48 protein-coding genes and 1 riboswitch (1 of these 49 running past the window's edge) are annotated in these 57,671 nt (G+C 62.8%); of the genes, 21 read left to right on the top strand and 27 right to left on the bottom strand.

Features of this window, described 5'->3' with window-relative positions:
• Positions 1–552, bottom strand: partial view of an ABC-F family ATP-binding cassette domain-containing protein gene (locus ACLKMW_RS10135; protein ID WP_415724339.1) — the 5' end (the start) only. Its footprint begins 1,260 nt before the window's first position; only the first 552 of its 1,812 coding nucleotides appear in the window; it begins with the start codon at positions 550–552; the stop codon falls past the left edge of the window.
• A 3-nt stretch (positions 553–555) separates the two neighbouring features.
• Positions 556–1,197 carry a thiamine diphosphokinase gene (locus tag ACLKMW_RS10130; protein WP_415724338.1) on the bottom strand — a complete coding sequence of 214 codons (642 nt, stop codon included), beginning with the start codon at positions 1,195–1,197 and terminating at the stop codon, positions 556–558.
• Positions 1,198–1,304: 107 nt separating this feature from the next.
• Positions 1,305–1,427: riboswitch (TPP riboswitch) on the top strand.
• 42 nt (positions 1,428–1,469) lie between these two features.
• On the opposite strand from ACLKMW_RS10130, the gene thiB reads away from it, so the two are divergent.
• The 4 genes from thiB (at position 1,470) to ACLKMW_RS10110 (ending at position 6,739) form a co-directional block, all read left to right on the top strand.
• A complete protein-coding gene (gene thiB, locus ACLKMW_RS10125) occupies positions 1,470–2,471 on the top strand; it encodes a thiamine ABC transporter substrate binding subunit (RefSeq protein WP_415724337.1) in 1,002 nt (333 codons plus the stop codon).
• Between the two features lie 236 nt (positions 2,472–2,707).
• The gene (gene thiP, locus ACLKMW_RS10120) at positions 2,708–4,345 is read left to right on the top strand and encodes a thiamine/thiamine pyrophosphate ABC transporter permease (RefSeq protein ID WP_415724336.1); all 1,638 of its coding nucleotides are present in this window, start codon (positions 2,708–2,710) and stop codon (positions 4,343–4,345) included.
• Complete coding sequence (thiQ, locus tag ACLKMW_RS10115; RefSeq protein ID WP_415724335.1) at positions 4,342–5,115, top strand: thiamine ABC transporter ATP-binding protein; 774 nt, start codon at positions 4,342–4,344, stop codon at positions 5,113–5,115. The genes thiP and thiQ overlap by 4 nt, the downstream gene beginning before the upstream one ends.
• Before the next feature lie 187 nt (positions 5,116–5,302).
• Positions 5,303–6,739 (top strand): M48 family metalloprotease, encoded by a 1,437-nt coding sequence (locus ACLKMW_RS10110; protein WP_415724468.1) that lies wholly within the window; start codon positions 5,303–5,305, stop codon positions 6,737–6,739.
• Positions 6,740–6,748: 9 nt separating this feature from the next.
• On the opposite strand, the gene ACLKMW_RS10105 is transcribed toward ACLKMW_RS10110, so the two are convergent.
• The 8 genes from ACLKMW_RS10105 to ACLKMW_RS10070 all read right to left on the bottom strand — a co-directional run bounded on the left by ACLKMW_RS10105 (position 6,749) and on the right by ACLKMW_RS10070 (position 16,298).
• Entirely contained in the window at positions 6,749–7,606 is an 858-nt protein-coding gene (locus tag ACLKMW_RS10105) for an RNA polymerase factor sigma-32 (RefSeq protein WP_415724334.1), read from the bottom strand.
• 313 nt (positions 7,607–7,919) lie between these two features.
• The gene (locus tag ACLKMW_RS10100) at positions 7,920–8,111 is read right to left on the bottom strand and encodes a DUF6494 family protein (RefSeq protein ID WP_415724333.1); all 192 of its coding nucleotides are present in this window, start codon (positions 8,109–8,111) and stop codon (positions 7,920–7,922) included.
• 239 nt (positions 8,112–8,350) lie between these two features.
• Positions 8,351–8,935 (bottom strand): CarD family transcriptional regulator, encoded by a 585-nt coding sequence (locus ACLKMW_RS10095; protein ID WP_415724332.1) that lies wholly within the window; start codon positions 8,933–8,935, stop codon positions 8,351–8,353.
• 375 nt (positions 8,936–9,310) lie between these two features.
• A complete protein-coding gene (gene fdxA, locus ACLKMW_RS10090; RefSeq protein ID WP_415724331.1) occupies positions 9,311–9,649 on the bottom strand; it encodes a ferredoxin FdxA in 339 nt (112 codons plus the stop codon).
• A 150-nt stretch (positions 9,650–9,799) separates the two neighbouring features.
• On the bottom strand, positions 9,800–10,186 hold the full coding sequence (locus ACLKMW_RS10085; RefSeq protein ID WP_415724330.1) for an RNA-binding S4 domain-containing protein: 387 nt from the start codon (positions 10,184–10,186) through the stop codon (positions 9,800–9,802).
• Entirely contained in the window at positions 10,187–13,354 is a 3,168-nt protein-coding gene (locus ACLKMW_RS10080; RefSeq protein WP_415724329.1) for a helicase-related protein, read from the bottom strand. It lies immediately after the preceding gene.
• Between the two features lie 943 nt (positions 13,355–14,297).
• A complete protein-coding gene (phbB, locus tag ACLKMW_RS10075; RefSeq protein WP_415724328.1) occupies positions 14,298–15,020 on the bottom strand; it encodes a beta-ketoacyl-ACP reductase in 723 nt (240 codons plus the stop codon).
• Between the two features lie 99 nt (positions 15,021–15,119).
• Positions 15,120–16,298, bottom strand: a complete 1,179-nt coding sequence (locus ACLKMW_RS10070; protein ID WP_415724327.1) for an acetyl-CoA C-acetyltransferase — start codon at positions 16,296–16,298, stop codon at positions 15,120–15,122.
• 275 nt (positions 16,299–16,573) lie between these two features.
• On the opposite strand from ACLKMW_RS10070, the gene phaR reads away from it, so the two are divergent.
• Together phaR and ACLKMW_RS10060 are read left to right on the top strand one after the other, a co-directional pair.
• Positions 16,574–17,176 (top strand): polyhydroxyalkanoate synthesis repressor PhaR, encoded by a 603-nt coding sequence (gene phaR / locus ACLKMW_RS10065; protein WP_415724326.1) that lies wholly within the window; start codon positions 16,574–16,576, stop codon positions 17,174–17,176.
• Between the two features lie 219 nt (positions 17,177–17,395).
• Positions 17,396–17,827, top strand: a complete 432-nt coding sequence (locus ACLKMW_RS10060) for a GlcG/HbpS family heme-binding protein (protein WP_415724325.1) — start codon at positions 17,396–17,398, stop codon at positions 17,825–17,827.
• Here ACLKMW_RS10060 and ACLKMW_RS10055 read toward each other — a convergent pair whose 3' ends face one another.
• From ACLKMW_RS10055 to mtgA, 3 genes are all read right to left on the bottom strand, one after another.
• Positions 17,828–18,223, bottom strand: coding sequence for a hypothetical protein (locus ACLKMW_RS10055; RefSeq protein ID WP_415724324.1), 396 nt, complete (start codon positions 18,221–18,223; stop codon positions 17,828–17,830).
• 162 nt (positions 18,224–18,385) lie between these two features.
• Positions 18,386–18,568 carry a 50S ribosomal protein L32 gene (rpmF, locus tag ACLKMW_RS10050; RefSeq protein ID WP_128628548.1) on the bottom strand — a complete coding sequence of 61 codons (183 nt, stop codon included), beginning with the start codon at positions 18,566–18,568 and terminating at the stop codon, positions 18,386–18,388.
• Positions 18,569–18,713: 145 nt separating this feature from the next.
• The gene (gene mtgA, locus ACLKMW_RS10045) at positions 18,714–19,421 is read right to left on the bottom strand and encodes a monofunctional biosynthetic peptidoglycan transglycosylase (protein WP_415724323.1); all 708 of its coding nucleotides are present in this window, start codon (positions 19,419–19,421) and stop codon (positions 18,714–18,716) included.
• 166 nt (positions 19,422–19,587) lie between these two features.
• Here mtgA and ACLKMW_RS10040 point away from each other — a divergent pair, with 166 nt between their 5' ends.
• Together ACLKMW_RS10040 and ACLKMW_RS10035 are read left to right on the top strand one after the other, a co-directional pair.
• Positions 19,588–20,505, top strand: coding sequence for a polyprenyl synthetase family protein (locus ACLKMW_RS10040; RefSeq protein ID WP_415724322.1), 918 nt, complete (start codon positions 19,588–19,590; stop codon positions 20,503–20,505).
• A gap of 101 nt (positions 20,506–20,606) precedes the next feature.
• The gene (locus tag ACLKMW_RS10035) at positions 20,607–22,970 is read left to right on the top strand and encodes a response regulator (protein ID WP_415724321.1); all 2,364 of its coding nucleotides are present in this window, start codon (positions 20,607–20,609) and stop codon (positions 22,968–22,970) included.
• A gap of 30 nt (positions 22,971–23,000) precedes the next feature.
• On the opposite strand, the gene ACLKMW_RS10030 is transcribed toward ACLKMW_RS10035, so the two are convergent.
• On the bottom strand, positions 23,001–23,852 hold the full coding sequence (locus ACLKMW_RS10030; RefSeq protein ID WP_415724320.1) for a transglycosylase SLT domain-containing protein: 852 nt from the start codon (positions 23,850–23,852) through the stop codon (positions 23,001–23,003).
• A gap of 3 nt (positions 23,853–23,855) precedes the next feature.
• A complete protein-coding gene (ispG, locus tag ACLKMW_RS10025; protein ID WP_415724319.1) occupies positions 23,856–25,109 on the bottom strand; it encodes a flavodoxin-dependent (E)-4-hydroxy-3-methylbut-2-enyl-diphosphate synthase in 1,254 nt (417 codons plus the stop codon).
• Positions 25,110–25,488: 379 nt separating this feature from the next.
• On the opposite strand from ispG, the gene ACLKMW_RS10020 reads away from it, so the two are divergent.
• The 3 genes from ACLKMW_RS10020 (at position 25,489) to ACLKMW_RS10010 (ending at position 30,111) form a co-directional block, all read left to right on the top strand.
• On the top strand, positions 25,489–26,619 hold the full coding sequence (locus ACLKMW_RS10020; protein ID WP_415724318.1) for an efflux RND transporter periplasmic adaptor subunit: 1,131 nt from the start codon (positions 25,489–25,491) through the stop codon (positions 26,617–26,619).
• Between the two features lie 30 nt (positions 26,620–26,649).
• A complete protein-coding gene (locus tag ACLKMW_RS10015; protein ID WP_415724317.1) occupies positions 26,650–29,799 on the top strand; it encodes an efflux RND transporter permease subunit in 3,150 nt (1,049 codons plus the stop codon).
• 153 nt (positions 29,800–29,952) lie between these two features.
• Complete coding sequence (locus ACLKMW_RS10010; RefSeq protein ID WP_415724316.1) at positions 29,953–30,111, top strand: DUF3309 family protein; 159 nt, start codon at positions 29,953–29,955, stop codon at positions 30,109–30,111.
• Between the two features lie 69 nt (positions 30,112–30,180).
• Here ACLKMW_RS10010 and ACLKMW_RS10005 read toward each other — a convergent pair whose 3' ends face one another.
• From ACLKMW_RS10005 to ACLKMW_RS09955, 11 genes are all read right to left on the bottom strand, one after another.
• The gene (locus tag ACLKMW_RS10005; RefSeq protein WP_415724315.1) at positions 30,181–31,350 is read right to left on the bottom strand and encodes an MFS transporter; all 1,170 of its coding nucleotides are present in this window, start codon (positions 31,348–31,350) and stop codon (positions 30,181–30,183) included.
• A gap of 151 nt (positions 31,351–31,501) precedes the next feature.
• Positions 31,502–34,960, bottom strand: coding sequence for a pyruvate carboxylase (gene pyc, locus ACLKMW_RS10000; protein ID WP_415724314.1), 3,459 nt, complete (start codon positions 34,958–34,960; stop codon positions 31,502–31,504).
• A 224-nt stretch (positions 34,961–35,184) separates the two neighbouring features.
• Entirely contained in the window at positions 35,185–36,303 is a 1,119-nt protein-coding gene (locus tag ACLKMW_RS09995; protein ID WP_415724313.1) for a branched-chain amino acid ABC transporter substrate-binding protein, read from the bottom strand.
• Positions 36,304–36,438: 135 nt separating this feature from the next.
• Complete coding sequence (locus ACLKMW_RS09990) at positions 36,439–36,786, bottom strand: DUF6867 family protein (RefSeq protein WP_415724312.1); 348 nt, start codon at positions 36,784–36,786, stop codon at positions 36,439–36,441.
• A gap of 98 nt (positions 36,787–36,884) precedes the next feature.
• On the bottom strand, positions 36,885–37,613 hold the full coding sequence (locus ACLKMW_RS09985; protein WP_415724311.1) for an ABC transporter ATP-binding protein: 729 nt from the start codon (positions 37,611–37,613) through the stop codon (positions 36,885–36,887).
• A complete protein-coding gene (locus ACLKMW_RS09980) occupies positions 37,613–39,076 on the bottom strand; it encodes an ATP-binding cassette domain-containing protein (RefSeq protein ID WP_415724310.1) in 1,464 nt (487 codons plus the stop codon). Before ACLKMW_RS09980 ends, ACLKMW_RS09985 begins: the two co-directional genes overlap by 1 nt.
• Positions 39,076–40,464, bottom strand: coding sequence for a high-affinity branched-chain amino acid ABC transporter permease LivM (livM, locus tag ACLKMW_RS09975; protein WP_415724309.1), 1,389 nt, complete (start codon positions 40,462–40,464; stop codon positions 39,076–39,078). The genes ACLKMW_RS09980 and livM overlap by 1 nt, the downstream gene beginning before the upstream one ends.
• Positions 40,465–40,468: 4 nt before the next feature.
• Positions 40,469–41,371: a branched-chain amino acid ABC transporter permease gene (locus ACLKMW_RS09970; RefSeq protein ID WP_415724308.1), complete on the bottom strand. Its 903-nt coding sequence runs from the start codon at positions 41,369–41,371 to the stop codon at positions 40,469–40,471.
• 428 nt (positions 41,372–41,799) lie between these two features.
• Positions 41,800–42,801 carry a 4-hydroxyproline epimerase gene (locus ACLKMW_RS09965; RefSeq protein ID WP_415724307.1) on the bottom strand — a complete coding sequence of 334 codons (1,002 nt, stop codon included), beginning with the start codon at positions 42,799–42,801 and terminating at the stop codon, positions 41,800–41,802.
• Between the two features lie 10 nt (positions 42,802–42,811).
• A complete protein-coding gene (locus tag ACLKMW_RS09960) occupies positions 42,812–44,065 on the bottom strand; it encodes an NAD(P)/FAD-dependent oxidoreductase (RefSeq protein WP_415724306.1) in 1,254 nt (417 codons plus the stop codon).
• Between the two features lie 26 nt (positions 44,066–44,091).
• Positions 44,092–44,985 (bottom strand): dihydrodipicolinate synthase family protein, encoded by an 894-nt coding sequence (locus ACLKMW_RS09955; RefSeq protein WP_415724305.1) that lies wholly within the window; start codon positions 44,983–44,985, stop codon positions 44,092–44,094.
• A gap of 203 nt (positions 44,986–45,188) precedes the next feature.
• Between ACLKMW_RS09955 and ACLKMW_RS09950 the strand changes: the two genes are divergently transcribed.
• The 4 genes from ACLKMW_RS09950 (at position 45,189) to ACLKMW_RS09935 (ending at position 49,506) form a co-directional block, all read left to right on the top strand.
• Positions 45,189–45,863, top strand: coding sequence for a GntR family transcriptional regulator (locus ACLKMW_RS09950; RefSeq protein ID WP_415724304.1), 675 nt, complete (start codon positions 45,189–45,191; stop codon positions 45,861–45,863).
• 206 nt (positions 45,864–46,069) lie between these two features.
• Positions 46,070–46,444: a response regulator transcription factor gene (locus tag ACLKMW_RS09945; protein ID WP_415724303.1), complete on the top strand. Its 375-nt coding sequence runs from the start codon at positions 46,070–46,072 to the stop codon at positions 46,442–46,444.
• A gap of 3 nt (positions 46,445–46,447) precedes the next feature.
• On the top strand, positions 46,448–46,738 hold the full coding sequence (locus ACLKMW_RS09940; RefSeq protein WP_415724302.1) for a hypothetical protein: 291 nt from the start codon (positions 46,448–46,450) through the stop codon (positions 46,736–46,738).
• Complete coding sequence (locus tag ACLKMW_RS09935; RefSeq protein ID WP_415724301.1) at positions 46,738–49,506, top strand: ATP-binding protein; 2,769 nt, start codon at positions 46,738–46,740, stop codon at positions 49,504–49,506. Before ACLKMW_RS09940 ends, ACLKMW_RS09935 begins: the two co-directional genes overlap by 1 nt.
• Here ACLKMW_RS09935 and ACLKMW_RS09930 read toward each other — a convergent pair.
• Positions 49,494–51,113: a helix-turn-helix domain-containing protein gene (locus ACLKMW_RS09930; RefSeq protein ID WP_415724300.1), complete on the bottom strand. Its 1,620-nt coding sequence runs from the start codon at positions 51,111–51,113 to the stop codon at positions 49,494–49,496. The genes ACLKMW_RS09935 and ACLKMW_RS09930 overlap by 13 nt on opposite strands.
• Before the next feature lie 191 nt (positions 51,114–51,304).
• Between ACLKMW_RS09930 and ACLKMW_RS09925 the strand changes: the two genes are divergently transcribed.
• From ACLKMW_RS09925 to ACLKMW_RS09900, 6 genes are all read left to right on the top strand, one after another.
• Positions 51,305–52,651, top strand: a complete 1,347-nt coding sequence (locus tag ACLKMW_RS09925) for a substrate-binding protein (RefSeq protein WP_415724299.1) — start codon at positions 51,305–51,307, stop codon at positions 52,649–52,651.
• 100 nt (positions 52,652–52,751) lie between these two features.
• Complete coding sequence (locus tag ACLKMW_RS09920; protein WP_415724298.1) at positions 52,752–53,780, top strand: branched-chain amino acid ABC transporter permease; 1,029 nt, start codon at positions 52,752–52,754, stop codon at positions 53,778–53,780.
• Positions 53,781–53,786: 6 nt separating this feature from the next.
• Positions 53,787–54,929, top strand: a complete 1,143-nt coding sequence (locus tag ACLKMW_RS09915) for a branched-chain amino acid ABC transporter permease (RefSeq protein ID WP_415724297.1) — start codon at positions 53,787–53,789, stop codon at positions 54,927–54,929.
• Positions 54,930–54,940: 11 nt separating this feature from the next.
• A complete protein-coding gene (locus ACLKMW_RS09910) occupies positions 54,941–55,735 on the top strand; it encodes an ABC transporter ATP-binding protein (protein WP_415724296.1) in 795 nt (264 codons plus the stop codon).
• Positions 55,732–56,496, top strand: coding sequence for an ABC transporter ATP-binding protein (locus ACLKMW_RS09905; protein ID WP_415724295.1), 765 nt, complete (start codon positions 55,732–55,734; stop codon positions 56,494–56,496). Before ACLKMW_RS09910 ends, ACLKMW_RS09905 begins: the two co-directional genes overlap by 4 nt.
• A 50-nt stretch (positions 56,497–56,546) precedes the next feature.
• On the top strand, positions 56,547–57,671 hold a 1,125-nt coding region (locus tag ACLKMW_RS09900; RefSeq protein WP_415724294.1), incomplete at its 3' end, for an AMP-binding protein.

The following is a 57,671-nucleotide window of genomic DNA, read 5'->3' as shown; positions in this document are numbered from 1 at the left end:
GCGCGACACGCGTTCGAGAAAACGCCGGTCATGCGAGATCATTATCAGCGCGGAAGACGTACGGCTGAGTTCCTCTTCGAGCCACTCAATCACGGTGAGGTCGAGATGGTTGGTCGGCTCGTCGAGCAGCAATATGTCCGGCTCCGGCGCCATCACCCGCGCCAAGGCGGCGCGCCGCGCCTCGCCGCCGGAAAGTCGGGCAGGACTTTCCTCGCCGGTCAGACCCAGATGCTCCATGAGATAGGTGGCGCGATAAGGATCGTCCGCCGGGCCAAGCCCTGCTTCCACATAGGCGCGGACATTGGCGAAGCCATCCATGTCGGGCATCTGCGGCAGGTAGCGGATCGTGGCGGAGGGCTGGCGAAAGACCTCGCCGTCCTGCGCCTCGACCATGCCGGCGGCGATCTTCAGAAGCGTCGACTTGCCCGAGCCGTTGCGCCCGACCAGTGCTATGCGCTCGCCGGCCGAAGCCGAAAGCGAAGCGCCATCGAGCAGGGGTGTCCCTCCGAAGGTCAGTCTTATCCCGTCGAGTGAGAGAAGGGGTGGAGCCATGAATCAGATGTCCGAAGGATAGGGATGGGCAATCAGCATCGCGCGACCGCTATCGAGCGCTATGCGCAGGTTGCCGCGCACTTCATTGGAGAGGGTGAGCGAGGAGCCGAAGGGCACCTCGACACGGTCGAGAGGCCACTTGGCGCCGGTTTCGGTCAGGCCGGAAAGTTCGGAAAAGCCGATCACCGAAAACACCGTTCCGTCCGGATAGTCGAAACTGGTGGTGCCGGGCAGGAGTGGCCGCCCTTCCTGATGGCCGCTGGTCAGGACGACAGGTGTTCCATCCTCAGCCAGCCGCACCGCCAGCGCCAGATGCAGATATGCATGGTCGGCTCGCGACCCGCCGAAGGCCCCGGCCAGCACCAACGAGGTCGCACCCATGTCGAGCGCCGCAGCGATTGCGAGTTCGCCGTCGGTGTTGTCCTTATCGGGGGGGAAGACGTCGCGCGGGACCCCCGAATAGTCGTCCAGCAGGTCGGCCGGCGTCGAATCGAAATCGCCGACCCATAGCTCGGGCATCACGTCGAGCATGGCCGCATGGCGGATGCCGGAATCGGCGGCAATGACGCGGCTGCCCGCAAGCTGCGCTTCAAGGCGGGGCGTACGGATGAGGTCGCCGCCAAGCAGGATGAAAAATCGGCTCATTGTCGCTCGCCTCTATCACGCCGTCCCCCCGTAACGGAAGGGCGGAGCTTGCCGGAGCGAAAGCCAAACAGCGCTTGCGCGCCCCCTTGCTCCGCCCTATGTCTATCGACGCTCTAACGGGGTGCCGTGTGCATGGTTCATGTGCCGGCTGAGAGGTTTAGGGGAAACCCAGCCAACCCGCTGAACCTGATCCGGTTTGTACCGGCGGAGGGATTAGATGCTTCGGACGTCCGGCGCTTCAATTCCCCTCAACAGCAATGAAGGAGGCGCCGATGCGCACACTGCTTTTCTCCCTGGTCTCCGCTCTCGCGCTTGCCGCTTCCGCGCCTGCAATGGCTGCCGAGAAGCTTACCGTCTACACCTATGAAAGCTTCACGGCCGAGTGGGGGCCGGGTCCGCAGATCAAGAAGGCGTTCGAGGCCGAATGCGGCTGCACGGTCGATTTCGTTTCGGTGGCCGACGGCGTGGCCCTGCTCAACCGGGTCAAGCTCGAAGGTGAGGCAACCAAGGCCGAAATCGTGCTCGGACTCGATACCAACCTGACGGCCGAAGCGCGCAAGACCGGCCTGTTCACAGCCTCGGGCGTCGACGCTTCCAAGGTCAAGGTGCCGGGTGGGTGGAGCGACGATATATTCGTGCCGTTCGACTATGGCTATTTCGCCGTGATCTACGACACGGAGAAGCTCGCCAACCCGCCGGCCAGTCTCAAGGAACTGGTCGAAGGCGATGCCAGCGAAAAGATCGTCATCCAGGACCCGCGCACCTCGACGCCGGGGCTCGGCCTGCTTCTGTGGGTCAAGGCCGTCTATGGCGATAGGGCTCAGGAAGCGTGGGCGAAGCTTAAGAACCGCGTGCTGACGGTGACACCCGGCTGGAGCGAGGCCTATGGCCTGTTCACCAAGGGCGAGGCGCCGATGGTGCTCTCCTATACGACATCGCCTGCCTATCACATGATTTCGGAAGGAAGCGAAAGATACAAGGCGGCCTCCTTCGCCGAGGGTCATTATCTGCAAGTCGAGGTGGCCGGCATCACCACCACCGGCGCGAAGAACCCGCTGGCGAAAAAATTCATGGAATTCATGGTCGGCCCCGGCTTTCAGGACGTCATTCCCGAAACCAACTGGATGCTTCCTGCCGGAGAGACCGACAAGCCGCTCAATCCTGCATTCGACAAGCTGATCAAGCCGACGACCACCCTCGAGATTGGTTCGGAAGAAGTGGCCGCCAATCGTAAGGCCTGGGTCGATGAATGGCTGGCGGTGATGAGCAAGTAGTAGGCGCGCCTCGGGAAACCGGTAATGAGAGTGCCATACCCCCCTCTGTCCTGCCGGACATCTCCCCCTCAAGGGGGGAGATTGGCTTTCACGCTCGTTTGCATCTCTCTTGCGACGATAGAGAGGAAGGGGGATTTTGATGCCGGCGTGATCTCCCCCCTTGAGGGCGGGATGTCCAGGACAGAGGGGGGTGACGTCGGCAAGGCCGACGTGCAACCTTCCCTGGCGCTCCGCTCATGCGCAGCTTAGGTCGCGTGCAGTCCGCCCACCACGCCGACGCCCGCATAACCGCCGGCGTGCTAGCGCTTGCGGCGGTCACCCTTCTCATCGGCGGGGCGTTTGTCGGTCTGGTCGTGGAGGGCGCGGGCGACCTGTCGGGCGCGTTTTCGGCGTTCGATTCCTATCTGATGCGCGTTGTCCGCTTCACGCTTTGGCAGGCTTTGCTGTCGACCCTGCTTTCGGTCATTCCCGCTCTGTTCGTTGCCCGCGCTTTGTCGCGGCATCCTTCATTTTGGGGCCGCGGCCTGATCCTGCAGCTTTTCGCAGTGCCGTTGGCGCTGCCGGCGATCGTCGCAGCACTCGGCGTGCTGGCGCTCTACGGCCGCGCCGGCCTCTTCGCCGACATGTTCGGCGCGATCTCCGGCGAGGATTGGCCGGGAATATACGGACTGTCAGGCATTCTGGTCGCCCATGTATTCTTCAACCTGCCGCTGGCAGCACGGCTATTCCTCGAAGCCCTGAATACGGTGCCACCAGACCAGTGGCGGCTGGCGAGCCAGCTTGGCATGGGGGCACGGCCGGCCTTTCGGCTGGTCGAATGGCCGGTGCTGCGCGCCAGCCTGCCCGGCGTGGCCGGCCTGGTGTTCATGCTCTGCATCACCTCGTTTACCATTGTGCTGACGCTGGGTGGCGGCCCGAGCGCCACCACGCTGGAAGTCGCCATATACCAGTCCCTGCGCTTCGACTTCGATCCGGCGCGCGCCGTGGCGCTGACGCTGTTGCAGATCGTCCTGACCATGGCCGTGGTGTTCGCCCTGTTGCGGCTCGGCGTCGCTGTCGCAGCCGATCCCAATCTTTCGGTTACGCAGCGCCGCTTCATTTCAGCCTCGCGTAGCGAGACAACGCTCAACGCCTTGCTGCTCGCAGCCACACTTGGCTTCGTCGCGGGACCCATGCTGGCGACGGTGTTTGCCGGGCTTGGTGCCGATCTTGCCCGCCTTGCCGGTGAAAGCGCGGTGCGCAGCGCCGCCGCGACGAGCCTTGTGCTTGCGCTTCTATCGGCATGTCTTTGCATTGTGCTGACGCTTGCGCTGGTCATGGCGCGGCGCGCTTTGGCGCTCAGGCGCGGCCCCGGCCGCAAGTCGGTGCTGGAACAGGCAACCGACACCGGCGCCGGCTTCGTGCTGGTGGTGCCGCCCATCGTCGTCGGTGCCGGGTGGTTCGTGCTGTTGCGTCATTTCGGCGACGTCTTTGCGGTCGCTCCGATCATGGTCGTCACCGTCAACGCGGTGATGGCGATGCCCTTCGCCATTCGCGCCATCCGCCCGGCGCACGATGCGGCAAGCGAACGCCACGAGCGGCTTTGCGCGCAGCTGGGTCTCGCTGGCTGGAACCGGTTGCGACTGATCGACTGGCCGGTGCTGCGCCGTCCGCTGTCGACAGCTTTCGCTTTTGCCATGGCGCTTTCGCTCGGCGATCTTGGGGTGATCGCGCTGTTCGGCAGCGATCAGGTGCAGACGCTGCCCTATCTCCTGCTTGGGCGCATGGGCAGTTATCGAACGGAAGATGCGGCCGGATTGGCGCTGATGCTCGGCCTGCTCTGCCTGGCGCTGATGATGCTGGCGGGTCGGCTCGGAAAGGACCATGCGCCATGAATTCCAGGACACGGCCGACTGGCGCGGCGATCAGGCTGGACAAGGCCGCGTTCTGCTATGGCGAGATGTCGATGCGCTTCGACGTGGAGATAGAGGCGGCGGCGATCACCACCGTGATGGGGCCGAGTGGATCGGGCAAGTCGACGTTGCTCAACCTCATTGCCGGCTTCGAGACGCCGCAGTCAGGTCGCGTGCTGATCGGCGGCAAGGATGTGACCGAAGCGCCGCCCGCGGCGAGGCCGGTGTCGATGGTGTTTCAGGAAAACAACCTCTTTGCCCATCTGACCGTCCAGCAGAATGTCGGCCTCGGCCGCTCACCGTCGCTGCGGCTGACCGCCGGCGACCATGCGGCAATCACGCAGGCCCTCGCTCGAACAGGGCTTGCCGGGAAGGAGAGGCGTCTGCCGCGCGAACTCTCCGGCGGCGAGCGGCAGCGCGTCGCGCTGGCGCGCGTGCTGGTGCGCGACCGGCCGGTGCTGCTTCTCGACGAGCCATTTGCATCGCTCGGCCCGGCTTTGCGGGAAGAGATGGTCGATCTGGTGGCGGGCGTCCACGCCGAATCTGGAATGACTGTGGTTTTCGTGACACATCAGGCAGAAGACGCACGCCGAATGGCCGGAAACATGGTGTTTATCGAGCATGGAGCGGTTAGTGCGACCGGTAAGACGTCGGCTTTTTTCGGCGAGCATGGACCTTTGTCCTTCCGGCATTATATTGGCCGGGAGGCGGAAGAGGCGCAAACGACGAGAGGCGCCCGGAAGCCGACATAATTTGCGGCCAGAGGGGCATCGGAACCTGACCGTTTTCCCATCTTGCGTAATTGGGCGAATAAGTCCACGCATCGAATCCGCGCCGATGGGCTTTGATCTCAGAAAGGACGCCGAACTGTCGACCTGCGCGCCCATAGCCGGAACGTCGCCCTCGCGCCTGCGCCGCAGCACGCGCGCCTGTGCAGCCATGGCTACGCTGGCGCTCCTCGCAGGCTGTCAGATGTTCGGAGGAGATCTCAAGGAGTCGGCCTTCCGTCCCTCCGACAACCCGGTGACGGTCGACAGTGTTTCGCGCAACAACAGGTTGGCGGAGCTGGCGCGCAGCCAGCATCCGCGCATATTGGCGACCTATGGCGGGGAATATTCCGATCCCAAGCTGGAGCGGATGGTCGCGAAGGTTGTCGGCAATCTCACTACGGTTTCGGGCAACCCGACCCAGACCTACCGCATCACCATCCTGAACTCGCCCAACGTCAACGCCTTCGCACTGCCGGGAGGCTATCTCTACGTCACTCGGGGTCTCCTGGCGCTCGCCAATGATTCGGCCGAACTTGCGGCCGTCATTTCTCACGAAATGGGCCATGTCACCGCCAATCACGGCCTACAGCGCCAGCAAAAGGAAGCCGAGGAGGTGCTGGCCACCAAGGTCGTCACCGACGTTCTGGGCGAAAGCCCGACAGCAAAGGTGGCGCTGATCCGCGGCAAGCTCAGGCTGGCGCAGTTTTCGCGCAACCAGGAACTGGAAGCGGATGCCATCGGCATCAAGGCGAGCGCTCAGGCTGGGTTCGACCCATTCGCCGCCGGACGGTTTCTGCAATCCATGGCGGCCTACAGCGATTTCCGCTCGATCAGCGGCGCCACGGATCCAAGCCTCGATTTTCTGGCAAGCCATCCCAACGCTCCTCAACGCATCGAGTTGGCCAAGCGCCATGCTCGCCAGTTCGGCGCGCCGGGCACCGGCGTCACCGAGCGCGATTCGTTCCTTGCCGGCATCGATGGCCTGTTGTTCGGGGACACGCCGGAAGAAGGCTATGTGCGCGGCACCACTTTCCTGCATCCGCGTCTCGGCGTGAGCTTTTCGGTGCCGTCGGGTTTCGTCATAGACAACAGTGCTGCCGCCGTGACGGCGACCGGACCCGGCGACATCGCCGTCCGCTTCGACGGCGTGACGATCGACAAGGGCGTCGCCCTGACCGATTACCTACGCAGCGGCTGGGTTGCCGGGCTCGAGGACGCGAGTGTGCGCACCGAGACGATCAACGGCAACGAGGCGGCACTGGCGTCGGCCCGGGCCGACGGATGGCAGTTCGACATCGTCGTCATCCGAGCGGGCGGACAGGTCTACCGCCTGCTGACTGCGGCGCCTATTGCGAGCACGGCGCTGAATTCCGTCGCTCGCTCGGTGAGCGGCTCCTTTCATGTGCTGACGGCGGCTGAAAAAGCCGCGTTGAAGCCGCTGCGCATTCGCGTGGTTACGGTACGGCCTGGCCAGACAATGGGCACACTCGCCGCCCAGATGGTCGGCGTCGACAGAAAGCTCGATCTGTTTCGCGTGCTGAATGGGCTTGCGCCCGGCGCCACGGTGTCGGCCGGCGACAAGGTCAAGATCGTCACCGACCGGTGATCCGACAGGTCAGGCGGACAAGAACGCCGGGCTCTCCTTCACCAGCGCCAGTCTCAGCTTTTCCATCGCGCGGTTTTCGATCTGGCGAACGCGCTCCTTGGAAATTCCGAGCGTCTGGCCGAGCGACTCCAGGGTGGCGCCTTCGTCCTGCAACCGGCGCTCCTCGATGATCCGCAATTCCCGGTCATTGAGAACGCCAAGCGCGTTCTTCAGCCAGCTTGAGCGACGCTCGACATCAATCGCCTCGCCGGCCACCTCGTCGGGCAGGGGCTCATCCGATATCAGGAAATCCATCCGGTCGGCCGAGCGGCCTCCGTCGTCGACCAGCGGCGCATTGAGCGAGGCATCCGGGCCGGAAAGCCGCGAGTCCATCATCGCCACATCGGCTTCCGAAACTCCGAGGGCCTCCGAGACCTCCTTGTAGAGCGCGGTGCCGGAGAGCGTGTCCGGTCCCTGGGCAAGGCGTGCGCGCAGCCGGCGCAGATTGAAGAACAGCGCCTTTTGAGCCGAACTCGTACCTCCGCGCACGATAGACCAGTTGCGCAGGATGTAGTCCTGAATGGAAGCCCGGATCCACCAGCTCGCATAGGTCGAGAACCGCACGTCGCGATCAGGCTCGAAGCGCAGCGCCGCCTCCAGCAAGCCTACATATCCCTCCTGGACGAGATCGCCCATGGAAAGGCCGAAATAGCGGAATTTGGTTGCCATGGAAATGACGAGGCGCATGTGGGCAGTGGTGATGCGGTGCATCGCCTCCTGGTCGCCGTGATCCTTCCAACGCAACGCAAGATCGTGTTCTTCGCTCCGTTCAAGGTAGGGCGCCGCCATGGCAGCGCGGATCATCTTGCGCCTAGCCTTGTCTTCCATCGTCTTGCGCTCCCTCACTCAGGGGCGTTCGATCTCGCGTCCACCTCGCGACTACGGGTGTTTCAACATCCGACCCGGGAACGCCGACCCTCTCGGGATTGGGTTGCTCTACTTTCCCTCGACGCATCAGAACGCGTCTCAGGAGGGAATTGTTCCATGGGCTTTGTGGAGGACGCGGCAGATCGCGGGGACGGATGGGGGCGTCTTGTCTGCCGGAGGACGCAAAACCGCCGAAGCGGCGAGCTTCAGCACGCGCTTACCAGTATTCCCCGACTGAGGAATGAGTGCTCTGAGGTTGATATTCCCGGCCGGCTCAGGAGAGTTTCAGTTCTCCGTCCACGACATGATTGAGGTCGGTGCCTTCGGCGGTGAGCGTCATGCGAACCCGCATCCGGTTGCCGCTGACCTTGCCGTTGCGCACGATCGCTTCGATCTCGCGCTGGGAGGTCACGCCGACTTCCTTCAGGAATTTACGGATCGACATGTTGAAAACTTCCTCGTCCATGACGAACTCCATTCTTGCTTGCGGCACGCGGCTGCCCGGTCCGGTGTGCTATCGGGAGGATTGTAGGCCAGGGACGGGAAGTATCAAGCACACTGGATCGCCGTGCATCCTGACGGACGCACATTGTCGATCCATCTCTTTGTTTGAGCATCGGACCGAAAACGATGCTCTTCCGCGGGCGCAAAAGAAAAACCCGGCGTTTCCGCCGGGTTCGAATTACGTCCGATTGAAGGGCGGCCTTATGCGGCCTCCTCCTGTTCGGCTTCCTCGTTGTCGGCCTCGGCCTTGGCGCCGCGCTTGGGCCCCTTGGCGAGGTTAACTTCGATCATACGGACCGCCTCTGTCTCCGACAGGCGGTTGACTGCGGCGATTTCACGCGCCATGCGATCGAGCGCAGCCTCATAGAGCTGCCGCTCCGAATAGGACTGCTCGGGCTGGTTGTCGGCACGGAACAGGTCGCGCACGACCTCCGAGATCGAGATGAGGTCGCCGGAGTTGATCTTCGCGTCATACTCCTGCGCGCGGCGCGACCACATGGTGCGCTTGACGCGCGCACGGCCCTGCAGCACGCGAAGCGCCCGGTCGACATAGTCGGTTTCCGAAAGCTTGCGCATGCCGATGGCGGTCGCCTTCGCAACCGGCACTTTCAGCCGCATCTTGTCTTTCTGGAAATCGATGACGAACAGCTCAAGCTTGTGGCCCGCGACTTCCTGCTCGTCAATGGCCATGATCTGGCCGACGCCATGCGCAGGGTAGACGATGTACTCTGCGACCTTGAAGCCGTGACGAGCTGCGGACTTCTTCTGCGGGGGTGTGGTTGCCATACGCACTGAACTCCTTTTGTGGCGCCGGCTATAACGCCGGCAAACCGGATGGGCGGCCGAGACGGCCGAACGATATACCGCAAACAGACGAAGACCTCCGGGGAAGCCGGCACAGGCTCAACGCGCTCAATGCGTTGCCTAGCCCAAGTAGCCTTGGCCCGGAGCTTGTACTAACCTTTCAGTGATTAAGGCGTTGCGCCATAAGTCGACAGCTTGCCAGCGGTATGTTGAGGATTGGATACCACAAAAACTTGAAAGAATCAAGGATTTGCTGCAGGCGCGAAGAGGCCCCCGGATGCAGAGCGATGGAAGCCGGCTGACGAAGGCGTCCCGACCGCGGCGCGACCTCGCGATCAGCCGGGTACTGCTTGCGACTTAGTCGCCGCCGCCAGGCTCGGCGGAAAAATACTTCTCGAACTTGCCCTCGACGCCGTCGAATTCCTTGGCGTCTTCGGGCGGAGCTTTCTTGGCCGTTATGTTCGGCCATTTCGAGGCGTATTCATCGTTGATCTGGAGCCAGCTTTCGAGGCCGGGTTCCGTATCGGGCTTGATCGCGTCGGCTGGGCATTCGGGCTCGCAAACGCCGCAGTCGATGCACTCGTCAGGATGGATGACGAGCATGTTCTCGCCCTCATAAAAGCAATCCACCGGACAGACCTCGACGCAGTCCATGTATTTGCATTTTATGCAATTGTCGGTCACGACATAGGTCATGCTAGTGGCTCCGGGGCTTGCCCCTTCCTTCCTTTGCTGGATGTGAGGTAACCGCTTTGACGGGGTGTTTCAAGGGCGGCCATTGCGCGCAGTCGCGCTCTCCTGGAAAGCCGTTCCGACTTGGCGAACGGGATTGGACGGAAGCGCTCGTCAATCGCTGTCGCGCAGCCGGTCTGTCTCGCGCCGCTCGCGTTTGGTCGGACGACCGCTGCCCGGATCGCGTTGCGGCCCCAAGTTTCCTTCACCGCGGGCTTCCCTCGGTGCTGGCTGCGGCGAAAGGTCTTCATAGAGCAGTCGCGCTTCCTCTGCCGGACCGCGCCGGGTGCCCGGCGCAACGACCCGGTAGACGAGAATGCGCCGCTCCAGCGTGATCGTCAGCACATCGCCTGGCTTAATGGAATCTGCGGCCTGGCTGGTTTTCTCCCCATTTATGCGCACGCGCCCGGCCTGGGCGAGTTTTGCCCCAAGCGAGCGCGATTTGACGGCGCGCGAGAAGAACAGCCATTTGTCGATACGCTGACGACCGTCGGCTGGCATCTACTTCTTGAGCTGGTCGCGCAATGCAGCAAGCTTGGCGAAGGGCGAGTCCGGATCGACGCGCACAGGCCGTTCCTCGCGCGGCTTCGGCTGGAATGCCGGCTTGCCGTGCCCGCCCTTGGCCGGGCGGCGATCGTCGCGGTGTTCATGCCTGCCATTTCCGGCATTCGGCTTGGCCGATTTCTTGAACTTGCCGCGATCGAAACGGCTCTTGCCATCCTGCTCACGCTGATCGCCGTCGCGCTCCGGCCGGCCGCCATTTTGCTGGCTCCTTGCCTCCGCCGGACGGCCGCGCTGGCGGTTGTCCTGGCGATGATGCGTTCGCCTGTCGAAGCGGGCGGGACGCCAAAGCAGAATGGGCTTCGGCTCTTCGGCCTGGCTTTCGGCGGCGCTCGGTTGCGACGCTTGCTCGGTCGCAGTCGGGGCCGCATCGACCGATCCTACTGGTGGCGCGGTGTCTTCGACGTTCGTTGGGAGTGCGGCCGCGTCACCAGCCGTCTCGGTGCGATCTTCCGAGGGAGCGGCAAAGTCCTGGCTTCCGTCAATGGCACCGGCGTCGGCCGCTGCTTGTTCAGGTCGAGGATCCACCGCTGCGGTCGGTTCACTTTCCGTGGCGCCCTCGCCGTCGGGCTTCGTATCGGCATCCGCAGCTTTCTTCGCCGCAAGTGCTGCTTCGTCGAGCACTTCCAGTCGCGCCTTGACCTCGGCCGCCGGCTTGGCTTCGCCGCGATAGCCGAGACCCTTCAGAATATCCTCGATATCGTCGGCGGTGGCGCCGAGGATGGACATCATTGCCGGCGTCACCAGGAAGGCGCTGCCGTCATAGGCGCCGTCAGGACGGGGTCCCGCGCCGGCCTTCCAAGCTAGGGCCGGCCGGATCAGGTCGGCCAGACGCTCGAGAATGTCGACGCGCACGGCCCGCCGGCCGAGATTGCGAAAGCCCGCCAGCTTGTAGAATGCCTTGTCGAAGGCCGGGTCGATGATGACCGAGGTGCGGCCCGCCGCCAACGAGTGGACCACGTCTCCGAAGCCCGGCAATTCCTTGCCGTCGTTCTTCAGCGCCCATAGCAGCGTCACCAGCCCGGCCGGTCCGGGCTTCAGCAGCGCGGGCAGGAATATGTGATAAGCGCCAAAGCGCACGCCCAGCCGCCTCAGGCTCGCACGGCCCTCCTGATCGAGCGTCTTGATATCGTCGGCGATTTCGCGGCGATTGATCAATCCGAAATTCTCGACGAGCTGGAAGGCGATGCCGCGCGCAATTCCAGTCAGTTGCTCGGCATCCCTGAGCGCGATCAGCGGCTTGAGCAGGGTTTCGATCTGGAAATTGACGAAGCGATCAGCGCGCGCGGCGACCTTGTCGCGCGCCGGACCGGTGAGTTGCTCGTCGGCAAGCAGGATGACGCGGGGTTTCAGCGCGTCCTCCCCGGCGACCAGCGTACCGACCGGCGAGCCGATCCAGCGCAGCGTGCCGTCGGAGCTGAGCGCGAGATCGCCATTGGCGCAGGTCGAAAAACGCTCCGCGCGCGTCTCGAACTCGGCGGCGAGCGCTTTTTGAGCAGCCGCCCGGATGGCCTTGCCGTCTTCCCCGGCCGCGGTCTGGTCGGCGGTGAATCGGAACCCTTGCAATTCCCCGACATGATGGCCCTCGACGAGGACCGTTCCGGAGGGGCTGATTTCTGCTTCTGGCATGGCATTTTCTCTGAGGCGGCGCATAAGGACGGAAGTCCTGCGGTCTACAAAACGTTTCGTCAACCGGTCATGCAGCGCATCTGACAATCTGTCTTCGATTTCTCGCGTCTTTTCCTGCCAGTGTATCGGATCGGCAAGCCAGCCAGGCCGGTTCGAAACATAGGTCCAGGTGCGAATCTGAGCGATGCGGTGCGAAAGCGTATCGATGTCGCCTTCAGTGGTGTCGGCGCGGCGCACCTGCTCGGCCATGTAGTTTTCATCGACATGGCCACGGTCGGCGATGTCGACGAAGATCGAGGCGACAAGATCGGCGTGCTGTGCCGGGGCGATACGGCGGTAATCGGGAAGCGCGCAGACCTCCCATAAAAGCGCTACCCGGTCGCGGCCGGTCGCCAGTGCCTTGATGTCGGGGTCGCGCGAAAGCTGTTCCAGCGCCTGCGCGTCCACCGCCGGCAGCGCCCGCGTCAGTCCCTCGACCGGCGCCGTCGCCTCAATGGAATGTTTCAGCGCTTCGAGGCTGGAAAAATCGAACTGCACCGTGCGCCATTGCAGCACCTTGACCGGATCGAAGTCGTGACTCTCGATCTTGTCGACCAGTTCGTCGTCGAAGGGATCGACCTGGCCGGTGACGCCGAACGTGCCGTCGCGTAGATGCCGTCCCGCGCGTCCGGCGATCTGCCCGAGTTCGGCCGCCGTCAAGGCCCGGTATTGAAAACCGTCGAACTTTCGGTTTTGGGCAAAGGCGACGTGGTCGACGTCGAGGTTCAGACCCATGCCGATGGCGTCGGTGGCGATCAGATAGTCGACGTCTCCGGACTGATAGAGCGCGACCTGCGCGTTGCGGGTGCGCGGCGAAAGCGCGCCGAGAACGACGGCCGCACCGCCGCGCTGGCGGCGGATCAGTTCGGCGATGGCATAGACCTCGTCGGCTGAGAAGGCGACGATCGCAGAGCGTCGCGGCAGGCGGGTGATCTTCTTCGAGCCCGAATAGGCAAGATGCGACAGGCGCGGCCGCGTCACCACCGACACGCCGCGCAGCAGCCGCTCCAAAATGCCGCGCATGGTGGCCGCACCCAGAAGCAGCGTCTCCTGGCGGCCACGCAGATGCAGAATGCGGTCGGTGAAAATATGGCCGCGCTCCAGATCGCCGGCAAGCTGCACCTCGTCTATGGCGACGAAGGCTGCATCCGTTGTGCGCGGCATCGCTTCCACCGTGCAGACGGAGTAGCGCGCGCCAGGCGGCAGGATCTTCTCCTCGCCGGTGACCAGCGCGACTTTGTCGGCGCCGACCTTTTCGCAGACCCGCCCATAGACCTCGCGTGCCAGAAGCCGCAGCGGCAGGCCGATGATGCCGCTTTCATGGGCCACCATCCGCTCGATCGCCAGATGGGTCTTGCCGGTATTGGTCGGCCCGAGCACGGCGGTCACATCGCGGCCGGAAAGCAGGAGCGGGGCGGATTGTCGGGGTTCGATGTTCATCGTAGGCGGTTCGGCCTTTCCCACGTGTGTTTCGCGACCCATGCTGACAGGCCAACGCGGTAATTTCCAGGCAAGTCGTCTCGCTGCGACAGATAGGCAGTCGGAAGCGGAAACGGAAGCGGAAATGTTGGAGAATTAACGGGTGGAACGAGTCTGGAACGAATCGGCGACGAATCGCTGACTCTCGACGATTCATCTTTTGTTCGCCCCAACATCTAGTTGCACACCAGATTTTTTCACCAGATGCTGAATCGATGTCTTCGGGTGCGGAGAGATTCGGGGGAGGGGCGTTAACTTATGCCGGTCGGGGTTGGTCTCTCTCACATAAGCCATTGAAAATCAATGATTTTTATTTGTCCCAAGGACCTGTCTTCGGTGCCTGTTAACTTTTCAGCCAAACACGGAACGAACAGGCGACGAATCAGCGATTTATCGGCTTTCCTGATTTGTTCCACACTAGATATAGCACTTGACAGGTTTTTCGGCTCGACATGCTGAATCGTTCGGAACGCATTTCGAGCGAATTTTAGCGATCGTGTTAACCTTTGCGCATGGCGTGACTCGCCAGGTCCAAGCGAAGCCGCAATTGTTAAGGTCCCCTCAAGATTGTTTAACCTTGTATGACCGACGCACAGGTCCTGTCGGCAAGCTCGCGTTAAGTCTGCGGTCAAAGCCGGAACGAAGCGGCGACGAATCACTGATCGGGCGGGTTTCCTGCTTTGTTCACCGCAACATCTTGTGTGGTGACGGGGCCGTGCGTTCAAAAAATCGCTCGGAAAGTCGCCCATGCTGCAACGCCCAGGCATCTTCGTTAAGGCAATTGTGTCATTGCGGGACAGGTAAGCGGGCGCGCCGATTGCCGGGGCGGCTTGCATTGCCCTCGAAATAACAAAAGCGATCGCCGGAGACGGCGCCGCTCGGCGGCGCCGTTAGCCGTCCAGCTTCAGACGAAATACTGCCCGCCATTGGCGGTGATCGTCGAACCGGTGATGAAGCCGGCCTCGTCGGAGGCGAGAAAGACCACGCAGCGTGCGATCTCCTCTGGCTCGCCGAGGCGGCCGACCGGAATCTGCGCGATGATCGATTCCCTTACCTTTTCAGGTACTGCCATGACCATGTCGGTGGCGATGTAGCCGGGGCAGATGACGTTGACCGTGATGCCGGCGCGTGCGCCTTCCTGCGCGAGCGCCTTGGTGAAACCGATATCGCCCGCCTTGGCCGCCGAATAGTTGGCTTGTCCGGCCTGTCCCTTCTGGCCGTTGATCGACGATATGGTGATGACGCGGCCAAACTTGCGGTCGCGCATGCCGCTCCACAGCGGGTGCGTCATGTTGAAGACGCCGTTGAGATTGGTGCCGATGACTTCGTTCCACTGCTCGCGGCTCATCTTGTGGAACATGGCGTCACGGGTGATGCCAGCATTGTTGACCAGAACATCCACCGGGCCGAGATCTGCCTCGACCTCGGCTATGCCGGCTGCACAGGCGTCGTAGTCGGCCACCGACCATTTATAGGTAGCGATGCCGGTTTCTTCCCTGAATTTGGCGGCCGCCTCGTCATTGCCGGCATAATTGGCTGCAACCTTGTAGCCGGCATCCCTCAGCGCAATGGAAATGGCCGCGCCAATGCCGCGCGAGCCTCCGGTGACGATTGCTGTTCTGCTCATGGTGTCCTCCTCCCGATCATTGGGCGAATAGCGGGCAGCGAATGGCGAGTAGGGGCTCCCTCCCGCGTGCCTGCGCCACTCATCCTATTCGCTGTTCCCTCAGCCCATCGCTTCCACGCACATGGCCACACCCATGCCGCCGCCGATGCACAGCGTGGCGAGACCCTTCTTGGCGCCGCGACGGCGCATTTCGAAGACGAGCGTGTTGAAGATGCGGGCGCCCGATGCACCGATCGGATGGCCGATGGCGATGGCGCCGCCATTGACGTTGACGATCGCCGGGTCCCAGCCCATGTCGCGGTTGACCGCGCAGGCTTGCGCCGCGAAAGCCTCGTTGGCTTCGACCAGGTCGAGGTCGCCGACCGACCAGCCGGCCTTTTCCAGCGCCCGACGCGAAGCAGGAATGGGTCCGGTGCCCATGATCTGCGGGTCGACGCCGGCGGTTGCCCAAGAGGCGATGCGCACGAGCGGCGTGATGCCGCGCCGCGCGGCTTCCTCTTCCGTCATCAGCACGACAGCGGCCGCCCCATCATTGAGGCCCGAGGCGTTGGCGGCGGTGACAGTGCCTTCCTTGTCGAAGGCCGGCTTCAGCTTCTGCATCGCCTCGATCGTGGCGCCGTGGCGGATATACTCGTCATGGTCGACCACGGTATCACCTTTCTTGCCCTGCAGGGTGACGGCGACGATCTCGTCCTTGAACTTGCCGGCCTTCTGCGCGGCTTCCGCCTTGTTCTGGGAAGCAAGTGCGAACTGGTCCTGATCGTCGCGGCTGAGCTGCCATTGCCGAGCGATATTTTCGGCGGTGTTGCCCATGTGATAGCCGTTAAAGGCGTCGATCAGCCCGTCCTTGATCATTGTATCGATCAGCTTGAAGTCGCCCATCTTCACGCCGGCCCGCAGATGCTGGCAGTGCGGCGACAGCGACATCGATTCCTGGCCGCCGGCGACGATGACCTTCGCGTCGCCGGTGGCGATCTGCTGCATGCCGAGCGCGATCGAGCGCAGGCCGGAGCCGCACACCTGGTTGAGGCTCCATGCCGTGGTCTCCTTCGGCAAGCCGGCGCCCATCGAAGCCTGGCGCGCGGGGTTCTGGCCCTGTCCGGCCGTCAGCACCTGTCCGAGGATGACCTCGTCGACCTCCTGGCTATCGACGTTCGCCCTGGCCAATGCCTCCCTTATCGCGACCGCACCCAGTTCATGGGCAGGCGTGTTGGCGAATGAGCCGTTGAAGGAGCCGACCGGTGTGCGGGCGGCGCTGGCTACTACGATTGCGGACATTTTTGTCTCCAAAAAACTCGGAAGGATCGTCGAAAGGCGCAACTGATCGACTTTTCTTGCCCTTTCGCGACCCCGAGTCAAACGCGAAATGGCGCGGAGACGGGCGAGTCTTAGCCGGCGAAAAGCAAAGCCGACGGAGATTCAACGGACAAGCCCAGACAAATTCGTGCACTGCACAAAGGACTTGGAATTGACGACGGTTTGCGCCTATCCTCACGCAAAATGCGGTCGATACGGCTGCCTGCAGCAAATTCCGGTGTCCGGGGAGGATGTTGATGCCCGCAAAAGACGATCCGGTGGTGATCAAGAAATACGCCAACCGTCGGCTCTACAACACGGGTACCAGTACCTATGTGACGCTCGAGGACCTCGCCGAGATGGTCAAGAAGGGCGAGGATTTCACGGTCCAGGACGCCAAGACCGGCGAGGACATCACCCATCCGGTCCTCACCCAAATCATCTTCGAACTCGAGAACAAGGATGGGCAGAACATGCTGCCTATTCCGTTCCTGCGTCAGTTGATCGCCTTCTACGGCGACCAGATGCAGATGATCGTGCCGAGCTTTCTGGAGCAGTCCATGTCCGCTTTCGCCAAGGAGCAGGAGCGGTTTCGCGAACAGATGAAATCCGCGATCGGCAAATCGCCGATGGATATGATGAAAATGGCGACGCCGATGAAGGCCCTGGAGGAGCAGACCCGCCGCAACATGGAAATGTTCCAGCAGGCCGTGCGCCTGTTCGCGCCATTTCCGTCTCCCAATACCGCCGCGGCATCGGAGGAGCCTTCGAAGAAAGATGCCGATGAACACCCCGACGATCTTCAGGAATTGAAGGAGCAGATCGCCGCGATGCAGCGCAAGATCGATTCAATGGGGTGAGAACCGTCCGGCCAAGGGCCGGCGAAAAGCCAACGATTTGGCTTTTCGAGGTTCGAACGCCCGGAGCCCTAGCGGAGGGCAGGAACCGAGGCTCGAACGCCCGGAGCCACCTCCGAGACTCCGAACATCCCTAAGCTGATCACACAACCACTCCCCGGCCCAGCCGGACCACCCAACCCCGCCAACATTGGCCGGACCAAACCCGGAGACTGAAAAAGCATGTCAAAATTGACGCTCGACAAAGCCAACGAAATCATCGGCGCGGCCCTCGCCAAAGCGGGCGAACTCATCCTCAAGCCCCTTGGCGTCGCCGTGCTCGATGCCGGCGGTCACCTCGTCGCCTTCCAGCGGCAGGACGGCGCTTCGCTGCTGCGGCATCAGATGGCGTCGGGCAAGGCCTTCGGCGCACTGGCGATCGGCATGGGCTCGCGCAAGCTGGACGCTTTTGCCAGGGAACGGCCGCATCTCATGGCGGGCGTATCGGACGTGTCGGGCGGCAGGATCGTGCCGGTTCCGGGTGGTGTCCTGGTCAAGAATGCGGAAGGGGACATCATCGGTGCGGTGGGCATTTCGGGCGATACGTCCGACAATGACGAAGCGGCGGCCATCGCCGGCATCGAAGCTGCCGGTTTCGCGGCGGACGGCGGCTGATCAGCTCAGATTGACGTCGCGCCCGGCCGAGCGCAGCGAGACCGCGAAACCGGCGAGCACGTCGATCAACGCAATCACCATCAGCGTGAAGAAGACGGGGTGGGCCGCGCCGCTGACCATCAGGAATTCGACCAGGAAGGCGACGAAGACGATGATCGACAGAAGGTGGTCGACCACCGAGATGTTGGAGGTCCGCGTCGACTTCATCATTTCGCCGAAAAGCAGCAGCAGGGCGACGACGACCAGGAGATTGCCGACGGTCATCGTCCACAAGCCGCCCGACATCATCTGCACGGAAAACAGTTCCGTGGCGAAAGGGTCGGGGCCGAACAGGCCGGCAAGCCCGAGATTGAAGATGATGAAGGGAATGATCAGCAGCGGTATCATTGTGAGCATCGATCGTCTCGCTCCAGCATTTTGAATCTGCCCGACCCTGTTCTGGAAGGTTCAAATTCAGATGCGATGATAACGCTGTTCATCGCGCGTTTGAAATGCGCTTCAAATGAAAAAGACCGGCTTCGAGCCGGTCTTTTTGAATGCGCAAGGCAGAAGAAAAGCTCAGCTTTCCTTCGGCGTCAAAACCTGGCGGCCGCGATACATGCCGGTCTTCAGGTCGATATGGTGCGGGCGGCGCATTTCGCCCGAATTCTTGTCCTCGACATAGGTCGGGGCCTTCAGCGCATCGGCCGAACGGCGCATGCCGCGCCGGGACGGCGAAGTTTTTCGTTTTGGCACAGCCATGGAATCGCTCCGTCTATCATAAGCCCCGTATGCCCTCGCGAAAGGGCCGCACGTCGATGGGCCGGAATTCTTAAGATGAGTGGCGTGCCTATACACGGCAATCTTGGCTTTGACCAGCGCTGTGGCGATTTTTTTCCATCAGTGGCTAGTCGACGCAGCCGACATAGCCGCCGGCGCGCGCGGCGCGTCGCTGGATGAGATTGGCCAGCCGCTTCAGCCCCGGACCCGGCCGGGCCGGATTGCGGGTGATGGGGTTGGGAAGGCTGACGGTGAGAAGTGCTGCCTGACGCGACGACAATTGGCTGGCCGAAACACCGAAATGATGCTGGGCGGCGGCTTCGATGCCGTAGATGCCCGGGCCCCATTCGACGATGTTGAGATAGATTTCCATGATCCGCTTCTTGCTGAGCACCCCGTCGAGATAGATCGCCAGAGGTATTTCGAGCGCCTTCCTGATCACCGGACGCCCTTGCCAGAGAAAGAGGTTCTTCACCGTCTGCATCGGAATGGTCGACGCGCCGCGGCTCGCTTCGCCGGCTATCGCATCGTCTATGACCACGCGCAGCTCGTTCCAGTCGATGCCGCGATGCGAACAGAACTGGCCATCTTCGGACATGATGACCGAATGCGAAAGCACAGGCGCGACTTCGTCGATGGAGACCCAACGACGATCGTAGCCCGAAAATGTCGCCAGATCCTTCAGCATCAACGTCGAGACGGGATGAATGAAAGGCACCATGTAGAGGATCGTCAGGCCGATCGGCAGCAGTCCGAGACAGACCAGAATGACGACGATGCGTCGAACCCAGCCACCGGAAGCCGCGCGCGTCCTGGACTTTCGTCGCGGCGTCATGACAAGCCTTTCCGGTTCAGGATCGATTGTCGGTTCGTCCAAGCAGTCTGCCTCTCAGGTCGTGAACCCTGTCTCCTCTCCCGGCATAAAGGCGCTTTATCTGCGGCGCAATGTCTGGAGCGGCGGAACTTGACGCTAACGGCGATTGCCGTAAACCGTGGCAATTATGTTCGAAGCATACCCAGTTCCGTTTGAAGCCCGCCTTGAAGCCCGGGCCCACTCCGTCGAGATGCTGCTGCGCCAGTTGCTCGACGGGCGCGCGCTTGACGGCGAAATCGACCGCCCGCAACGGCTGCTGGCGGCGATGCGTCACGGCGTCCTGAATGGCGGCAAGCGGTTGCGTCCCTTCCTGGTGCTGGAAATTGCGGCGCTTTTCGACGCGGACACAGAGGCGGCGATGCGGGTGGCGGCGGCGCTGGAATGTGTGCATTGCTATTCGCTGATCCATGACGACCTTCCAGCGATGGACGACGACGATTTGCGCCGGGGCCAGCCGACAGTGCATCGCGCCTTCGACGAGGCCGCCGCGATCCTGGCCGGCGACAGCCTGCTGACCTACGCTTTCGATATTCTTGCCGACGAGGCGACGGCGATCGCCGCGCGGCACAAGATCGATCTTGTCGGCGGCCTTGCCCGCGCCGCGGGGCTTGGCGGCATGGCGGGGGGGCAGGCACTGGACCTCGAGGCTGAAAAATCCACCCCTGACGAAACCGACATCATCCGCATCCAGGCGATGAAGACCGGCGCGTTGATCCGTTACGCCTGCGAGGCTGGCGCCATACTGGCCGGAGCGTCAGCGTCGGACCGTGCACGGCTTGCCGAGTTCGGCTCGGCGGTGGGGCTCGCTTTCCAACTGGCCGATGATCTCCTCGACGTCACCGCCAATGCCGAAATAATGGGCAAGGCGACCGGCAAGGATGCCGCAGCCGGCAAGGCCACGTTGGTCGCCCTGCATGGTGTCGACTGGGCGCGCCGGCAGCTTTCGGGGCTGGTTGCCCAGGCGCATGGGCTGCTGGAACCCTATGGCGAACGGGCCGTGTTCCTCAAACAGGCGGCAAGCTTCGTCGCCGACCGGCGCAATTGAAGTCGAAACGGCTATTTTGATGGAAGCCGGAACGAATTCTTAATGTAAATCAAGCGTAATCCAGCACATTAAAACTGTTGCCATATGTGCGGAGCGGTTGCGTGCCTGACTATTCTCGGTTCATCCGCTCGATTCGGGTTCGCTACTTGTCGGGACTGTTGTTGCTGGCGCTGGCGGCAGCAGCGATCCTCTACACATTGAACAGTGTCAGCTCCTTTCGAAACCAGGTCGATCGGATCGGTATCGACCTTGCCACGCTTTCAGGCGACGTTCGAAATGCGACCACTTTCTCCGAGGCAACGGTCGCGGCGTGGCGGGAAGAAACCCGTGACGATCTGACGATGGCGGCTGCCGGCCACGCCGAAAAGTTGGAATGGCGGATAGGCGAACTCGCTGGCGCGCTGGCGGCGGCATGGCCGGACCTGTCGCGCGCAGCCGTTGACGAACTCGAATCCGCATCGGTGAATGGAGATCTGTTCTGGTCGGCGCGCGATATCGTGCGCAATCTGGGCGAACTGGCCGGCGCCCGGAAGATCGACGAGTGGAGCATCCGCGAAATCCGCAACCAGAACGATCTTTTCGTTCAGCCGATGCTGGTGCGCGCCCGCGCCGCGCTTGACCGGGAACGGTCCGTTATCGAGCAGCGCAACGACAAGCTACTGTCCTATGCCGGTATCCTGCTTGTGGCAGTGCTGGCGCTTGTCGCTTTCTGGGTCTTCCGGCCGATGGAAAAGGCGATCCGCAGCGCTTTTGCCGAATCTGCCGAGTCGCTGCGCCAGGCCGAGGCGGCGGACCGGGCGAAGTCCGAATTCCTCGCCAATATGAGTCATGAAATCCGCACGCCGATGAACGGCGTGCTCGGCATGGCCGAGCTCCTGGCCAAGACCGAACTGTCGCCGCGCCAGAAGACCTTTACCGACGTGATCGTCAAATCCGGCAACGGGCTGCTGACGATCATCAACGATATCCTTGATTTCTCCAAGATCGATGCCGGCCAATTGACCCTCGACCCGAAACCCTTCCGACTGGCCGAGGCGGTCGAGGACGCCGCCACGCTGGTTTCGACCCGCGTGGCGGAAAAGAACCTGGAGCTGATCGTACGCGTCGATCCGCTCCTGCCAAGCCACCTCGTCGGCGATGTCGGGCGCTTTCGCCAGATACTCACCAATCTGCTCGGCAATGCGGTGAAATTCACCGAAAAGGGCCATGTGCTGATCGATGTTTCCAACGTCGGTGATGACGCTGCCGGAGATACGGTCCGCCTGAAGGTGAAGGTGGAAGATACAGGCATCGGCATTCCAGCCGACAAGTTGCAGACCGTGTTCGAAAAATTCGCCCAGGTCGACGGTTCCTCGACGCGCCGCCATGAGGGCACCGGGCTCGGGCTGGCGATCGCGGCCCGTCTTGTCGACCTGATGGGCGGCAGGATCGGCATTGAAAGCGAGGTCGGGCGCGGCTCGGTATTCTGGTTCGAGGTGGCAATGCCGCGCCACGAAGCGCCCGCTCAGGCCGATGTGGTGCCGATCGGCGTCACCGGCGCGCGCGTGCTTGTCATCGACGACAATCCGGTCAATCGCGAAATCCTGCTAGAACAACTGAGGAGCTGGGGCTTCGATTGTGCCGCTGCCGAAAGCGGCGCCATGGGGCTGGCTTTCCTGGAACGGGCCTGCCAACTCGGCGCGTCGGTCGATTGCATCATCCTCGACTATCAAATGCCCGGCATGAACGGCGCCGACGTCGCCAGGGCGATAAGTGCCGACAGCCGGCTCGCGCCTATCCCCGTCGTGATGCTGACCTCGGTCGACCAGATCGACTTCGGCCGGCTGGTCCTCGATTATGGAATAGCCGCGCATCTGACCAAGCCGGCGCGCTCGGCGGTGCTTCTGGGCACGGTCATTGGCGCAATCCAAAAGGCACGCACCTCGCTCGGCAATGCCCGGTTCGAGCGCGAGCCTTTGCGAGAACAGCCAAAACGGCGGCAGGCGAGCGCCTTCACGGTTCTGCGCGGTCCGGGCGCGGACAACTCCGCAGATGCGGGGCAGCCGAGATCAGGCGCGCCGCTCGATATCCTCGTTGCCGAGGACAACGAGGTCAACCAGCTTGTCTTCGGCCAGATATTGGATGGCCTCGGCCTTTCCTATCGCATCGCTGCCAACGGGCGCACCGCGCTCGAAATGTATCGCGCGTTGAACCCGAGGCTGGTGCTGATGGATGTCTCGATGCCGGAAATGAACGGCTATGAGGCCGCGCGCGCCATCCGCCACGCCGAAAGCGGCACCGGCATGCATACCCCGATTATCGGCGTCACCGCTCATGCCCTGAAGGGCGATCGCGAGAAATGCATCGCATCCGGCATGGACGACTATCTGCCGAAGCCGATTTCGCCCGACCGCCTCGGAACCAAGATCGGCACCTGGCTGAGCGAGACGACGCGCGATCACACGGTCATGGCCATGAAGGCGTAGACGACGAACAGCCTTCGAAGCTTTGATGTCTTACTGATTGCGAACGACGATGCAGGCGCCGCCGGCGCCGCGCAGTTGCTGGCAGATGATGTCGGCGTTGGCGCGGTCGTCGACGCCGATCCTGACCGCGTAGAGGCCACGTCGTCCGCGCGGCGTGCGCACGCGACTGACCACCGGATCGTATTGCCTGAGCAGGGCGGGAAAGCGCGCTTTCTGGCGTTGCCATTGTTTGATGGCCGCCGAACGCCGGAAGTTCCCTGCCACCTGCACGCCCCAGGGCTTGATGTTGATGCTGGCCATGGGAATGGTTGCCGCCAGCATCACCGGCAGGTTGCGACAGGCTTGCCAGAAGCTCTGCGCTTCGTGCAGCGGGTGTATGGTGCCGGCATAGGCCGCATCGGTGAAATTGTCTGCCGGCTCGCCCATGATGTCGAGCACGTAGTCCTCTGTTTCGAGCGGCAGGAAACCGCCGGAGGAAAGCCAGCGCGTCACACGGTTTTCACCGGCATTGTAGGCGGCGGCAGCCAGTCCGAGATTGCCGAAGTCCGTCTTCAGTTCGCTGAGATAGCCGGCAGACGCCGCAATTGCCTGCTCGACGTTGAACGGGTCTGAAAGGCCGCGCAGCTTGGCGGTTCCGGGCATGAACTGGGCGATGCCCTCAGCGCCGGCGGGGCTGACCGCATTGACGTCGAAGCGGCTTTCCTTCCAGATCAGCCTGGCAAAGAAGTCACGCGGCAGGCCCTGGCGCGTGGCGTGATCGTCGATCAGGTCGCAGATGCGGTCAATGGTGACCGGCTTGGCCTGATCCGTCGGGTCGGCGAGCGCGCCGTTGCTCCAGATCGCTGCGCAAAGCAGCAGCGCTGCCTTGGCAAGGCCACGCATCCGCTACTCGGCTGCCTGCCTGCTGCCGCGGCCGAAACGCCGCTCGATATAGTCGGTTACCATCTTCTCGAAGTCGCTCGCGATGTTCGGGCCACGCAGCGTGGCGGCCTTGACGCCATCGATGAACACCGGGGCGGTGGGCTGCTCGCCGGTGCCGGGCAGCGAAATGCCGATGTCGGCATGCTTCGATTCGCCCGGACCGTTGACGATGCAGCCCATCACCGCAACCTTCAGCTCTTCGACGCCCGGGTATTTTTCGCGCCAGACCGGCATGTTCTTGCGAATGTCGGCCTGTATGTTCTGCGCCAGTTCCTGGAACACGGTCGAGGTCGTGCGGCCGCAGCCGGGGCAGGCGGCGACGATCGGCACGAACTGGCGCAGCCCCATCGTCTGCAGGAGCTCCTGCGCCACCTGCACCTCGCGCGTCCTGTCGCCATTGGGCTCGGGTGTCAGCGAAATTCGGATCGTGTCGCCAATGCCCTGCTGGAGCAGAACGCCCATGGCCGCCGAGGAGGCGACGATGCCTTTCGAGCCCATGCCGGCCTCGGTGAGGCCGAGATGCAGCGCGTGGTCGCTGCGCGTCGCCAGCGCGGTGTTGACCGCGATCAGGTCCTGAACCTGGCTGACCTTGGCCGACAGGATGATCCGCTCGCGCGCCAGGCCGATGTCTTCCGCCATCTCGGCCGAGAGCAGCGCCGATTGCACGATCGCTTCGCGCGTCACTTCCTGCGCAGTCAGCGGTGAGCCGTTCGCCTGGTTCTCGTCCATCAGCCGGGTCAGCAGTTCCTGGTCGAGCGAGCCCCAGTTGACGCCGATCCTGACCGGCTTGTCGTAGCGGATCGCCATCTCGACGATCGCGGCGAACTGCCGGTCCTTCTTGTCCTTGAAGCCGACATTGCCCGGATTGATACGGTATTTCGCCAGCGCTTCGGCGCAGGCCGGGTGATCGGCCAGAAGCTTATGGCCGATGTAGTGGAAGTCGCCGACCAGCGGCACATTGATGCCGAGGCGCGCCAGCCGGTCGCGGATCGCCGGCACGGCGGCGGCGCTTTCGTCACGATCGACGGTGATGCGCACGATTTCGGAGCCGGCCCGGTGCAAGGCGGCAACCTGCGCCACCGTGCGGTCGACATCGGCGGTGTCGGTGTTGGTCATCGACTGGACGACGATGGGGGCACCGCCGCCGACCAGAACGCCGCCGACATCGACGCCGACCGATTTGCGGCGCGGGAAAAGGGAAGAAAGATACCCGGTCATCTGCCGGAAGCCTCTTTGGATAGGACGTTGCGCCTGACGTGGAGGACCGCGCCGGCGATGTCAATGGTCGCGGGGCTTTCCGCCCCGCACTCCCGTTCCTCTATAAGTTCGGCCGGCCATTCTGTACAGGATCAACGCCAAAACTGCCGCAAGGGAAGACGAGCGGAGCGCTTTCGCATCCTGACAACTCATTGGCAGGAGTGTTTTATCGATGAATTTTTCTGACTGTTTCGAGGCTCGACTTTGAGATAAAACCCGCCGGCTGTCGAAGCCTTGCGAGAAGCGGACCGATTGAAACCGGCTGTTGACGCGCCCATATCCGACGGGGTGCCTTGAGGGCTTTAAGCGGTCCAGCCGGGACCTCACACTGGACACGATCATGCAAAAGATCAGATTCCACAAACTGGCCGCATTGCTTGTGCTCGTCGGCTTCGCGGCCTGGATGGGTACCGGAAAATTCTCCTCGGTGGGCAGCGCGGCGACCGAAAACGCGAAAGCCACGCAAGCTGAACAACCGAAAGCCCCGGTGAGAACGGTTGCCGTGATCACCCCGTCGCGGGTCATGCATGCCCGTGCAATCCGTATCTCCGGTCAGACCGAAGCCGACAAGCGCGCCGTTCTGGCGACGCGGGTCGGCGGAGTCATTGCGGAACTGCCGGCCAAGCAGGGTCAGCGCGTCAAGACTGGAGAGCTGTTGCTGGAGCTCGACGCCGAGGAGAAGACGGCAGCGGTCGCGATGGCGCGCCAGGTCCTGGTGCAGCGCCAGGCCGAAGCCGATGCCGCCGAGCGGCTGGTCAAGACCGGCAATTCGCCGAAGCTCCAGGCCGACAATGCGCGCTCGGCCCTGGCAACCGCGAAATCCATGCTGCAGGCGGCGGAGGCCGAACTTGCGCGCAACCAGGTCAAGGCGCCGTTCGACGGCATCGTCGATCGCGTCTCAGTGGAACTGGGCAGCGCCGTCATGGCCGGCAGCGAGGTCGCCACAGTGCTCAGCCTCGATCCGATCCTCGCCAAGGGCGAGATCGGCGAGCGCGACCTGCGCTACGTCAAAATTGGCGATGAGGCCGAGGTGAAGCTGGTCAACGGCGATACGGTCAAGGGCACGGTGCGTTACATCAGCCGCGACGCCTCCGCCGCGACCCGCACCTTCCGGCTGGAAATCGCCATTGCCAATCCGGACCGCACCATTCCCGCCGGCATGACAGCTGAAATCACGGTGCGCGCCAATGCGACCGACGCCGTGATTTTGCCGCGCTCGGTGGTGACGTTGAGCGGCAATGGAGACCTGGGCATCCGCGCCGTGGATGCGGACCACAAAGTCACCTTCCATCCGATCGATCTCGTCGACGATACGCCGAAGGGACTGGTGCTGGGCGGGATTCCCGAGGATGCGCGCATCATCGTCGCCGGCCAGGACCTGGTTTCGGAAGGCGATACGGTGGAAGCCGTGGAGGCGGACGCCGAAACCGTCAGGAAACTGGCTGCCGAAGTAACTGGCGGCACACAATAATAGTCCGCGACGCGGCAAAAAGGCTCAAGCATGGGTATCGTCGGCTACGCCATCCGCAATGCACGACTCACGCTTTCCATCATGGTGTTCTTCCTGATCGCGGGGGCGCTTGCCTATCAGTCGATCCCCAAGGAAGCCGAGCCGGACATCCAGATTCCGATCATCTATGTGAGCCTGGCGTATCAGGGAATCTCGCCGGAAGATTCCGAACGGCTGCTGCTGCGGCCGGTCGAAACCCGGATGAAGAGCCTGTCCAACGTCAAGGAAATGCGTTCGGCCGCCTATCAGGGCGGCGGCTATGTGCTCATAGAGTTCAATGCCGGTGCGGACCTTTCCACCGCGCTCGAGGATGTCCGGGCCAAGGTTTCCGACGCCAAGCGCGATCTGCCGCAGGACGCTGAAGAGCCGACCATCAACGAGGTCAACCTGTCGGAATTCCCCGTGCTGGTGGTGACGCTTGCCGGCAATGTTCCGGAGCGGGCGCTGACGGCGGCCGCGCGCGAACTGCGCGATCGCATCGAAGAGGTGCCGGGCGTGCTGGAGGCGGCGCTGCAGGGGGCTCGCGACGACCTCGTCGAGGTCATCATCGATCCGGTCAAACTCTCGTCCTACAATCTGCGCCTCGACCAGCTCATCCAGGGCGTCGGCGCTTCGAACAGCCTGGTCGCCGCCGGCAATATCGAAGGCACCGAGGGCCGCTACGCGATCAAGGTCCCGGCGCTGATCGAGACGCCCGAGGACGTCGCCAACCTGCCGATCGTTGCCGGGCCCAATGCCGTGGTGAGGGCGCGCGACCTGGCCACGGTCCGCTCGACCTACAAGGACGCCGAAACCATCACCCGGCTGGATGGCAAGCCAGCCATCGCCATCGAAGTCAAGAAGCGCACCGGCGCCAATCTGGTCGAGACAGTCGATGCGGTGAAGGTGGTGGCCGATGCTTTCGCCAAGCGACTGCCGGAGGGCAGCGTCGTCTCCTACAGTCAGGATAAGTCGACCTCGATCCGCCAATTGCTCGGCGACCTGCAGAACCATGTGATGATCGCGGTCATCCTGGTCTTCATCATCGTGCTTTACTCGCTGTCGGGCCGTGCATCGCTGCTCATCGGGCTCGCCATCCCGACCTCCTTCCTGCTCGGCATATTGCTGCTGGCCCTCGGCGGTTTTACCGTCAACATCGTCGTGCTGTTCAGCCTGATCCTGGCGGTCGGCATGCTGGTCGACGATGCAATCATCGTCACGGAGTTTGCCGAGCGGCGCATGGCCGAAGGCATGAACAAGCAGGATGCCTATGCACTGGCGGCAAACCGCATGGCCGGCCCGGTCATTGCCGCCACCATGACGCGCGTCGCCGCCTTTTCGCCGCTGCTGTTCTGGCCAGGCATCGTCGGCGAATTCATGAAATACCTGCCGATCACGCTGATCGTCACGCTGTCGGCCTCGATGCTCTACGCGCTGGTGTTCACCCCGACGCTCGGCGCGATTTTCGGCAAGGCGCATCATGAGCCGGAACACAAGGACGGCCTTTACATGGGCACGGTCAAGCTTGCCGTGCGCCACCCCGTCATCACCCTGCTGCTTGCGGCGGGGCTGCTGGTCGCAGTGCCGGTCATCTATTCCAAAGAGGGGGCGGGCGTCGAGTTCTTCCCCAATGTCGAGCCGGAATACGGACTGCTTTACGTTCACGCCCGCGGCAATCTTTCGCTCGCCGAAATGGACGCTGCCGTCAGCCAGGCCGAAAAGCGCATTCTCGGCTGGCCGGGCGTGAAATCGGTCTACACGCGTGCCGGCAAGGCCACCGGCAGCGCCAACAACATAGCCGAGGATGTCGTCGGCGTGATCCAGTACGAATTCGTCGACTGGCGCCAGCGCAAGCCTGCGCATGAGGTGTTGAGCGAGTTGCGTGTCGCCATGGCCGGCATTCCGGGCGTCGATGTCGAGGTCCAGGTGCCCGAGGCGGGGCCGCCGACCGGCAAGGCGATCCAGGTGCGCCTGTCGGCTGCCGACCCCGAAGGGCTGAACGACAAGGCGCGGGAGGTCGCGGCGATGCTGAAGACCATTCCCGGCGTCATCGACATTTCCGATGGCCTGCCGCCGCCCGGCATAGACTGGGCTTTGAACGTCGATCGCGCGCAGGCCGCGCAATATGGCGTCAGCCCCGCTGCTGTCGGCTCGGTCGTGCAGCTCGTCACCACCGGCCTGAAGCTGTCCGACTATCGTCCCGCGGGCGTCGACGACGCCGTCGATATTCGCCTGAGGCTGCCGGAGGAGCGCCGCACGCTGGCCTCGCTCGACCAGTTGCGCATCGAAACAGCGCAGGGCTCGGTGCCGATCTCCAACTTCGTCACCCGCAAGCCGGAACCCAAGGTCGGCACGCTGAACCGGATCGACGGCGAGCGCACTATCGTGGTCGAAGCCAATGTCGCCAGCGACGTCCAGCCCTCGGTCGCGCAGGCGCAGGTCAACCAGGCGATGGAGAAGATGGAGCTTCCCGGCATACGCTGGAAGCTGGCCGGCGAGGACGAGGAAAGCAAGGCGGCGAGCGACTTCCTCGGCAAGGCTTTCGGCGCGGCGCTGTTCCTGATCTTCGTCGTGCTATTGGCGCAGTTCAACAAATTCATCAGCGTGACGATGGTGCTTTCCTGCGTGCTGATGTCGACGATCGGCGTGTTCCTCGGTCTGCTGATCACCGGCCAGCCTTTCGGCATTGTCATGTCGGGCATTGGCGTGATTGCGCTTGCCGGTGTGGTCGTGAACAACAACATTGTGCTGATCGACACCTATGACCGGCTGCGCCGCGAAGGTTGGGACAAGCTGGAAGCCGTGCTGCAGACCTGTCGGGAGCGCGCGCGGCCCGTCGTGCTGACGGCGCTGTCGGCGATTTTCGGCGTGCTGCCCATCGCCTTCGGTCTTGGCCTCGAAATTTTTCATCACGAAACCACGATCAACGCGCCGTCGACGCAATGGTGGATATCCCTGTCGAGCGCCATCGTCTTCGGCCTGTCCTTCGCCACCATTCTGACGCTGGTGGTGACGCCGGCAATGCTGATGGTGTTCACGCGCGGCAACAAGAAGCGCGAGGGCTCGTCTTTCCTCGGCCGCCTGTTCAAGAGCAGGAAAGGTAAAGCCGCCGCGCCGGCCAACGCATCCGATGCGGTCGCCTATCCGAAGGCGGCTGAATAGAGCCGCCATCCTTTCGTCCGGAATTGCGCAAAAACCTGAGAACCGGAGCGGCTGCCCGAACCGGTCGAAATCGGCACCGCTTCCGGCGTCGGGAACAACTGCCCGGCGCTGCGCATTGTCAGTCATTACAACATCTTGGCAGAGGGACGTGTTATGACGCTGACGACACTTTTAATCATCATTCTGATCCTCATCCTTATCGGTGCAATTCCAGCCTGGCCGCATTCACGGTCGTGGGGCTATGGCCCGTCGGGTATCGTCGGCGTCATCCTGATCGTTCTTCTGGTGCTGCTCCTGATGGGACGCATCTGATCGCCATGTAAGTGCCAGCCGCAAACGCGCCGCTCACACGCGGCGCGTTTCTGTTTTGGGGCTGACGGACTACGCGCGGGGCGAGAAATCGGCGTGCTTGGCCAAGCCCGCCATCAGGAAAACGACAAGCAAAAGCAGCGAGAGGGTCCCGAAGACCGGCCCAAAGCCGGTGCGCTCGCCGACGAATCCGATCGCCGATGGCGCGACCAGAATTCCCGAATAGCCCATGGTGGTGACCACGCTCATGCCGCCGCCGGCCGACATTCCGGGCTGGTTTCCGGCTGCCGAGAAGGCGATAGGTACCATGTTGGCGATGCCGAGACCGCAAAAGGCGAAGGCGGCAATGGCGATCCACGGCGTCGGCGCAAGGCCGGCAACCAGCATGCCGATAGCCGCAATCAGGCTTGAGACCCGAAGTGTCGTGACGGCGCCGTAACGGTTCCTGACGGCGTCGCCCATGAAACGTACGGCGGCCATGGTGCCGGCAAAGCCCGCGAAAGCGAGGCCGGCAGTGGCGATATCGGCACCCAGTTCCTGTTCGAGAAAGAGCGCCGCCCAATCGAGCACGGTCCCTTCGGGCACCATCGAAAACAGGGCCATGATGCCGATCAGATAGATCAGTACCGTCTTCGGCAAGGCAAACCTGCGATGCTCATGCGCGATCTGCCTCTCCTCGCTCACCAGATGGCTGAGGGCGAACGCGAGCACAATGGCGGAAGCGATGGTCACGGCGGCAGCATGAGCGAGATGCCCATAGGATTGGATGGCGATGCCGCCAATGCCGGCGCCGGCAAAGCCGCCGAGGCTCCAGAAACCATGCGACGAAGACATGATGGCGCGCGAAAGCTTCTTCTCGACCGCTACGGCATTGGCGTTCATGGCCACGTCCATGCCGCCGATCACACCGCCGAACAGGAACATCGATATTGCTGCCAGCGGCACGTTGGGGGCGAGGGCCACCACCAGCAGGCCGAAGACCGCGGCCGAGCCGAACCAGCGCACCACGCTGCGCGAGCCGTGGCGCGAAATGAGATAGCCGCACCAGGACATTGCCGCGACGGCGCCGGCGCCGAACAGCAGGATCAATTGCCCCAATGTGAATTCGCTGATTTCGAGCCGCTTGAGAAAGACCGGGATCTGCGGTGCCCAGCTACCGGTGATGAAGCCGTTGACGAAAAAGGCCGCCGCTACTGCCCAGCGGCCACGGACGGCGGCAGTGACGGTGTTCGTGGCATTCATCAATGCGGTCCGATCCGGGTTCTTCGGGCGCTGCGGAAGTTAAGTCGGTCTTGCCTTTCTATCAATCGCGCAACCCGCTTGGAAAGGAACCGCCCGCTTGCACTCTCCTTCGCCCATGAGGGGCGAAGGTTTCGGCGGGCCGCTCCTCTGTCTAGGCAAACACCACCAGCAGGTCCTTGGCGTCGATCGGGTCGCCTGCCCTGACGAGCACCTCGGCCACGGTTCCATCGCGCTCGGCGCGCAGCGCCGTCTCCATCTTCATCGCTTCGATCGACAGCAGGATGTCTCCGGCCTTCACGGCCTGGCCGGTGCTCACCGCGAGCGTGGAAACGATGCCGGGCATCGGTGCGCCAACATGCGCCTCGTTGCCGGGCTCGGCCTTCCGGCGCGCCTTGGCGGCGGAAGCGCCATGTGCCCGGTCGGGCACCTTGATGCGGCGCGGCTGGCCGTTCAGTTCGAAGAACACCGTGACCATGCCCTTGTCGTCGACTTCACTGACGGCAAAGCAGCGGATGACCAGTGTCTTGCCGCGCTCGATGTCGACGAAAATCTCATCCTGCGGTTTCATACCGTAGAAATAGACCGGCGTCGGCAGCACGCTGACCGGCCCGTAGCTTTCCTGCGCGCCGGCAAAATCGGTGAAGACCTTCGGGTACATCAGCCAGGAGGCGAATTCGAATTCGCTGACCTTGCGGCCGAGCTTTTCCTCGATCTCCTTGCGGCCGGCCTTGAGGTCGGCGGGCTTCAGCAGCGATCCGGGCCGCACGACGATCGGCTTTTCGCCCTTCAGCGCCTTAGCTTGCAAAGCGGCCGGCCAGCCGCCGGGAGATTGGCCGAGATCGCCGCGCAGCATCGAGACGACCGATTCAGGGAAGGCGATGTCCTTGGCCGGGTTCTCGACATCGGCAACGGTCAAGTCCTGGCTGACCATCATGAGCGCCATGTCGCCGACCACCTTTGAGGAGGGCGTGACCTTGACGATGTCGCCGAACATCAGGTTGACGTCGTGATAGGCCTGCGCCACCTCGTGCCAGCGTGTTTCCAGCCCGAGCGAGCGCGCCTGCTCCTTCAGATTGGTGAACTGGCCGCCGGGCATTTCATGCAGATAGACTTCCGAGGCCGGTCCCTTGAGATCGTTTTCGAACGCGGCATACTGGTTGCGCACCGATTCCCAATAGAACGAGATGCGCCTGATCCATTCGCGGTCGAGCCCCGGTACGCGTTCGTCGCCCTTCAGCGCCTCGACGATGGACCCAAGGCAAGGCTGCGAGGTGTTGCCGGAGAGCGCGTCCATCGCCGCATCGACTGCGTCGACGCCGCTTTCCACTGCGGCAAGAACGGTGGCGGCCGAAAGGCCCGAGGTGTCGTGCGTGTGGAAGTGGATCGGCAGGTCGGTCGCTTCGCGCAGCGCCTTGAACAACACCCGTGCCGTCGCGGGCTTCAACAGGCCCGCCATGTCCTTGACGGCGATGATATGCGCGCCTGCCGCCTGCAACTCTCCGGCAAGGCCGACATAATATTTCAGATCGTACTTGGCGCGCTCCGGATCGAGGATGTCACCGGTATAGCACATCGCCGCTTCGCAGAGCTTGCCCTCGGCACACACCGCATCCATGGCGACGCGCATATTCTCGACCCAGTTCAGGCAGTCGAAGACGCGGAATAGGTCGATGCCGCCGGCCGCCGCTTGGCGGACGAAATGCTGCACGACATTGTCGGGATAATTGGTGTAGCCGACGCCGTTGGCGCCGCGCAGCAGCATCTGCAGAAGCAGGTTCGGCGCCGCCTCGCGCACCGACGAAAGCCGCTCCCACGGGTCTTCGGTCAGGAAGCGCATCGACACGTCGAATGTCGCGCCGCCCCAGCATTCCAGCGACAGCAGCTCGGGCAGGGCACGCGCATAGACGCCGGCGATGCGAGCGATGTCGTAGGTGCGCATGCGCGTCGCGAGCAGCGACTGATGCGCGTCGCGCATCGTCGTGTCGGTGACCAGCACCTTTTTTTCATCGCGCATCCAGGCGGCGAATTTTTCCGGGCCGAGTGCATCGAGGCGCTGCTTGCTGCCATCCGGAACCTTGCCATTCAGATAGGGCACGATCGGTTCGGCCGCGTCCTTGTTCGGGGTCGGGCGCCCCTTGGCTTCCGGGTGGCCATTAACCGTGACGTCTGCCAGATAGTTGAGCAGTTTCGTGGCGCGGTCCTGCCGCTTCACCTGCTCGAACAGTTCGGGCGTCGTGTCGATGAACTTGGTCGTGTAGGAATTGTCCTGGAATCCGGGATGGCTAATGATCGCCTCGAGGAAGGTCAGGTTGGTGGCGACGCCACGAATGCGGAATTCGCGCAGCGCCCGGTGCATGCGCGAGATGACCTCCTGCGAGGTCGGGGCCCAGGCTGTCACCTTCTCCAGCAGCGGATCGTAGAAACGGGTGATGACCGCGCCCGAATAAGCGGTGCCGCCATCGAGGCGAATGCCGAAGCCGGTCGCTCCGCGATAGGCGGTGATGCGGCCATAGTCGGGAATGAAATTGTGCTCAGGGTCCTCAGTGGTGATGCGGCATTGCAGCGCGTGGCCGTTGAGGCGGATATCGGACTGCTGCGGAACGCCGGATTCCGGCTTGCCGATGCGCAGCCCGTCAAGCACGTGGATCTGCGCCTTGACGATGTCGATCCCGGTCACCTCCTCGGTGACCGTATGCTCGACCTGGATGCGCGGATTGACTTCGATGAAGTAGAACTTGCCGCTGTCGACATCCATCAGGAACTCGACCGTTCCGGCGCCGATATAATCGGTTGCCTTCGCGATCTTCAGGGCATAGTCGCACAGTTCGCCGCGCTGAAGGGCGTCGAGATAGGGTGCAGGGGCGCGCTCTACAACCTTCTGATTGCGGCGCTGGATCGAGCAGTCGCGCTCGAACAGATGCACGACATTGCCGTGGGTGTCGCCGAGCACCTGCACCTCGACATGGCGGGCACGTTCGATCAGCTTTTCCAGATAGACTTCGTCCTTGCCGAACGCGGCCTTGGCCTCGCGCTTGCCCTCGGTGACCTCGCGGACCAGATCGGCTTCGCTGCGGATCGCCCGCATGCCGCGGCCGCCGCCGCCCCAGGAGGCCTTCAGCATCAGGGGATAGCCGATGTCGGCGGCCAGCTTCTTCACGGCCTCCATGTCGTCAGGTAGCGGGTCGGTCGCCGGCACAACCGGCACGCCCAATTCGACAGCCAGATTGCGGGCGGCGACCTTGTTGCCGAGCCGGCGCATGGTTTCGGCCTTCGGGCCGATGAAGGTAATGCCGTTCTCGGCGCAGGCTTCCGCGAATTCCGGGCTTTCCGACAGGAGACCGTAACCGGGGTGGATTGCATCGGCGCCCGAGAGCCGGGCAACGCGGATCACTTCCTCGACCGACAGATAGCTTTCTATCGGCCCCATGTCTTTCGCGAGATGCGGGCCGCGACCGACCTGGTAGGATTCGTCGGCCTTGAAGCGATGAAGCGAGTATTTGTCCTCCTCGGCCCATATGGCGACCGTTTTCAGCCCCAGCTCATTGGCCGCGCGAAACACGCGAATGGCAATTTCTGAGCGGTTGGCGACGAGGATCTTTCTGATAGGCAAGAGCGGGCCTCCGGCTAGGAAAGGAAAAGGCTCGCCTGCTTAGCGCATAAGCCAAAAAATCCAAATCGATTTTTGGCAAGGGATTCTGGGTCGGCTCGGGCGTTCGCAGCGCCGTGGCATGGCGGCATAGCCGTGCCTTCCATGGAGCGGATCGGCCAGTCGCAATTGCGCTCCAAACAAAAATGCCCGGCGCAAAGGCCGGGCATTTCCGAAAAGATCGAGGATCAGTCGATCTGAACGTAGTTGTACTTGCCGTCGTCGCCCTTCTTCCACTGGTAGACGACATAGTCGGCGTCGGTGCGGTCGCCCTTCTCATTGAAGGACAGTTCGCCAAGAACCGTCTTGAAGGGACCCTTCTCGCGGATCGCCTTGGCGACTTCCTGCGGATCGTTCGAGCCGGCAGCCGCTGCCGCCTGCGCGATGATCTGCGTCGAAGCATAGGCATAGAGCGTATAGGCTTCCGGCTCGAAGCCGGCCGCGCGGAATTTCTCCACGACTTCGCCTGCGGCCGGATTACGACGCGGGTCGGGGCCGAAGGTGTTGTAGGTACCTTCGACGGCGTCGCCGGCGATCGATGCCAATTCGTTCGAGACGATGCCGTCACCGGAGAACAGCGGAGCCTTCAGGCCCTGGTCGGCGGTCTGGCGGATGATGAGACCGGCCTCGGTGTGGAGACCACCCCAGTAGATCAGCGTTACGCCGGCATCCTTCATCTTGGCGATAAGGGCCGAGAAGTCCTTGTCACCGGCGTTCACGCCTTCATAGAGGACTTCCGTCACGCCGGCTGCGTTGAGCGCCTTCTTGGTCTCGTCGGCAAGGCCCTGGCCGTAAGGCGTCTTGTCGTGGATCACCGCGATCTTGGCATCCTTGAAGTTCTTGGCGATGTAGGCGCCGGCAACTTCGCCTTGCTGGTCGTCACGACCGCAGACGCGGATGGTATTCCACAGGCCGCGCTCGGTGAAGACCGGGTTGGTGGCGGCCGGCGTCACTTCGAGAATGCCGTTTTCGGCATAGACTTCCGAGGCCGGGATCGAAACGCCCGAGTTGAAGTGGCCGACGACGAACTTGACGCCGTCCGCAACGAACTTGTTGGCGACCGAAATGCCCTGCTTGGGATCGGAGACGTCGTCACCGACGGTGATCTTGATCTGTTCGCCATTGATGCCGCCGGCTGCATTGATGTCGGCGACGGCCTGCTCGGTTCCCTTCTGGATCTGTGCGCCGAACGCCGCGTTCGGGCCCGTGATGGGCGCGCCGACAGCGATCAGAACATCCGCCCACGCGCTGCCGCTGAACGCGAGGATCGCGGACATGGCGACTGCGGACAACAGTGATTTTCTCATTGAAACACTCCCATGGATGGGCGGGCTTGGATGATGCCTTCATGCGATGCCCACCCGTATCGCAGAAAGATCAGTTTGCCGATTTTCCGGCCCTTGTCACCTCAAAACCAAAAGCGGCGGAAGCAGCGGCAAGCATCAGTTTTTCGACTTCCAACTGAGCGGGGATGCTCGTTCGTAAAGCCAGTGATATTGCGTCACCATTTGTTTGGTGCGGGTGTACTGGAAACCCAGCGAGCCCAATATCAGCATGACGATGGTGTCGACGACGTAGTATTGCAGCGAGAACATCGTTCCGTTGAACAGGGCATGATGGATGAAGCGAACCGCCAGGCCGAGTATCAGCAGATAGAGCACCAGCTTGGGATAGCCGCGCCATGTCTGCGCGCAGGCGCGGCCGGTCATCCAGGCCGCCCAGCCGCCAAGCAGACAGGTGACGAAGAAGAACTGCCAGACCGACGGCTCCTCATACAGAATGCCCTGCATTTCCAGTTCCTCCACAGATCGCCTTGCGGCGCCTATCTGTGCCAACCCGTACGGTGCGCTTCGGCACCTCCCTTGGCCCGGGCCGGCGCATGCAATTGCTAGTGCCGGCCGCCCTCGAGATAGGCGGCGCGCACTTCCGGATTGGCGAGCAGCTCCTTGCCGGACCCGCTCATCGTGACCCTGCCATTAACCATGACATAGCCGCGGTCGGCGAGCTTCAGCGCGCCGAAGGCGTTCTGCTCAACCAGGAACACGGTCAATCCCTCCTGCTTGTTGAGCACGCGGATGGCATCGAAGATCTGCTTGACGATCAGTGGCGCCAGACCGAGCGAAGGTTCGTCCAGAAGCAGCAGCTTCGGCCGTGCCATCAGCGCACGACCGATCGACAGCATCTGCTGTTCACCGCCCGACAGCGTTCCGCCGCGCTGGCTGAAACGTTCCTTCAGGCGTGGAAACAGCGTGAAGACCTTTTCCACGTCCTCGTCGAAATGTTTCAGCTCGTCGAGGCTCGCCCCCATCTGGAGGTTTTCCATCACCGTCATGCGCGGGAAGATGCGCCGCCCTTCGGGCGACTGCGCAATGCGCATGCGCGCGATCATATGGGTCGGCATCTCGGTGATGTCGGTGCCGGCGAAGGTGATCGTGCCCCTACGCGCCCGCGGACTGCCGAAAATGGTCATCATCAGCGTCGATTTGCCGGCGCCGTTGGCCCCGATCAGCGTGACGATCTCACCTTGGTTGGCAGACACGGTAACGCCGGCAAGTGCGCGGATGTTGCCGTAATAGGTCTCGACATTGTCAACCAGAAGCAGGGGGTTAGCCGCCATTATTTGCGCCCTCCGGTCTTGGCAGCTTTCGCCGACGCCTTGGCCAGCGCCTTGGCCTGTCCGATCCAGTCCTCACGCGCAATGCGCCCGTCAAAAGCCAGGTAGGCTTCGGCGGCTTGCACGTCCGCCTTCTTCCAGGCGGCGATCTGGTCGAAATGGAAAATGCCGTGCTCGTTCAGTTTGCGTTCGTTAATCGGCCCGATGCCCTTGATCTGAGTGAGTCTGTCGGGCGTGCCGCCGCGTGGCGCCGCAAGCGCGTTGGAGATTTTCGGAGGCACGGAGCTTCCAGCTTCGCCCGCCTTCTTCCTCGGGGGCGATACCGGCTTTTCCGCGGCCTTCATCGGTTTTGCCGGCGCCTTCCTTGCGGCGGCAGGCGCCTTTTCCGCTGGCTTCGAAGATGTGGCTCTGCGGTCGGACGATTTCTTGGCTGTCCTGGCCGCGTCGCGCGCATCGGCCTGCATCGCCTTGGAGGCTTGCGGCGAGATGCGAACGATCTCGCCATGGCCATTGCTGTGCCCGACTGTGTCGCTCACCGGTCCGGCCATCATCGAGGACGAGGCGGAAGGTCCATGCGCCGGGTCGGGTTCGCCGTCCAGTTCGTGGATGACGCTGTCGTCGCCTACGGCGACCAGCACTTCCTCAACCTCCTCGTCTTCGATGCCGAGATAGGCAGCGATAACCTTTGGATCGCTCTTCACATGCTGCGGGTTGCCGTCGGAGATCTTGCGGCCATATTCGAGCACGACGACGTGATCGGAAATCTGCATGACAACCGACATGTCGTGCTCGATGAGCAGGATAGAGGTGCCTGTGTTCTCCTTGATGTCGTTGAGCAATGCGTTGAGGGCCAGCGATTCCTTCGGGTTGAGACCGGCGGCGGGCTCGTCCAGGCACAAAAGCTCAGGCTCCGTGCACATGGCGCGGGCGATTTCCAGCCGCCGCTGCGCGCCGTAGGGCAGGTCGCCGGCCGGATCGTCGGCGCGGTCGATCAGATCGGCCTTTTCCAGCCAGAACTTTGCCAGTTCGATCGATTGCGCGGAGGCCGCATGGTAGCCGCCGATGCCGAACAGGCCGAACAGCGTGTAACCCGAAGCGCGCATCAACTTGTTGTGCTGGGCCACCAGCAGGTTTTCCAGAAGCGTCATTCCCGAAAACAGCCGGATGTTCTGGAAGGTGCGCGCGACCTTGGCATGCGCGGTGATCAGGAAGTCCGGCATGCGTTCGAGCAGGAACTCCTTCCCGTCCTTGCCGTTCATGCGGATCATGCCTTCGGTCGGCTTGTAGAAGCCGGTGATGCAGTTGAAGACCGTGGTCTTGCCGGCACCATTGGGGCCAATGAGGGCGGTGATCTCGCCGCGCTTGGCCCTGAAGGACAGGTCGCCGATGGCGACGAGGCCGCCGAACTTCATCGAAAGATGCTCGACCTCGAGGATCGGTTTGGTCATGTCTGTTCCTGTAGCCATCAGCCGTGCCCCTCCTTGGTGAAGGAGCTCGATACGGCCTTGCGTTGATGCAGGAAGGCGGTCGGCTGGCGGCTCGCCACGAAACCGCGCGGCTTCCACACCATCACCACGACCATGGCGATGCCGAACAAGAGCATGCGGTAAAGTTCGGGCGTGAAGCCGGGACCGAACACCGCCTTGAGAAACTGCATCTCGCGCAGGATCTCGGTGCCGCCGATGGTGACGAGCGCGGCGATGGCAATGCCGGTCAAGGAGCCCATGCCGCCGAGCACGACGATCGCCAGGATGATCGCCGATTCCAGGAAGATGAAGGATTCAGGACTGACGAAGCCCTGACGCGCGGCGAAGAACGATCCGGCGAAACCGCCGAACATCGCGCCGATGGCGAAGGCCGTCAGCTTGGTGTTGGTGGTGTTGATGCCGAGCGAACGGCAGGCGATCTCGTCCTCGCGCAGCGCTTCCCAGGCGCGGCCGACCGGCAGGCGGCGCAGCCGGATGGTCACGAAGGCGGTGAGCAGCGCCAGAAGCAGGATCAGATAGTAGAGGAATATCTTGTAGTAGACGCCGGACTGGGCGATGCCGAAGACCTTGCTGATATAGTAGGGCGAGGAGACGTTGAAGTCGAACAGGCCGAAGAACGTCACCTTGGGGATGCCGGAAATGCCCGCCGTGCCATGCGTGACCTCGCGCCAGTTGATGATGACCAGGCGGATGATCTCACCGAAGGCCAGCGTCACGATCGCCAGGTAGTCGCCGCGCAGACGCAGCACGGGGAACCCCAGAATGACACCCCAGATAGCCGCCATCGCGCCGGCGGCCGGCAGCAGGATCCAGAACGACAGGCCGAATTCGGTGGCCAGCAGCGCGTAGCTATAGGCGCCGACCGCGTAAAAGGCGACGTAGCCGAGGTCAAGTAGCCCGGCCAGCCCGACGACGATGTTCAGGCCCCATGCAAGCATGACGTAGATAAGGATCTGGATGCCGAAATTGTCGACCCATTTCAACGATCCCTGCACACCGAAGAGCAGGACCATCAACACCGGATAGAAGAACAATCCGACCACCGCGATCGTCGGCCAGTTTCGGCCCAGATAGCCCTTCTCCACCACCATCGGCGTGGCGCGGCTCTTGACCATCTTTCGGCGCTCGAGGGCCGGGCGCACGAAAAGCACGAACAGGAAGCGCCCGGCCATGGTGATGCCGACCATGATGGCGAGCAATCCCCAACGCTGAACCAGAACCAGTTCGTTGCGGATGTTCTGGTCGGTCTTGAGGCCGACCAGCAGCACGAACAGGCCGAAGGTGATCAGGCCGGCATAGAGCGCCTCGCGAATGGCCACCGCAAACGGGTTGGCCTCATCGCGATTGTTGGTGATGGCTTTTTCCATTTCGTCAGACCTTCTCCACTTCGGGCCGGCCCAATATGCCGGATGGCAGGAAGATCAGCACGATCGCCAGGATGGAAAACGCTGCCACGTCCTTATAGTCGATGGAGAAATAGGCCGACCACATCGATTCGATGAAGCCGATCAGCAGGCCGCCGATCACGGCGCCGGGGATGGAGCCGATGCCGCCAAGGACGGCGGCGGTGAACGCCTTCACACCCGGTACGAAGCCGTCCGAAAAAACCACCACGCCGTAATACATCAGGAACAGCGTGCCGGCGACCGCGGCGAGCGCCGCGCCCATGATGAAGGTGATGGAGATCGTCCGGTCGACGTCAATGCCGAGCAGCGCCGCCATCTTCTGGTCCTGCTCGCAGGCGCGCTGGGCGCGGCCGAGCGAGGTCTTGTTGACCACGTACCAGAAGATCGCCAGCAGAACCGCGGTGACGATGACGATGACGATCTGCTTCAGCGAAACGCTGATGCCTTCGATCGTGTAGACCTTCGAGATCATCGGCGGAATGGGCTTGTTGCGCGGGCCCTGCGTCACCTGCACGAAGTTGGACAGCGCGATCGACATGCCGATGGCGGTGATCAGCGGGGCAAGGCGGAAGGAGCCGCGCAAGGGCCGATAGGCGACCTTTTCGATCGCCCAGTTGTAGAGGCTGGTGAGCAGCATCGCCACCACCATCATGATCAGCAGCGCCACCGCGACCGGCAACGAGTAAAAGAGTCCGATCAGAAGCAGGAAGGTTATGAGCGCGCCGAATGCGCCGATCATGAAAACGTCGCCATGGGCGAAGTTGATCATGCCTATGATGCCGTAGACCATCGTGTAGCCGATTGCGATCAGCCCATAGATGGATCCCAGCGTCAGCCCGTTGATAAGCTGCTGGACAAAATATTCCATATGGAACGGCTCCCCTGGAATGGCGACACCGCGCATTCCCTCGTCATATCTCCCCTAGTGCGCTCTTCGTCCGAATGGACGTGCAAAGCCACACTAGCACCCATTAATCGCGTCTCGCTGCCGGTTTCGGACGATTCGCCCGATCCGGGGATACGCGTTCTTCAAGATTCGAGGCTGGCCAACGTGAATTCCCATGTCCGGACAGGGGCCTCATCACGCCCGCGCCTGCCTGTCTTCGCTCCCCCCTGCTCGACCGGTTACGGAAGCTACCATTGGCACAACGCAATGTCTTTGACAAATCCGTACCGGGTCGGGGACTTGATCGAACAATCGTGCATATCCCGAGTCTGATACGGTATATTTTTGCGCCTGCAAAGCGCTTCCCTTTCTTCCTTGCGAACCGATCCCGGCGCCCGGCAAGGCACTGTTCATGCCACGGTGAAGCCATGTGCAAACGGGTCGCGGTCGTCGATGAAGATGGTGTTCAGGCCGGTCATGCGCGCCCATCCGCCGATCGAGGGAACGATCGCCTGCTTGTCGCCGACTGTTGCCTCGCGCTCGACGCGGCCCTTGAAAAGCGAGCCGATGATCGATTCATGAACGAATGAATCGCCGGACTTGAGCCGGCCTTTGGCGTGGAGCTGCGCCATGCGTGCCGAGGTGCCGGTGCCGCAGGGCGACCGGTCGATTGCCTTCTCGCCATAGAAAACGGCATTGCGGGCATGCGCCTGCGGATTTTTCGGCGCGCCGGTCCACAGCATGTGCGAAAGGCGATCGATGCCCGGGTTTTCGGGATGCGCGAAGGTGTATTTCTCATTGAGCCGTTGTCGGACGACGGGGCTCCACGCCACCAGTTGACCCGCCGAATAGTCGGCCATGTCGCGGAAATTCTCCTGGGGTTCGACAATGGCGTAGAAATTGCCGCCATAAGCGACATCGACGCGCAGTTCGCCAAGGTCCGGGCAATCGACCGTCAGCCCTTCAGCATAGAGAAAGGACGGCACGTTGGTTATGCGCACTTCCTCGACATAGTCGCCAACCTGCCGGTATTCCGCGATGACGAGGCCGGCCGGTGTGTCGAGCCGCAAAATGCCCGGCGTCTTCGGCGTCACTAGTCCGTGCTCGATGGCGAAAGTTACCGTACCGATGGTTCCGTGCCCGCACATCGGCAGGCAACCGGAGGTTTCGATGAACAGGATGGCGACGTCGCAGTCGTCCCTGGTCGGCGGGTAGAGGATCGAGCCCGACATCATGTCGTGACCACGTGGTTCGAACATCAGGCCGGTGCGTATCCAATCATACTCGGCGAGAAAATGCGCTCGCCGCTCCATCATGGTGGAGCCCTCGAGGCGCGGCCCGCCGCCGGCGACGAGCCGAACCGGATTGCCGCATGTATGCCCGTCGATGCAGAAGAAGGAATGCCTTGCCATGGTGTCCTGCTCAGAAGCGTTGCGCGGAAAAAGGCGAAAGGTCGACAGAAGGAGCCTGTTCGAGAACGAGGTCGCGGATCAACAGGCCAGTGGCGGCGGCTTGCGTCAGGCCGAGATGGCCATGGCCGAAGGCATAAAAAACATTGGGATGATATTTCGCCTGCCCGACAACGGGAAGCGAATCCGGAAGCGAAGGGCGAAAACCCATCCATTCGCGGCCAGCGCCTGCATCGAGGCCTGGCAGAAACCTTTTTGCCTTTGCGAGCATCGCTTTTGCGCGCGCAAAATTGGGCGCACGTTCAAGGCCGCCCAGTTCGACCGCGCCGCCGATGCGCAGACCGGTCGACAGCGGTGTTATGACGAAGCCATGGCCCGGAAATGTGAGCTGGCGCTTGACGTCGAAGGCGGATGCCGGAAGCGTCGTGTTGTAGCCGCGCTCGGTTTCGAGCGGCAGGCGGTCGCCGAATTGCCGTGCCAGACGATGCGACCAGGCGCCGGCGGCAATCACCAGCCGTCGTGCCGAGAACGTGCGGCCGTGGCGGAGCTGGATGGTGACGCCGGCTTTCGACGGCATGGCAAGAGCGACATCGCCGCGCACGAAGCCGGCGCCCCGTTCCTCGGCATAGTGCCAGATCGCCTTGCCGAGCAGCTTCGGATCGTCCACCGTCTTCCAGCCGGGCACGAAGGTCGCGCGCACGAAGGCAGGTGAAAGGCCCGGCTGATAATCAGAGATTTCGTGCTGCCGCAAATGGTGATGCTCGATGCCGAAACGGGCGCGCACGGCCCAGCCGGGTAGGGCGTCCTCGAATTCCCGTTCGCTTTCGTAAAGTTCGAGCGCGCCGTTCTCACGCAGCATTGCGCGCGTGCCCGAGCGCGCCATCAATCCGGTCCAGGCTTTTTCGGCAAGTGCCATCAGGCTCGCCTGCGCGGCAAGCGCGTCTTCATACCGAGCGGGCTGGCCGGCGCGCCAGAAGCGATAAAGCCACGGGAGGAGGCTCGGCAGATAGGAGGGCGGAATGCTGAGCGGCCCGAGCGGGTCGGAAAGCCAGTGCGGCACCTTCGCCAGCATGCCTTTGTGCGCCAGTGGCAGGACATCCGAAAAGGCGAAGGCGGCGGCATTGCCGGAACTCGTTTCCTCGCAGATGCCAGTACGGTCGAACACCTTCACGTGGCGGCCGGCTTCCGCAAGGTGCGCGGCGATCGAGATGCCGATGATCCCCGCGCCGACGATCGCGATATCGATTTTGCCATTCTCGCCGTTCATGTCTCCTCCCGCCGGCGATGTTCAGATCAGAAGGATGGCAATACCGGCCTGACTGCAAGTGCGTCCGTGATGATCTTCTCGACGGCTTTGCGCCGTTCGCCCGACAATGGCTGGCGAGGCATGCGCACGCGGTCATTGGTGCCGATCGAATGAACTTCGGCAAGCTTGATGTTCTGGACCAGATAGGTCGAGACATCGAGGTCGAGCAGCGGGCGAAACCAGCGGTAGATGGCGAGAGCTTCTTCGCGCCGACCCTGCCGCATGAGTTGGTAGATTGCCACGGTCTCGCGCGGGAAGGCGGTGACGAGGCCGGCGACCCAGCCGATCGCGCCGACGCTGAGCGCCTCGAAGGCGAGATTGTCGACGCCGGTGAACAGGTCGAAGCGGTTGCCGAAGCGGTTGATGATCTCAGTCGAACGCCGGATGTCGTCAGAGGATTCCTTGACGGCAACGAAGAGCGGATCATCCGCAAGCTGTTCCATGACCCCGACGGTCACATCCACCCTGTAGGCGACCCGGTTGGAATAGATCATAACCGGCAGTTCACCGGCGATCGCCACCGCCTTCATCGTGGCGACGGTTTCTTCCGGGTTGGTGTGGTAGATAGGGCTCGGCACGACCATCAGCCCGTCGGCGCCGGCGGCGGCCGCCTTGCGGGCGAGAGCCGCGCCATCGCGGGTCGCGGCCTCGTTGATGGTCAGAAGAACCGGTTTGCCGGAGGCGACGCCCTGCGCCGTCTTCAGCACCGCGAGCTTCTCTTCCATCGACAGCATCGGACCCTCGCCAAGCGAGCCGGCGACGATGATGCCGTCGCAGCCGGCTTCCACCTGTAGCGCGAAGCAGCGCTCCATCTCGGCATGGTCGAGCCTGTCATCTTCAGTGAACTTGGTGGTGACGGCAGGAAAAACTCCGGTCCACATGCGATTGCTCCAGTGATATATCACTGATATATTTTACCTGAACCTACCGCCTGTCAAACGGATTCGCGAGCTGCTAGAGCATCGGACCGAAAATAGAGTCCGGTTTTCGGAACAATCCGATGCCCAGCCAAAGTGTTAGAGCGTCCTTTGTGCGTCCGGTTGAACATACGGCGCTCTGGAGAAAATCGCACGAGGAGGTCTGTTTGCGTTCCGAGATCAGTTTGCTAGAGCCCGATCGCACGGATCCGCCCGAGCCGGCGGCGGCCAGGGCCTATCGCGCGCTGGAGCGGATGATCGTGATGCTCCAGTTAGTGCCGGGCGAAGTCACGACCGAAGGCGCGCTGATCGACATGCTGTCGCTCGGCCGCACTCCGGTGCGGGAGGCGATCCAGCGCCTTGCCTGGGAAGGGCTGGTGAGCGTGCGTCCCCGCGCCGGACTGGAGATTGCGCCGCTGCACGCCGCCGATTGGGTCAAGGTGATTGATGCAAGGCGTGGCTGCGAGGCGGTTCTTGCTCGCTCGGCGGCCCGCTTCGCCACCGCAATGACCACCGATCGCCTGCGCGCCGCCGCCGACGAGATGCAGGCGGCGGTTACGCAAGCCGATGTCGCCCGTTTTCTGCAGGCCGACAAGACCGTGGACGAGGCGATTGCCGTCTGTGCGGACAATCCGTTCGCGGTGCGGCTGGTGGCTCCGCTTCAGACCCACAGCCGCCGTTTCTGGTTCCGCTTCCAAAGGGCGGGCCTGGCACAGGCGGCGGCACAGCACGTCAGCCTGATAAGCGCGATCGTCGAGCGTGACGAGGAAGCCGCCGTCATGGAGGCGGAGCGGCTGATGGCGCTGCTGCGCGAGCAAGCGGTGGCGGCGGCCTTGCGCTGACGCATCGACGCCGCCGAGGGCGACTTGACCTGCCGACAAAACGGGGCTCTTTTGAGCCGATGCACTCTGCCATGCCGGCGCATAAATCGGCCGCAGGTGGGTGCGGGCGCTCCTTCAATAGAGATCGCCGGGAACGTTGGGGAACGTATCCGGCGGAGACGTACTATTGACGTGTGGGATTTCCAGTTTTGGGGAGGATGGAAATCATGGTGGACGTGCTGGTTGCCGAAGATGAGCCGGCCATTCTGGATTCGCTCGATTTCATCTTGAGGCGAGCGGGCTGGTCGGTAAAATCGGTGACCGATGGCGAGGCAGCGCTCGACGCCGTGCGGCGGCTGAAGCCGCGCGTGGTCGTTCTCGACATCATGATGCCCAAGCGCACCGGTCTCGAAGTTCTCAAGCAGTTGCGTGCGGATGAGGCGACGCGCAATGTGCCGGTTCTGATCCTGACCGCGCGCGGCCAGCAATATGACCGCAAGATCGCGGCGGAACTTCACGCCGATGGTTTCGTGACCAAGCCCTATGCCAATGATGACGTGATCGTGGAAGTGCGGCGGCTCCTCGGCCAATCCGGAGGCTGACCAATGGCGAAGCCGGCTCCTGAATCGGCGAGGCCCACAAGGCTGGATACGCGCCGGCGCGAGCAGGCCGCCTTCATGCTGCCGGTGCTTGGGGCCGCACTTCTGCTGCCGCCGCTGATCGGTCTGTTCGATGCTCGCCAACGGCTTTTGGGCATGCCGCTCGAAACCATCTATGTCTTCTTCGTCTGGCTGCTCCTGATCGCGGGTGCCGCCATTGTCTCGTGGCGAATGCCGCGGGCCGACAATCAGACGCCGGATGCCTCGGCCGATGCGGCCAGGGAGACCGATGGCTGATGCTGTCGCCCGATTTCGTCATATTGACCGCAATCGGCTATGTCGGCCTGCTCTTCGTTCTCGCCTATGTGTTTGACGCAAGGGCCCGGCGGGGCAACACCAGGTTCCTGCGCTCGCCGCTGGTCTATACGCTGTCGATCTCGGTCTATTGCACGAGCTGGACCTTTTACGGCGCCGTAGGCACGGCGGCACGCGACGGGCTGGAATTTCTCGCCATCTATCTCGGACCGACGCTGGTATTCGTCGGCTGGTGGTTTGTGCTGCGCAAGCTCGTACGCATCAGCCAGACCTTGCGGATCACCTCGGTCGCCGACCTGCTTTCGTCGCGTTTCGGCAAATCGAGCCGGCTCGCCGTGCTCGTCACCCTGATCGCCATCGTCAGCGTCACGCCCTATATCGCCCTGCAGCTCAAGGCGATCACCACCTCGATCCAGGTCGTGACTGCCGCCAACGGCTCCAGCGGCGGCCGGCTGTCGGGATTGGACAATGTCAGCCTGGCCTTCGGCGTGGCGGCCTGCATGGCGCTTTTCACCATTCTGTTCGGCACGCGCAATGTCGACGCGAAGGAGCAGCATCACGGCGTCGTGGCGGCAATCGCCTTTGAGGCGATGGTCAAGCTGATCGCGCTGCTGGCCGTCGGCAGCTTCGTCGTCTTCGGCCTGAACAGCGGTTTCGAGGAAGTCTATACGCGCGCGCAGGACGCCGGCATCGCCATTCACGACAAGAGCGATTTCGGCAGCCGCTGGGTCGCCATCCTGGTTCTGTCGTCCACGGCGGTGCTGTGCCTGCCGCGGCAATTCCAGATCACGGTCGTCGAGAACTCCAATGCCGAACATCTGCGCACGGCAGGCTGGGCTTTCCCGCTCTACATGTTGCTGATGAGTATCTTCACGGCGCCAATCGCACTTTACGGGCTTGCCACCCTGCCGGCGGGGGCCAATCCGGACATGTTCGTGCTGACGCTGCCGATGTCGACCGGGCACGACGGGCTGGCCCTGTTTGCCTTTATCGGAGGCTTCTCCAGCGCCACTTCGATGATCATCGTCGCGTCGATCGCGCTGTCGATCATGATGTCGAACCATATCGTGCTGCCGATTGCGCTGCGCCGATCGGCCAATCTGGAGCTCGCCGGCGAGCATGGCGTAGCCCATCTGCTGCTGCGCAGCCGGCGCATCTCGATCGGCGTCATTCTCTTCCTGGGGTTCGTCTATTTCTGGCTGGCCGGCGACTCGGATGCGCTGGCTCCGATCGGCCTGATTTCCTTTGCCGGCGTGGCGCAGTTCCTGCCGGCGATGCTTGCCGCGCTCTACTGGAGGGAGGCCACCGTCAAGGGCGCCGTGACCGGCATGCTGGTCGGCTTCATTGTCTGGGCGTGGACGATGTTCCTGCCAAGCTTCGAAAGCACCAGCCCGACGATCGCCAATCTCCTGGCCAATGGCCCCTGGGGCATCGCCCTGCTGAAGCCAGAAGCGCTGTTCGGCTTGCGGAACCTCGATCCGCTGGTTCATTCAGTGTTCTGGAGCCTGTTCCTGAACACCGGCATTCTTGTCGCGGTGTCGCTGTTCACCAGCCAGAGCGCGCTGGAGCGCATTCAGGCGACGCTGTTCGTCGACATCTTCAAACGCGGCTCGATCATCCAGCCGCATACGATTCGCGGCTCGGCCACGACGGAGGATCTGTTCTTCGTGGCCGAGCGCGTTCTCGGCTGGAAGCGTGCGCAGGCGCTGTTCGACACCGCCGAGATCGCTCGCGGAAACGCCGCAAGCAGCCTTGGCGTGTCGCCCGAATTCATCGGCCGTCTGGAGCGCGAGCTGGCCAGTTCCATCGGTGCGGCCTCCGCGCATGTGATGCTGTCCAAAGTCGTGGCCGGCGACAAGGTTTCGCTGGAAGAGGTGATGAAGATCGCTGACGAGACGCAGCAGGTCATCGAATATTCGCACAAGCTGGAGGAAAAATCGGCCGAACTGCGTTCGACCGCAAAGAAGCTGCAGGAAGCCAACGCGCTGCTGCACGAGCTGCACCGGCAGAAGGACGATTTCCTGTCGCAGGTCAGCCATGAGGTCCGCACGCCGATGACCTCGATCCGCTCGTTCTCCGAAATCCTGCTGACCGATGACAGGCTGACCGACGATCAGCGCGAGCGCTTCGCCTCGACGATCTATCATGAGAGCGTGCGGCTGACGAAGCTGCTGGACGAGATCCTTGACCTCAGCGTGCTGGAACAGGGCCAGCGTGGTTGGGACAACGTGCCGGTCGATGCCGAGAAGGTGCTGGATCGGGCGATAGAAGTCTGCGAGGCGCTGGCCAGGCAGCGCAACATGAAGGTCGAGATGGTGTCGCGGGCAAAGGTCGGAAGCGTTCTGGCCGATGCCGATCGTCTGTGCCAGGTGCTGATCAACATCATCGCCAACGCCATCAAATACAATGATTCGCCCGAGCCTATCGTGCAGATACGCTCAGTGGCGACGCGCGGGCGCTACATGATCGAAATCTCCGACAATGGCTCTGGCATTCCGCATGAGGATCGCAAGAACATTTTCGAGAAATTCGTGCGCGGCAGCCAGAACGGATCGCGAAAATCCGATTCGGGCCTGGGGCTGGGCCTGAACATCAGCCACAAGATCGTGCAGCGGCTGGGCGGCAAGCTGGAACTGATCGACGGCAGGCTGCCCGGCGCCTGTTTTCGTCTGACGCTGCCGCTTCGCGGCGAAGGCGAGCCGTCTGAGAGCAACTCTGCGGCACGCCGCGAGACCGATCAGACGGTCTGATCGATGCGGAATTCGCGACGGATCATCGGTTCGTGCAGATGGGGGTTCTCGCTTCCCGTATCCAGCGCATCCTCCTGGCGATGGCCGCATTGCCGCCGCACGCAAAGCCGGCAGGAGGGCCCGACCGGGACCGTGATGAGCGGTTCGCCGAGGTTCAGGCCGCGGCCGTAGATCGTGCGGTCGGCATGGAGAATGTCGCAGGCCAGCATGACGGAGTAGTGGAAGGGCTGTTCGCGATATGCGCCCGCCCGCTTCGACACCGCGCTGGCGATGAACAGATAGCGCGAGCCGTTGGAGAACTCCGCCACCTGGCGCACGATGCGATCGGTGCGGATCGCCTCATAGATCGGCCAGAGCGGACAGCCATGGCCTGAACTGGGAAGGAGCAGGCCGGGCAACGGGAAGTGCTTGGTCAGTCGTCCCGCCGGATCGGCACGCAGGAAACCGAACGGCACGCCCTCCTCGCCACGGCGCCGCAGGGTGACGAAGCGATGCGCCACCTGTTCGAAGCTCGCCGTATATTGATGGCTGAGGACGTCGATGTCGTAGTGCTGCCGCTCCGCGTCTTCGAGAATGCGGCCATAGGGCATCATGATCGCGCCCGCCAGGTAAGAGGCCATGGCGCGATAGGCCAGACGCCGCGCTGCCGGCGAAGTCAGCCGGCGATCGTTGACATGGGTGTCGAGCACGTCGGCCGCCGCCAGTTCGGCGTAGAGACGCGCCATCTGGAATTGCCTCGTCGCCGCCGGCGTCGAATTCTGGAACCGCAGAACGCGGTGCTCCGCGTCGAAGTCGAAGCGCGCCGAGAATCCGCCTTGCAAGATCGGGGCGGACGCCACCTGGCATGTCACGGAGAAATTGCGCTCCAGCGCCTCGGCCAGACAGGCCTCGGTCATGGCGCCATCCCCGCCGATTTCGGCGCGCAGGCTGTCGGCGGTCGCCTCCAGAATCGGGAAATAGTTGTTTTCCTCGATAATGAAATCGTCGAGCTCGCGCCGTGGAGAGACCGAGCGCTGCTGGGCCACCGACTGGTCGAAATAGCTGACCAGCGTGCGGGCCATTTCGGTCAGGTCGAAGGCCTCCTTGTTGATCGCGGCGAGGAAGTGGGCCTTGTCGTCGTCGTCGAGGTCGGGCTCGGAAAGGATTTCGGCGCCCGAGCGCATTGCGGTGATCCGGTTGAGGACCTGATGCAGCAACTGGGCAAAGAGTGGATCGGACTTCAGCCGGTCGGCATAGGAATCGACACTTGCCATGGCGTCCGAATAGGCACGGTAGAGCCGCGCCAGCGCCGTCGCAGCCTCCGGAAACTGGGCGACAAGCTTCCTTCCGTCGCCGGCCTCGAGCCCCACGCCTTCCAGCGCCGGGTCGAGCAGCAGCTCCTCCACCGTCTGGATCAGCCGCAATTCGCTTTCACCCGACAGCCGGTCGATCGCCAGGCCGAGCCGCTCGGCGATCCTGATCAGCAGTGCGCCGCCGACTTCACGCTTGTTGCTTTCGATGAGGTTGAGATAGCTCGGCGAAATGCCGACCGACTGTGCAAGCGCCGTCTGGGAAAGGCCGACGGCTTTGCGCCGATGCCTTATTCGCATTCCGATCGGTGCACGCATGCCGCCTGCCGTTTCGCTGAGTGCCGGACGGTGCCGGCTGTAAATTATTGACAGATTTGACCTGTGTATCTGCTACAATTTGACAGGAAATCCTTTTATTTTCAAGTCACTATTGCGTTCATTGCAAATTATTGCAGTCTTTACGCGGGAGGAATTGCGGCTGCTTTGGAGCCGCGGCAACGGAGGAGAAGATGACTAAACTCGTAGGCTTCAACCGTCGTTCGGTGCTCAAGGGCGCCGGCGCGACGGCACTGACCGCTCTGGCAACGCCTTATATTTTCACCAAGGGCGCTTGGGCGGAGGAATTCTGCAATGCGCCGGGCGATACGGCGATTTTCGGATTCAACGTCCCGCAAACCGGTTCTTACGCGGAAGAAGGCCTCGAGCAGTTGAAGGCCTATGAGCTGGCCGTCAAGCACATCAACGGCGAGGGCGACGGCGGCATGCTGAAGACGCTGAAACCGCTGGCTCTGAAGGGCAACGGCGTCCTTGGCAAGAAGGTCACCTTCGTGACCGGCGACACCCAGACCAACACCGACGCCGCGCGCGACGGCGCGCGCCGCATGATCGAGCGCGACAAGGCCATCATGGTCACCGGCAGCGTCACCTCGGGCGAGGCGATCGCCGTGCAGAGCCTGTGCCAGGAGAAGGGCGTCATCTACATGGCGGGCCTGACGCACTCCAACGATACCACCGGCAAGGACAAGCGCCGCTACGGCTTCCGCCATTTCTTCAACGCCTATCAGTCGGGCGTCGCCATCGCACCGTTCCTGGCCAAGGAATATGGCAAGGATCGCCGCGCCTATCACCTGACGGCGGACTACACCTGGGGCTGGACCCAGGAAGAGTCGATCAAGAACGCCACCGAAGCGCTCGGCTGGGAGACGGTGGCGGCGGTGCGCACGCCGCTCGGCCTCGGCGACTATTCGCAATATCTGACGCCGGTCATGAACTCCGGCGCGGACGTGCTTATCCTCAATCATTACGGCCACGACATGGTCAACTCGCTGCCGCAGGCAGTGCAGTTCGGCCTGCGCGACCGCCAGGCCAACGGCAAGAACTTCGAGATCGTCGTGCCGATGTTCTCCGAACTGATGGCCGTGGGCGCCGGCGAGGCGGTGAAGGGCATCATCGGCACCTCGAACTGGCACTGGAACCTCGGCGACGAGGGCACCAAGGCGTTCACCAAGGCCTATGGCGAGGCCTATGGTTCGCCGCCCTCGCAGTCGGCCCACACCGGCTATGTGCAGGCGATCCTCTATGCCGATGCCTGCGAGAGGGCCGGAAGCTTCTATCCGCCGGAAGTCATCAAGGCGCTCGAAGGCTTCGAGTTCGACGGCGCCGGCAACGGTCCGACGCTCTATCGCGACACCGACCACCAGTGCTTCAAGGAAGTGCTGGTCGTGCGCGGCAACGACAATCCGACCAGCAAGTTCGACGTGCTGAACGTGATCGGGCAAACGCCGCGCGAGGAGGTCACCTACGATCCCTCCATCTTCGGCGGCGAGCTTGGGCCATACGAGCCCAACAAGTGCTAGTCGACGCCGGTTGACATAACGGGTCCGGCGCCATCTGGCGCCGGGCCTTTCCCGCCCGATCATAAAGCTGCCGGGACGACGTTCCGGCGGAGGGAGATCCATGAACGCGATATTCGCGCAATTGCTCAACGGACTGGACAAGGGCGGCGCCTATGCGCTGATCGCGCTGGGGCTGACGCTGGTCTTCGGCACACTGGGCGTCGTCAATTTCGCGCACGGCGCCCTGTTCATGCTCGGTTGCTTCAGCGCCGTCACATTCCGCTACCTGATCACCATCGAAACGGTGACCGTCGACCCGGAAAAGCTGTCGCCCTGGGGCACTCCGCTCGAGGTCCGTACGCCACTGGTCGAAGGCTGGTTCGGCGATTACGGCGCAGTGCTGGTCGACTACTCGGTGCCGATTTCGATGCTGCTTGCCGTGCCCGTGATGCTGATCATCGGTATCGCCATGGAGCGCGGCCTGATCAAATATTTCTACAAGCGCAGCCATGCCGAGCAGATCCTGGTGACCTTCGGGCTGGCGATCGTGCTGCAGGAGATCGTCAAAAGCTTTTTCGGCGCAAATCCGGTGCCGCAGCCGGTGCCCTCGGACCTGCGCGGTGCCGCCGACCTTGGCGTGTGGCTCGGCATGGACCCGCATGTGTTGACCTATCCGTGGTGGCGCCTGGTCTATTTCTTCTTCTCGCTCGGCGTCATCGGCGCGGTGTTCGCCTTCCTGCACTTCACCACCTTCGGCATGGTGGTGCGCGCCGGCATGGCGGATCGTGAAACCGTCGGCCTGATGGGCATCAATATCGACCGGCGCTTCACCATCATGTTCGGGATCGCGGCCGTGGTCGCCGGTGTCGCCGGTGTCATGTACACGCCGCTCCTGCCTCCCAACTACCAGCTCGGCATGGATTTCCTGGTGCTCAGCTTCGTCGTGGTCGTCGTTGGCGGAATGGGCTCGCTGCCCGGTGCGGTGGCCGCAGGCTTCCTGCTCGGCATCCTGCAGTCGATCGCCTCGATGACCGAGATCAAGTCGATCATTCCCGGCATCGACCAGGTCATCATCTATCTGGTGGCGGTCGTCATCCTGCTCGTTCGCCCGCGCGGTCTGATGGGACGCCGCGGCATCATGGAAAGTTAAGGCGCCATGCTTTCGCTCTCAAGAAAAGACCTTATCTCGCTGGCGCTGTTCGCGGTCGTCGTCCTCACCATGCCGATCTGGCTGGCGCCGCTCGGCGCCGCCTATCCGGGCCTGATGCAGAAATTCGCGATCTATGCGATCTTCGCCATCGGCTTCAACATCCTGTTCGGCTTGACCGGCTATCTGAGCTTCGGCCATGCCGCCTTCCTCGGCGTCGGTTCCTACACCGCGGTGTGGTCGTTCAAGCTCTTGACGATGAGCGTCATCCCGGCAGTGATATTGGCCGTGATAATGGCGGGGCTGTTCGCGCTGGTCATCGGCTATTTCAGCCTGCGGCGCTCGGGCATCTATTTCTCGATCCTGACGCTGGCCTTCGCACAGATGTGCTACAGCCTGGCCTATTCGGTGCTGACCCCGATCACCAACGGCGAGACAGGGCTGCTTCTGGTGCGCAACGATCCGCGCGTGCTCGACGCATTGTTCAGCACGCCGCAGGCCGGCGCCGGCCTGCCGACGCCGACACTGCTCGGCATGCATGTGAACGGCTATGTCGGCTTCTATTTCTGCGCGGCCCTGCTGATCGCATCCTTCTTCGTCTCGCAGAAGATATTCGCCTCGCCCTTCGGGCTGGCGTTGCGCGGCATCAAGTCCAACCAGACGCGCATGAACTACACGGGTTTCAACACCAAACCCTATACGCTGGCGGCCTTCGTCATCTCGGGCATGTTCGCCGGGCTCGCCGGCGCGCTGTTGTCGGTTACCGACCCGCTTGCGGGTGCCGAGCGGATGAAGTGGACTGAATCCGGCAATGTCGTGCTGATGACCATCCTCGGCGGCGTCGGTACGCTCTACGGACCGGTCATCGGCGCCTGGATCATCAAATATTTCGAGAACATCTTCTCGGCCTTCAACGAAACGATCCTGCACCGCTTCTTCGATTTCCTGCCGGACGGCGTCGATACCTTCCTGGTGACCGTGACGTCGAAGTTTGTCGGCGAGGGCTGGCATCTGACGCTGGGGCTAATGTTCGTGCTGATCGTGGTGTTCCTGCCCGGCGGCATCGTCGAAGGCGTCCAGAGGCTCGTGCGCCGCTTCGGCAGCCGTGACCGAAGCCCCGGCGGCAAGCTCAAGACACAACCGGCCGAATAGCGGAGGCGAGGATGCAGAACAGCAATGGGACGCAGAACGGCAACGGCGCGAACGTGGTGCTGCACGTCGCCGACGTCTACAAGAACTTCGCCGGCCTGAAGGCGCTGTCCGATATCGACCTGCAGATCGAGCAGGGCAAGACCCATGCGATTATCGGGCCGAACGGGGCGGGCAAGTCGACGCTGCTCAACGTCATCATCGGCCGGCTGGCGCCGACCAGCGGTGCGGTGATCTTCGACGGCACCATCCTGACCGGGAAGGCGCCGCACGAGATCAACCAGCTCGGCATTTCCCGCGTCTTCCAGACGCCGGAGATTTTCGCCGACCTGCCGGTGCTGCACAATGTGATGGCGCCGGCCTTCGCCAGGCGCGACGGCGCGTTTCGGGTCAACATGTTCACCCGGGTCGCGCGTGAGAACGAACTGCGCGAGGAGGCCGAGGCGCTGCTTCAGGATGTCGGGCTCTACGAGCGGCGCGACGGCCATGCCGGGGCGCTGTCGCGCGGCGACAAGCGCCGGCTCGAGCTTGCCATGTGCCTGATCCAGCGCCCGCGCCTGCTTCTGCTCGACGAGCCGACCGCGGGCATGTCGCGCCACGACACCAACACCACGATCGAGCTGTTGAAGAAGATCAAGCTCAGCGGCATGACCAAGGTGATCATCGAACACGACATGCATGTCGTGTTCTCGCTCGCCGACACGATATCGGTGCTGGCGCAGGGGCAGATCATCGCCACCGGCCTGCCCAAGGAAATTCGCGACGATCCACGCGTGCAGCAGGCTTATCTCGGGGGTACATACCCATGACAGCAATGACCATGCAAAGAGAAATCATCGCAGACGAAACCGTCAAAGCGGGCGAGGAAGCGTTCTTCTCGGTGCGCGACATCCATGCCTATTATGGCGAAAGCTACATCGTGCAAGGCGTCTCGCTGGAGGTGCGCAAGGGCGAAATCCTCGCGCTTCTGGGGCGCAACGGCGCCGGCAAGACCTCCACTTTGCGGGCGATCGCGCGCACGGACAATCCCGCCCTGAAATCGGGCGAGATCTGGCTCCAGGGCAAGCCGATCCACCAGATGAAGGCTTTCGAGGCGGCGCGCGCCGGCATCCAGCTCGTACCGGAGGACCGGCGTATCATCCAGGGGCTCAGCGTACAGGAAAACCTCATCCTGGCGCAGGTCGCGCCGGGCAAGGGCTGGGAGCTCGACCGCATCTATTCGCATTTTCCGCGGCTGGCCGAGCGGCGAAACCAGGACGGCGTCACTCTTTCGGGCGGCGAACAGCAGATGCTGGCGGTGGCGCGAGCGCTGGCGCGGGACGTGAAGCTGCTTCTGCTTGACGAGCCCTATGAGGGGCTTGCGCCGGTCGTCGTCCAGGAAATCGAGCGCATCCTGCACGAGATCAAGGAACTCGGCATTACCACGATCATCGTCGAACAGAACGCCGTCGCCGCGCTGCGGCTTTCGGATCGAGCGGTGATCCTCGACACCGGCGAAGTGGCTTTCTCCGGCACAGCCAAGGAGCTGCTCGATAGCCCGCAGCTCAGGAACGAATATCTGGCGATATAGTCGCTCCCGCCCGGAGCGCCGCGCATATCGCTCGCATGTGAGGAACTGAGATGGTTGATGAAATTGTTCATCCTGTGCAGGCGGGATGGAAAAAGGCGGCGCTGATCGACAACGCGACCTATGAGAAGTGGTATGCGGAGAGCGTTGCCGACCCGGACGGGTTCTGGGGCAAGCACGGCCGGCGGCTGGACTGGTTCACGCCCTACAGCAAGGTCAAGAACGCCTCGTTTGCCGGCGCGGTGTCGATCAAGTGGTTCGAGGACGGCGAGCTCAACGTTGCCTACAACTGCATCGACCGCCACCTGAAGACGCGCGGCGACCAGGTGGCGATCATCTGGGAGGGCGACGATCCGGCCGACGACAGGAAGATCACCTATCGCGAGCTTTACGAACAGGTCTGCCGCTTCGCCAATGTCTTGAAGCAGCGCGAGGTCAAGAAGGGCGACCGGGTCACCATCTACATGCCGATGATCCCGGAGGCGGCCTATGCGATGCTGGCCTGCACCCGCATCGGCGCCATCCATTCGGTGGTGTTCGGCGGCTTCTCGCCGGAGGCGCTGGCCGGGCGCATCGTCGACTGCCAGTCGAGCGTGGTGATCACCGCCGACGAGGGCCTGCGCGGCGGCAAGCCGATCCCGCTCAAGGCCAACACCGACAAGGCGATCGCCATCGCCGCCGGCCACGGCGTGGCGGTCAGGACGGTGGTGGTGGTGCGCCGCACCGGCGGCAGCATCGACTGGGCGGAAGGCCGCGACGTCTGGCACCACGAGGCGGCCGCCGCTGTGGCGGCCGACTGCCCGCCGGAGAGGATGAAGGCGGAGGACCCACTGTTCATCCTCTACACCTCCGGCTCGACCGGCAAGCCGAAGGGCGTGCTGCACACCACCGGCGGCTATCTGGTGTTCGTGTCGATGACCCACCAGTACATCTTCGACTACCATGACGGCGACATCTACTGGTGCACGGCCGATGTCGGCTGGGTCACCGGCCACTCCTACATCCTCTACGGGCCGCTGGCCAACGGCGCCACCACCTTGATGTTCGAGGGGGTGCCGAACCATCCGAGCCCGTCACGCTTCTGGGAGGTGGTCGACAAGCACCAGGTCAACATTTTCTACACCGCGCCGACGGCGATCCGGGCGCTGATGGGGGCGGGCGATGCCCATGTGAAGAAG

The organism is Borborobacter xinjiangensis, from assembly GCF_047739745.1.
GTDB lineage: Bacteria > Pseudomonadota > Alphaproteobacteria > Rhizobiales > Rhizobiaceae > Pseudaminobacter.
Note: the sequence above shows the minus strand (reverse complement) of the source record. Positions and strands in the feature narration are given on the sequence as shown.

Coding starts and splice junctions, on each gene's coding strand:
- ACLKMW_RS10030 (WP_415724320.1), bottom strand. CDS start 23,852: ATGCGTGGCCTTGCCAAGGCAGCGCTGCTGCTTTGCGCAGCGATCTGG.
- fdxA (WP_415724331.1), bottom strand. CDS start 9,649: ATGACCTATGTCGTGACCGACAATTGCATAAAATGCAAATACATGGAC.
- thiQ (WP_415724335.1), top strand. CDS start 4,342: ATGAATTCCAGGACACGGCCGACTGGCGCGGCGATCAGGCTGGACAAG.
- ACLKMW_RS09910 (WP_415724296.1), top strand. CDS start 54,941: ATGCAGAACAGCAATGGGACGCAGAACGGCAACGGCGCGAACGTGGTG.
- phaR (WP_415724326.1), top strand. CDS start 16,574: ATGCCCGCAAAAGACGATCCGGTGGTGATCAAGAAATACGCCAACCGT.
- ACLKMW_RS10015 (WP_415724317.1), top strand. CDS start 26,650: ATGGGTATCGTCGGCTACGCCATCCGCAATGCACGACTCACGCTTTCC.
- thiB (WP_415724337.1), top strand. CDS start 1,470: ATGCGCACACTGCTTTTCTCCCTGGTCTCCGCTCTCGCGCTTGCCGCT.
- ACLKMW_RS10100 (WP_415724333.1), bottom strand. CDS start 8,111: ATGGACGAGGAAGTTTTCAACATGTCGATCCGTAAATTCCTGAAGGAA.
- ACLKMW_RS09970 (WP_415724308.1), bottom strand. CDS start 41,371: ATGGAATATTTTGTCCAGCAGCTTATCAACGGGCTGACGCTGGGATCC.
- ACLKMW_RS10010 (WP_415724316.1), top strand. CDS start 29,953: ATGACGCTGACGACACTTTTAATCATCATTCTGATCCTCATCCTTATC.
- ACLKMW_RS09995 (WP_415724313.1), bottom strand. CDS start 36,303: ATGAGAAAATCACTGTTGTCCGCAGTCGCCATGTCCGCGATCCTCGCG.
- ACLKMW_RS09980 (WP_415724310.1), bottom strand. CDS start 39,076: ATGGCTACAGGAACAGACATGACCAAACCGATCCTCGAGGTCGAGCAT.
- ACLKMW_RS10020 (WP_415724318.1), top strand. CDS start 25,489: ATGCAAAAGATCAGATTCCACAAACTGGCCGCATTGCTTGTGCTCGTC.
- ACLKMW_RS09915 (WP_415724297.1), top strand. CDS start 53,787: ATGCTTTCGCTCTCAAGAAAAGACCTTATCTCGCTGGCGCTGTTCGCG.
- ACLKMW_RS10060 (WP_415724325.1), top strand. CDS start 17,396: ATGTCAAAATTGACGCTCGACAAAGCCAACGAAATCATCGGCGCGGCC.
- ACLKMW_RS10040 (WP_415724322.1), top strand. CDS start 19,588: ATGTTCGAAGCATACCCAGTTCCGTTTGAAGCCCGCCTTGAAGCCCGG.
- ACLKMW_RS09920 (WP_415724298.1), top strand. CDS start 52,752: ATGAACGCGATATTCGCGCAATTGCTCAACGGACTGGACAAGGGCGGC.
- thiP (WP_415724336.1), top strand. CDS start 2,708: ATGCGCAGCTTAGGTCGCGTGCAGTCCGCCCACCACGCCGACGCCCGC.
- ACLKMW_RS09990 (WP_415724312.1), bottom strand. CDS start 36,786: ATGCAGGGCATTCTGTATGAGGAGCCGTCGGTCTGGCAGTTCTTCTTC.
- ACLKMW_RS10005 (WP_415724315.1), bottom strand. CDS start 31,350: ATGAATGCCACGAACACCGTCACTGCCGCCGTCCGTGGCCGCTGGGCA.
- ACLKMW_RS09905 (WP_415724295.1), top strand. CDS start 55,732: ATGACAGCAATGACCATGCAAAGAGAAATCATCGCAGACGAAACCGTC.
- rpmF (WP_128628548.1), bottom strand. CDS start 18,568: ATGGCTGTGCCAAAACGAAAAACTTCGCCGTCCCGGCGCGGCATGCGC.
- ACLKMW_RS10130 (WP_415724338.1), bottom strand. CDS start 1,197: ATGAGCCGATTTTTCATCCTGCTTGGCGGCGACCTCATCCGTACGCCC.
- ACLKMW_RS10095 (WP_415724332.1), bottom strand. CDS start 8,935: ATGGCAACCACACCCCCGCAGAAGAAGTCCGCAGCTCGTCACGGCTTC.
- ACLKMW_RS10055 (WP_415724324.1), bottom strand. CDS start 18,223: ATGCTCACAATGATACCGCTGCTGATCATTCCCTTCATCATCTTCAAT.
- ACLKMW_RS09960 (WP_415724306.1), bottom strand. CDS start 44,065: ATGAACGGCGAGAATGGCAAAATCGATATCGCGATCGTCGGCGCGGGG.
- ACLKMW_RS10110 (WP_415724468.1), top strand. CDS start 5,303: ATGGCTACGCTGGCGCTCCTCGCAGGCTGTCAGATGTTCGGAGGAGAT.
- phbB (WP_415724328.1), bottom strand. CDS start 15,020: ATGAGCAGAACAGCAATCGTCACCGGAGGCTCGCGCGGCATTGGCGCG.
- ACLKMW_RS10105 (WP_415724334.1), bottom strand. CDS start 7,606: ATGGAAGACAAGGCTAGGCGCAAGATGATCCGCGCTGCCATGGCGGCG.
- ispG (WP_415724319.1), bottom strand. CDS start 25,109: ATGACCGGGTATCTTTCTTCCCTTTTCCCGCGCCGCAAATCGGTCGGC.
- ACLKMW_RS09925 (WP_415724299.1), top strand. CDS start 51,305: ATGACTAAACTCGTAGGCTTCAACCGTCGTTCGGTGCTCAAGGGCGCC.
- ACLKMW_RS09945 (WP_415724303.1), top strand. CDS start 46,070: ATGGTGGACGTGCTGGTTGCCGAAGATGAGCCGGCCATTCTGGATTCG.
- ACLKMW_RS10085 (WP_415724330.1), bottom strand. CDS start 10,186: ATGCCAGCCGACGGTCGTCAGCGTATCGACAAATGGCTGTTCTTCTCG.
- mtgA (WP_415724323.1), bottom strand. CDS start 19,421: ATGACGCCGCGACGAAAGTCCAGGACGCGCGCGGCTTCCGGTGGCTGG.
- ACLKMW_RS09940 (WP_415724302.1), top strand. CDS start 46,448: ATGGCGAAGCCGGCTCCTGAATCGGCGAGGCCCACAAGGCTGGATACG.
- ACLKMW_RS09955 (WP_415724305.1), bottom strand. CDS start 44,985: ATGTGGACCGGAGTTTTTCCTGCCGTCACCACCAAGTTCACTGAAGAT.
- ACLKMW_RS09985 (WP_415724311.1), bottom strand. CDS start 37,613: ATGGCGGCTAACCCCCTGCTTCTGGTTGACAATGTCGAGACCTATTAC.
- ACLKMW_RS10080 (WP_415724329.1), bottom strand. CDS start 13,354: ATGAACATCGAACCCCGACAATCCGCCCCGCTCCTGCTTTCCGGCCGC.
- ACLKMW_RS09965 (WP_415724307.1), bottom strand. CDS start 42,801: ATGGCAAGGCATTCCTTCTTCTGCATCGACGGGCATACATGCGGCAAT.
- ACLKMW_RS09930 (WP_415724300.1), bottom strand. CDS start 51,113: ATGCGTGCACCGATCGGAATGCGAATAAGGCATCGGCGCAAAGCCGTC.
- ACLKMW_RS09935 (WP_415724301.1), top strand. CDS start 46,738: ATGCTGTCGCCCGATTTCGTCATATTGACCGCAATCGGCTATGTCGGC.
- livM (WP_415724309.1), bottom strand. CDS start 40,464: ATGGAAAAAGCCATCACCAACAATCGCGATGAGGCCAACCCGTTTGCG.
- ACLKMW_RS10070 (WP_415724327.1), bottom strand. CDS start 16,298: ATGTCCGCAATCGTAGTAGCCAGCGCCGCCCGCACACCGGTCGGCTCC.